The sequence below is a fragment of the Actinoplanes sp. NPDC051388 genome (assembly GCF_055586225.1).
The window spans coordinates 7,445-63,995 of the sequence record NZ_JBVJIP010000022.1; the positions used below are offsets into that span (position 1 = coordinate 7,445).

Consider the following 56,551-nt stretch of genomic DNA (forward strand, 5'->3'; position numbering starts at 1 on the left):
TTGGCGCGTGGCTGTACCGCGGCAGCCCGCGCAAACAGCTGGTGCTTGGCCCGCCGTATTACGGGCGGGGCTGGACCGGGGTGGCCGGCGGCCCGTTCGGCGCACCACCGGAGCCGTTCGGCGCATCGAGATCGGTTAACGGCGTCCCAAATCGTTAACCTCACGGAGATCTGACCCTCCGAGCGGGGAGGTAACGGCTGATGGCCGAACCCGAGACTTCGCCACCGCCGCGGTCCGACCGCAGCCCGTGGAACTGGTTGCTCGTCATCCCGATCGTGGTGCCCGTGCTGACCCCGATCTTCAACTTCGACTCGCCACGGCTGTGGGGATTCCCGGCCTTCTACTGGCTGCAGTTCGCGTTCATCCTGCTCGGCGTGGTCACCACGTCGATCGTCTATCAGATGACGAAGAAGCGGTGACGGCCCGATGAGCGATCACATCACCGAGATCATCGTCTTCAGCCTGCTGTTCCTGCTGGTCAGCGCGATGGGCTTCGTGGCGGCCAAGTGGCGCGCGCCGAAGGACATGGCGCATCTGGACGAGTGGGGGCTGGGCGGGCGCAGCTTCGGCGGCTGGATCACCTGGTTCCTCGTCGGCGGCGACCTCTACACCGCGTACACGTTCGTGGCGGTGCCCGCGCTGATGTTCGGCGCCGGTGCGGCCGGGTTCTTCGCCGTCCCGTACACGATCGTCATCTATCCGCTGTTCTTCCTGATCCTGATCCGGCTCTGGTCGGTCTCGCACCGGCACGGGTTCGTGACCCCGGCCGACTTCGTGCGCACCCGGTTCGACTCGCCCACGCTGGCGTTGCTGGTGGCGATCACCGGGATCGTCGCGACCATGCCGTACATCGCGCTGCAGCTGGTCGGCATCGAGGCGGTGCTCAAGACGATGGGCATGACCGGGGACAGCCTGCTGGCCCGGCACGCGCCGATCATCGTGGCGTTCGCGATCCTGGCCGCGTACACCTATCAGTCCGGCTTGCGGGCGCCGGCGCTGATCGCCTTCGTCAAGGACACGCTGATCTACATCGTGATCCTGGTCGCGGTGATCTATCTGCCCTACAAGCTGGGCGGCTGGGGCAGCATCTTCGACGCCGCCAACGACAAGTTCACGGCGTCACCCGCGCCCGGCGACGGCATCACGCTGAACGCCAACAACCAGCTGCAATACATCACGCTCGCGTTGGGCTCGGCGCTCGCGCTGTTCCTCTACCCGCACTCGATCACCGGCGTGCTGGCCAGCAAGAACCGCAACGTGATCAAGCGGAACATGTCGGCGCTGCCCGCGTACAGCTTCCTGCTCGGGCTGCTCGCGCTGCTCGGCTTCGCGGCCATCGCGGCCGGGGTCAAACCGCTGCCGGGCGCCAAGGAAGGCACGGTGGACAGCAACACCGTCGTGCCGCTGCTGTTCGACACGCAGTTCCCGAGCTGGTTCGCGGGCGTCGCCTTCGCCGCGATCGGCATCGGCGCGCTGGTGCCGGCCGCGATCATGTCGATCGCCGCGGCCAACCTCTTCACCCGCAACATCTACAAGGAGTACATCCGCAAGGACGCCACCCACGCCCAGGAAGCCGGCGTGGCGAAGATCGTGTCGCTGGTGGTGAAGGTCGGCGCGGTCGCCTGCATCATCTTCCTGGACCCGCAGTTCTCCATCGACCTGCAGCTGATCGGCGGCATCATCATCCTGCAGACCGCCCCGGCGGTGGCGCTCGGCCTGTTCACCCGGTGGCTGCACCGGGGTGCGCTGATCGCCGGCTGGGCGGTCGGCATGGCGGCGGGCTTCTGGATGCTGTGGAACATCCCGAACGCGGCGACCAAGCGTCAGCACTTCGGCGGCTCCGCCTTCGCGCTGGAGAAGCTCGGGTTCGACACACCCAGGACGATCTACGTGGGCTTCATCGCGGTGGCGCTGAACCTGCTGGTGGCGGTCGTCGTGACGTTCATCCTGCGGGCGATGAAGACGCCGGACGGCGTGGACGGGACCTCGCCGGACGACTACTTCGCCGACGAGGGCGACCCGCGACTGGAAAAGGCCCGCACCTCGACGGAGGACGTGCCGTCCTCGACCTGACCCTGCTCCCTACGGGCGCCGCGTCCCCTCGCCTCGGGGACGCGGCGTCCACTATTTCGAGTCCCGCATGTATGCCTCGAACGCCCCGGTCAGCCGCTCGAGGGTGTCCGCGAGCCCGGCCCGCTGCGCCTCGTCCCAGTCCCGCAGCACCCGGTCGTAGATCGCCCGCCGCGCCTTGCGCACATCGTTGACCTGCCGGAGACCGAGGTCGGTGGGCGCGATCACGGTGCCGCGCCCGTCGGTCGGGTCCTTGCGCCGCTCCACCAACCGGTCACCCTCCAGCGCGGTGACCTGACGGGTCACCGTCGAGCCGTCCAGGTTGAGCCGGTCGGCGAGCGCGGAGACGTTCAGGGGCCCGGCCGCCTGCAGGTGCCGCAGGATCACGTACGCCGAACGGTCCAGGGCACGATGAGGCTTGAGTTCGGTCGATCGCCGGGTCGCCTCGCCCAGCCGCATCAACATCGCGACCTGCGTTTCGATGATCCCCAGTACGTCGTCGTTCGTCACGGAAGCTTCCTACTACAGGCAGACGCTTTTGTCCCGCGCTGTTAGCCTTCTGCAGTGCATCGCAGTCGCCTGTCCACACTGTTGATCGACGTCCCGCTCGACGAGGCGGCCGCCGCGAGCACCTTCTGGGCCGCCGCGCTGGGCGTGCCGGCCACCCCGGTGCCGGGCGAGCCGCAGTTCACCGGTCTGCCCGGCGCGCTGCCCGACGTGGTGGTGGCGGTGCAGTCCGTGGACGACGAACCGCGCTACCACCTGGACATCGAGACCGACGACACGGCGGCCGAGACCGCGCGGCTGATCGCGCTCGGCGCGGTGAAACTCCGCGAGTGGGAGGGCTGCCACATCCTGCGGGTGCCCGGCGGCCAGATCATCTGCGTCATCCCGGTGCACAGCGAGGAATTCCACCGGCTCGCACACACCTGGGAGTGAGCGCATGGCCGACGCGATCGTGATCCCCGGCGGCAACTTCGGGCCCGGCGCCGGGATGCTGATGTATGCCGGAGACGTTCTCGAGCGCCGCGGCGCGACCGTGCATCGGCACCACTGGTCGCGGCCGGCGTCGTTCGCGTTCTCGCCCGCGATCGAGGCCTGGGTGTGCGCCGAGATCACGCCCCTGCTCGACGCCGTCGGCGGCCGGCCCCTGCTGATCGGCAAGTCGATGGGCACGAACGCGGCGGCGATCGCGGCCGAGCGTGAGCTGCCCGCGGTCTGGCTGACCCCGCTGCTGACGATGCCGTGGGTGGTCGCCGGCCTGGAGCGCGCGACCGCGCCGTTCCTGCTGATCGGCGGCACCGCGGACGAGGTCTGGGACGGCGCCGCGGCCCGCCGGCTCACCCCGCACGTGTTCGAGGTCGAGGAGGCCAGCCACGGCATGGCCGTCCCCGGGCCGGTGACCGGCACCGTCGAGGTGCTGGGCCGCATGGTCACCGCCATCGACGACTTCCTCTCCGAGATCAAGTGGTGACGTTCGACGCGACCCCGGTCGACGCCGGGCGCGGGCGGGTCTTCCTGCCGGTGCCCTTCGACCCCGACCAGGAGTGGGGCGCCAAATCGCGCCACCTCGTCCACGGCACCGTCGACGGCTGCCGGGTGCGCGGCGCGATCGAGACGGTCGCCGACGGCTTCGGGATGACCATCGGCGCCGGGTGGCTGCGCGACTTCCCGGTGCCGGTCGGCGACGAGGTGACCATCACGCTCGAGCCCGAGGGCCCGCAACGCGACGACCTCGCGCCGGACATCGTCGCGGCGCTCGACGCCCACCCGCGGGCGGGCGCGTTCTTCGACTCGCTCGCCCAGTTCTATCGGCGCGCCTATCTCAAGTGGATCGACGGCACCAAGCGCCGGCCGGAGCTGCGCGCCCAGCGCATCGCGGAGATGATCGAGCACCTGGAAGCGGGCCGGAAGACCCGATGAACTACCGCGGGATCCTCTTCGACGCCGGGGGCGTGCTGACCCGGCCGGCCGGTGGGCGGTGGAACCCCCGCTACGACTTCGAGGAGATCGTGCTGCGGCACCACCCCGGCATCCGGCCGGCGTTGTTCCCGGCGGCGTTCGAGGAGGGCCAGCGGGTGCTCGACGCCGGCCCGGCCACGGTGCCGCGCGCCGACTACCACCGGGCGATGTTGCGCGTGCTCGGCGTACCCTCGCCCGCGTCCTCGTTGTTGCGGGCCCTCGAAGCACCCGCCGCCGGCCCGGTGCTCGAGGCCTACCCCGACGTGCGGCCGGTCCTGGACCGCCTGCGGGACGCCGGAATCCGGATGTGTGTGGTCTCCGACGCGTGGGCCGAGCTGCCGGATCTCTTCCGCGAGCTCGACCTGGACGGATACTTCGAGGGTTTCGTGATCTCCGAGGTGCTGGGCTGCACCAAGCCGGATCCGCGGATGTACTTCGCCGGCAGCGAGATGCTCGGCCTGCAGCCGGGGGAGTGCCTGTTCGTCGACGACGACCCCGACCTGGTTGCGGCGGCGGTCCGGCTCGGCTTTCAGGGCCTGCCTCTGGTACGCCCGTCCGCCACCCTCGATCAGTTGTTCTGACCGCGCATCGCGTGGGTGTCGTAGTCGAGGCCGTAGACGCGCTTGAGATCGGTGATCGCGGTCAGCGCGGCCTTGCTGTGCGGGCTGGCGCAGGACTCGCCCTCGTCGCCCGGGACCGGTTCGAACGAGTGCAGGACGATCTTCTCGAGCAGCTCGCCGAGGGTCTCGTCGTTGAACTCGGCCAGCCCCTTCAGCACCTTGACCAGTCGCGTCTCCAGGCGGACGCCGAGTTGGACTCGATCGACCATGCTTGCCACCTCCTCTTGGTTACCTAGGGACCAAGGTAACTCGTTACAGGAAGGCGCGGTACAGCAATATCAGGCCGATCACGGTGCCGAACGTGACGATCAGTGCCTTCAGCACCTGGGACGGCAGGCGGCGGGCGAGGCGGGCGCCCGCGTACCCTCCGACGATCGTGGCGGGGGCGAGCGTGGCCGCCGCACCCCAGCTGACCTGCGCGAAGATCGCGAAGACCACGAGCGTGACGCCACCCACGGCGGCGGAGAGGACGTTCTTGAGGGCGTTGATCCGGTTGAGCGACTCGTCGAGGACGAGGGCCAGGGCGGCGACATACATGACGCCTAGGGCGGCGCCGAAGTAGCCGCCATAGACGGCGCCGATGAAGACGACCACCTGCAGGGTGATGGCGCCGCGGCGCGGGCTGAGCGCGCGCGGATGCCCGACCAGGCCGCGGAGCCGGTCCTGGAAGAACAGCGCGGCGGCCGCCCCGAGCACCAGGAACGGGACGATGACCTCGAACGCGCGCGCCGGGGTGAGCAGCAGCAGAGCGCAGCCGCCGGCCGCGCCGAGAACGCTCGCCGGGAGAATCGCCAGCACACGGCGGCGTTGACCATGCAGGTCGGCCCGGCTGCCCAGGACACTGGAGACATAGCCGGGGAAGACCGAGACGGAGTTGGTGACGTTCGCCTCGACGGTCGGCAGGCCGGTCACGATCAGGCTCGGGAAGGTGATGAGCGAGCCGCCGCCGGCCAGCGCGTTGATCCCGCCGGCGAGGATGCCGGCGGCGATGAGCAGGAGAATGTGTCCGAGATCCATAGCTGGCTTGAATCTACGGCCCCGCTCTGCCCGCCCGCTCCGCAAGGGGGCCGCGTAGGATTGACGGGCGACGGACGAGTCGGCTGGGTGGTCGCGTCGGCACCCGCACGGGGTGTCGCCGAGGAACGTCCGGACTCCACAGAGCAGGGTGGTTGTTAACGGCAACCCGGGGTGACCCGCGGGACAGTGCCACAGAGAAGAGACCGCCGGCGCCAGGTGCGCCGGTAAGGGTGAAACGGTGAGGTAAGAGCTCACCAGCATCCCGGGCGACCGGGATGGCTAGGTAAACCCCACCCGGAGCAAGGCCAAGCAAGGCCGCCGCCGCGCAAGTGGTGGTGGCCGGCGCAGGCGTTCGAGGGCTGCTCGCCCGAGCCTGCGGGTAGGCCGCAAGAGCCTGTCGGCAACGGCAGGCCGAGATGGATGATCGCCGATGGCGTCCTCCGGGACGCCGGGACAGAATCCGGCGTACAGGCCGACTCGTCCGTCGCCCTGGGTCGATGCGTGGTGTGCTGGGGGCATGAGCAATGCCTGGGATGCCGCCGGTCTGCTGCCTCTGTCGCCGCCGGTGGACATGGATGACGGCGATGTCCTGGTGACCGAGCGGGGCACGTACTGGGAATGTGGCTTTTCTGATTGGCATCTGATGCTCGGCTGGTTCGCCGGGACCGGGACTCTCCTGCGCTACCCGGACGAGCGCGTGCACTGGTGGCAGGTCCGGGAGACCGAACCGGACGGCGATCGGCGGATCTCCGGGCGCCGGGTCACGGATGAGGAGCGGCGCGCGGCCGACGACGAGATCAATGAGCTCCTGGCGATGCGTGGCATCCCGGAACGGCCGAGCGGGTTCCGCTGGTTTCAGCTGGTGCCGCCGGGTGGGACCGGGCGGGACGTGATCGCCGCCTTCTTCCGGGTGCAGGGCGAACTGCCCATGAGCCACGACGTGGTCCGGGAGACCGCATATGCGCGAGCCGCCGTCGAGGAGTTGTACGGGCTGCCGGTCACGCCGCCGCCGCCGATTCCGCCGGAGGCCTGGGCGCCCGAACCCGAGGATCCCGAGCTCACCGAGCTGCAACGTACCGAGGACGCGCGCGCGGCCGAGGTCATGACCGGCCCGATCGGCGCGGTGCCCCTGCTGGGGTGCCGGGATCTGCGGCGAACGATCCGGTTCTACGCGGCGCTCGGCTTCGAGGCCCAAGAGCTGCCCGGGTACGTCGTCCTGCGCGACGGCGACACCGAATTGCACATCTCCCGCCACAGTGGCGTCACCCCCGGCGCCTGCCTGATCCGGGTCCCGGACGCGGCGGCGCTGTGGCACCGGCTGCGGGATCGCGGCCAGGACCGGCTCGGAGCGCTTGACGAAAGCAACCCCGATATGGTCGATTTCCTCCTGCGCGACCCGGACAGCAACCATCTGAGGTTCGTCAGCGGACGCTGAGCCGGTCACAATGACGACGTGACTGCCCGGTGATCGTCTCCGCCAACGTGCCGCCGCAGGTCTACGACCCGGACCGGCTGGCCGCGGTGCGACGCACCCATCTGCTCGACACCGGCCCGGAAGAGGACTTCGACCGGCTGACCCGGCTCGCCGCGACCCTGCTGGACACTCCGTTCGCGTTCGTCACCGTCGTGGACGACACCCGCTCGTTCTGGAAGAGCGGCATCGGGGTGCGCGGCGGCGACCGGCAGAACACCGTCCAGCAGTCGTTCTGCCAATACGTCATCGGCTCCGGCGCGGCCCTGATCGTGACCGACGCCAGGGCCGATCCACGCACCCGGGACAACCCGTCGATCGAGCTGATGGGCATCGCCGCCTGGGCCGGCTTCCCGGTCCGCTCTCCGGACGGTCAGGTGCTCGGCACGTTCTGCGCCGTCGACACCATCGTCCGGCAGTAGACCCCGTACGACCTCGAAGTCCTGGAGACCCTGTCCCAGGCCGCGGCCGGCGAGATCGCCCTGCGGGATGCCGTCGACGACGCCCGGGCCGCGACCGCCCGCGCCGAAACCGCGATCGTGGTGGCGGAACACGCGACCGCCCGCGCCGAGCAGCTCGCCGAGACACTGCAGCAGAGCCTGCTGCCGCCGCACCTGCCCGAGATCCCCGGCGCCGAGGTGGCCGTGCGATACCACCGGGCGGCGATCGGCGAGGCCGACGTCTACGGCGACTTCTACGACGTGCTTCCCTCCGTGCGCGACACCTGGGCCGTCGTCGTCGGCGACGTCTCCGGCAAGGGACCGCAGGCAGCGAAAGCGACCGCGCTGGCCCGGTACACCCTGCGGGCCGCGGCGGTCCGGTGCGCCACCCCAGCACCAACCTGGCCACCCTGAACGCCGCACTGCTCGCCTGGCACACCGAGGACCGGCGGTTCCTCACCGCCGTCTACGCCACCCTGCGTCCGCACCCGCAGGGCATCAGTGTGCGGGTCAGCCTGGGCGGCCACGATCCCGCGCTGATCCGCCGCGCCGACGGCCGGGTCCGCAAGCTCGGCCGGCACGGCCTGCTGCTCGGCTGGCGACCCGACCTCAACCTCCGGGATCAGCGCGCGATCCTGCAGCCGGGCGACAGCCTCGTCATGTTCACCGACGGCGTTACCGAGGGCCGCCGGGCCGGCGACCGCGACCTGTTCGGGCCCGAACGGCTCGAACAGGTCATCGCCGACGCCCGGGCCGACTCAGCCGACCGGCTCGCCGCCGCCATCGACGACGCCGTCATGGCCTTCACCGGCGGCCGGGTCGACGACGACACCGCCGTGGTCACCGTCCACGTCCCGGTCACCCGTTCGCCGGCCTGATCGGCGTCGTCAGTGGTCGTCGCCGAACAGCGCCGCGTAACGGTCCAGGTAGAGCGGCCAGCCCTCGTCGTGGGCGACTCCGTCGCGCAGCGATTCCCAGCCGGGGCCGTGCCGGTCGATGTGCCGGTGCTCGAGCTCGACCCGGGTGCGGTCCGGGGATTCGGCGGTGAAGGTCACCTCGACCTCGCTGGTCAGCTCGGGATCGGTCTCGACCTGCCAGGTGGGCCCGATGTCCCAGCTGAACACCACCCGGCGCGGCGGGTCGTACGCCAGGATCCGCGCCCAGCGGCACTCGCTGCCGTCGGTCCCGCGGTCGTAGATGTTGCCGCCGACCTTGGGCTCGAACACAGTTTCCGCGATCGGTACGCCGAGGAGGTTGTGCTCGGCCGGCTTGATGTCGCCGAAGCGATCGGTGAACACGGTGAACGCCCGCTCGATCGGCGCCTGCACCACCAGCTGCCGACGCACCACGGTCTCGGTCATGAATTCTCCTCGGTCTGTTCCACGATGTCCTGATAGGCGTCCAGCGCCCGGTTCCAGAAGGTCTCCAGCTGGTCCCGGAGCGCGGCGATCCCGGCCGGGTTGAGCCGGTAGACCCGGCGGGTGCCGATCGCCTGGTCGGTGACGAGACCGGCGTCCTTGAGCACCTTGAGGTGCTGCGACACCGCCGGCCGGCTGATCGGCAACTCGTTCGCCAGCTCGCCGACGGCCCGGGGTCGGTCCGCCAGGCACTGCACGATGGCGAGCCGGCTGGGATCGCCCAGAGCCTCCCAGCCCTCCGCCGCTTGGTAAGTCGCCACGAACGGAAAGCTACGACTTACCGACGGAATGCGCAAGACTGTTCGGATGACTGTGCTGGTGCGGCTGCTCGCCGACGTACCGGAACTCATCGAGCCGATCGGCCGGATGCGGTTCGCCGAGTGGGGCCGCGGCGACGACGTCGACGAGTGGATCTCCACCACCGCGCGCGAGGCCGGTCGCGACGGCCTGCCGGTGACCTGGGTGGCGCTCGACGAACTCGGTGCGGCCCTCGGGGCGGTGGCGCTCGGGTCGAGCGATGTGCCCGGCCGCCCCGAGCTGGTGCCCTGCGTCTGGGGCATGGTGGTGCGCGCCGACCTGCGCCGGCAGGGCGTCGGACGGCTCCTGCTCCAAAGGCTCGAAAGTCACGCCGCGGAGCACGGATATCCGGCGGTCTGGGTCTTCACCGGACCGCCGGCGGTCGGCTACTACGAACAGTGCGGCTGGCGGCGAGCGGAAGAACTTCCCACGGGCACCCTGCTCCGCAGGCCGACGGCCTAGTGCGTCCATGGGAGATCAGAACCCACGGTCACGGGCGTCAACCACTTGGCCCTCACCGTCACCGATCTCGAGGTCCTCGGTCTGCTGGCGGTGCTCGACTTCGGCTACGGCCGGGTGTGCATGGACGGCATCCCGAGGGCAGCGGCGTGCCGTTCAGCGAACTTAACACCGGGTTGGATCACATCGGTCTGACGGCCGCCGACCGCGACGAACTGGTGGCGTGGGAGCAGCGGCTCCGGGAAATGGGCCTCACCCACACGCCCATTCACTGCATCTCATTCTTCGTGCGCGCCTACCTCACCCCGCTGTAGGCGCGGGCCCCGCGCGCGCTCGCCGCCATGGTCCCGGCTAAGGCGCCGCCACCTCCCCCACCCAGGCACTGGGTGGGCGGTGAAAGTAGCCCGGCGATATGACATTTTCTTCCGGCTGTCCACAGACTCGCGGTCCGGCCCGCTACCCGCGAACGCGGTTCAGCGCCGCCGCCGCTCGTCGGCCGTCGCGCTCGCCAGCAGGTATTCCCAGCCTTGGGGCCGCCACTCGAACTCGGCCGCCGTGGCCAGCTCCTCGATGCTCACGCCGTTGACCACGTGCTCGAGTGCTCGCTGCGTGGCGCCGTGCCCGATCAGCATCACTCGCTTGCCGTCCCACTGGGTCGGCAGCTCGCGGATCATCTCGGCGGTGCGGGCGATCGCCTGGCGGCGGCTTTCGCCCATCGGGTACGGATGGTCCACGAACGCCGCGCGGTCCGGCGGGAACTCCGCCGCCGGACGGCCGTTGTGCTCGCCGAAGTTGGTTTCGCGCAGCCGCCAGTCGTACCGGATCGGGATGCCGCTCTCGCCGAACGCGATCTCCGCGGTCTCCACCGAGCGCCGCAGATCCGAGCTGAACACCACGGCGATCCCGTCGTCGCGCCGCCGGCGGCCCATCTCGGCGGCGTTGATCCGGCCCTGCGCGCTGAGCCGGCCGGGCAGCCAGCCGGTGGTGAAACCCCGCTCGTTGTCCTCGGTCAGCGCATGCGTCTCGAACACGATCGCGACAGCCATCGCCCGAGCGTAAAGTGTGCCGCAGAGACCTGCTTCGGGCAGTGATCGTCTTCTTCGACGCACCCGGAGCCAGGGCGCCGATCGGCCATGCGTGGCCGACGGCGTGCTGGTTCCCGGTGCGTTCCTCGTTTCCGGGACGGTCACCGAGCGAGGGGAGTCACCCATGTCGGACTTCGACCGGACCGGGCTCGTGCGGTTGCCCGGCGCCGTCGCACCCGCGGACGCCGCCGCGATCGTCGACCGGATCTGGGGGCATCTGGCGGTCAGCGCCGGGGTGGTCCGGGACCGGCCGGAGACCTGGATCGCCGGGCAGCCGACCGGGCTGCGGGCGATCACCGCGACGCCGGAGTTCCGGGCGCTGGGCAGTCCGGCGATCCGGGCCGCCGCCGATGAGCTGCTCGGCGCCGGGCGGTGGCGGGAGCCCCGCCGGTGGGGGCGGCCGCTGGTGACGTTCCCTTCGGGAAACCCCGGCTGGGCGGTGCCGCGAGGCAGTGCCTGGCACAACGACTTCGTGCCCACTCAGGCTCTTCCCGGCGTACGCGGGATCCAGCTGTTTGTGATCTTGAAAGATCTCGAGCCGCGCGGCGGTGGCACCCTCGTGCTCACCGGCTCCCACCACCTGGTCGGGCGCTATCTCGCCGGATCCGGTGGCGATCCGCATCCGCGCCGGCTGCGCACGTTGCTCGCGGCCGATCCGTGGCTGCGCGACCTGCTGGGCACCGACGTTCCGATCGCCGGCCACGCTACCGTCGGTGGCGTGGAACTGCGGATCGTCGAGCTGACCGGGCGGGCCGGCGACGCGTTCGTGATGCATTGCGACACGTTCCACGCGATCGCGCCGAACTGTCGCGACGAGCCGCGGATGATGGCGACCAACCTGCTGGTCCGCGGCTGATGTCGCTCTCGCCGCGCCTGGCCGCGATCGTGGCGGCGCTGCCGTTGCGTCCGGATCTGCGGGTGCTGGAGATCGGTTGCGGGCCGGGGGCGGCCGCGCGGGCCGTGGCGGCGCGCCTCACCACCGGGCACATCCTGGGGATCGACCGGTCGGCCGCGGCCATCGCGCAGGCGGAAGCGGCCTCCGCGGCGGAGATCGCGGCCGGGCGGCTGAGCTTCCGCCGGGTCGCGGCCGAGGAGTTCACCACCGAGGTCCCGTTCGACCTGGTGTTCGCCGTGCGCGTCGGTGCCCTCGACGGCCGGCACCCGGCCGTCGGTGAGCTGATGCTGCGGCGCATCGCGGCGGCTACCACGGCCCGGGCCCGGCTCTTCGTCGACGGAATTGACCGGCCCATCCCGCGCTGAACCCCTATCGTGGCCCGGTGTTCACCCCTCCCGGCGACCTGGCCGCATCGGATCTGATCGCGGCGCTGGCGGCGGGCTGGTCGCTGCGCGCGGTGACGCTGGACTATCGGCCGGTCGGGTTCGGCAGCCACCACTGGCAGGTGACCGACTCCGCCGGTGCGGGCTGGTTCGTGACCGTCGACGATCTGCGTACCCGACGGGTCACCGGCGATGAGCCGCTCACCGCGGGCTTCCGGCGCCGGCGCGCGGCCCTCGCCGCGGCGCTGGCCCTGCGCGCCGCCGGTCGGGACTTCGTGCTGGCGCCACGGCCGGCCGGCGACGGCGAGCCGCTGACCATGCTCGCTGAGGCCTTCACCGTGGAGGTCTATCCGCTGGTGGCCGGCCTTGACTTCGACGCGGAGAGCCCGGAGTTCCGCGACGCGATCCTCGGCCTGCTGATCGCCGTGCACACCGCGCCGCCGGGCGTCGCCCTTGCCGACGACTACGCCATCCCGGCGCGCGCCGCCATCTGGGAACCGCTCGGCGCGGGCCCTTACGCGCACCGGGCGGCGGACCTGCGCGACGCCGCCGCCGATGGCCTTCGCCGGGCGCTGAAACGCTATGCCGAGCTGGTCGCTGCGGCCCGATCGGACCCGCGCGGCCCGGTGTTGACCCACGGCGAGCCGCACGCCGGCAACGTGCTGCGCACCGCGGACGGCTGGCTGCTGATCGACTGGGACACCGCGCGGGTGGCGCCGCCGGAACGCGACCTGTGGGACCTGGCGGCCGCGCACGACGCCTACACCGCGGCGACCGGCACCGTGCTGCGCCGCGACATCCTCGACCTCTATCGGCTGCGCTGGGACCTCAGCGAGATCGCGCAGGGCCTGGCGCACTTCCGCGAGCCGCACGGCACGAGCGCGGACGACGAGGAGACCTGGGCCAACCTCGCGGAGTCGGTCAGGAACGTGCGTACCGCAGGATGATCGCGCCCGTCGCGGAGACCTCGCTGCCCAGCAGGGTGAGTCCGGCCGGCGCGACGCCGTCGGGGAACATCCGCTTGCCGCTGCCGAGCACCACCGGGAAGACCAGCAGCGTGTAGCGGTCGATCAGATCCGCCTCGATCAGCGTGCGCAGCAGCCCGCCGCTGCCGAACACCACGATGTCGCCGCCCGGCTGCGCCTTGAGCCGGGTGATCTCGGCGACCGGGTCGTCGCCGAGAATCCGGCTGTTCTCCCAGTCGGCACTGGTCAGCGTGGTCGAGGCGACGTATTTGGGCATCCGGTTGAGGGCGGCGACGGCCGGCTCGCTCTGGTCGGCCACCGACCAGGTGGCGGCGAACACCTGATAGGTCTTGCGCCCGAGGAGCAGGGCGCCGGCGCCGTTGGTGGCCTCGCTCATCACCCGCCCGATCACGTCGTCCATGGCCGACGTGACCCAGCCGCCCTGCGCGAAGCCGCCCTCGCGGTCCTCGTCAGCCGACAGCGGCGACTGGATGACCCCGTCCACCGACACGAAGTTGACCACCACGACGTCCGCCATCCGCCCATGGTGGCATGGGGTCGGTGCCCCCGCGCGCCCGCTCGGACCTGGCGTTGCGGCCCGCAGCCTGCCAGGTTGGTGTGATGAAGATCTTCAACCGGTCCGACGATCTGCGGGGTGCGCGGTTCACCGACGCGGATCTCGGTGGCGCCAGGTTCGTCCGGTCCGATCTGTCCGGCGCGGTGCTGCGCGAGGCCCAGGTCGACGGCGCGGACATCGACGCGCCGTGGCTGTCCGGCCCCCTGCTCGTCAACGGCGTGGACGTGGCGCCGCTGGTCGAGACCGAGCTCAATCGCCGCTTTCCCGGCCGCGCGGAGCGGTGGGCCGGGGATCCGGAGGGTCTGCGCGCGGCCTGGGCCGCGGTGGAGCGCACCTGGGCGGCCACGTTGGAACGCGTGCCGGCCGGCGCGGTGGACGTGTCGGTGGACGGCGAGTGGTCGTTCGCGCAGACGCTGCGGCACCTGGTGCTCGCCACGGACACCTGGCTCGGCCGGGCGATCCTGGAGCGGGAGCAGCCGTACCATCCGCTCGGCCTGGCGAACGCCGGCGCCGCGGACGACGGCCTGGACATGTCGATCTTCGTGACGGAGGCGCCGTCGTTTGCGGACGTGCTCGAGGTGCGGGCCGGCCGGATCGCCATGGTGCGCGACTTCCTGGCCACGGTGACCGCCGAGGAGCTTGCCGCGCAACGCCGGAACCCGTGGGCTCCGGCCTATCCGGAGACCACGCTGAGCTGCCTGCACGTCATCCTCGAAGAGGAGTGGGAACACCACCGCTACGCGGTCCGCGACCTCGCGATCATCGAGCGGCGCGCCGACCCGGACGCGCAGGGGTAGCCGGCCGTCTCACTCGAAGCGGAGGGCGGTGGCGCCGGTCGCGGTGGCCGTCAGCGGCGCCGCGAGCAGGGGGACGGCCAGGGCGGCCAGGAGGCCCGCGGTCAGGCTGAACAGGAAGGCCGCCTCCGGCAGCACCCAGTCGGCGCGCGGCACCGTCAGCGCCGCGACCGTCATGGCCACCGCGAAGCTGCCCACCGCCGTCGCCACCAGGGGGACACCCGTCTCGACCAGCGTCACGGCGCGCAGCGTCGACAGGCGCATCCCGGACGCGCGCAGCACCGCGAACGAGCGCCGCCGGTCCAGCACCCCACCGGCCACCGAGACCGTCAGGCTGCACGCCGCCACCAGCAGCACGAAGACCATCGCCAGGCGCAGGCCCGCCGCCCAGCCGGACGAGGCGCTCCCCGGCGCCAGGTCACGGCCGGTGCGGGCGACCGCGTCCGGATCCGCCAGCGCCACCCGGGTGCGGATCCGTTCCTCGGTGGAGCGTGTCCCGTCGGTGGGCACGCGGAGGGTCTGCGCCGGGCAGCCCGTGACGACCAGCGCCGCGCAGACCGTGGGCGTGGCCGGGGTGATCTCGACGACCGACGCGATCGGCGCCGGTGGTGGGCGATCGCCGGCGGCGATGATGTTCACGATGGTCGCGGCGAAGACCGCCAGCGCCACGCCGCTCACCGCACGGAAGGCCGCATAGGGGTCGGCGGCGATGTGCCGGGCCGCGATCAGCGTGGTCGCGCGCCGGCTGATCCGGGCAAGCCCGCGCGCCGCCGCCAGGCACACCCACGGCCCGGCCAGCACCAGGCCGCTCAGCAGCAGGACCAGCGCGACGATGACGAGCGGGCCGGACGCGCGGCCGTCGGCCACCAGCACGGCGGCCACGCCCATGCCCAGCGGGGCCAGCCGCCAGGTCGCCGGCGGGCGGGACGGGGCGCGGCCGCGTACCCCGAGGGGGGTGATCTGGATCCTGAGCAGCGCCACGATCGTGGTGGCCGTGGCGATCAGCGGGAGTCCGATGAGGACGACGGGCGTCCAGGGGGTGAGCAAAGGGACGTCGGCCGATGGGAACGGGAGGCCTTCGTAGGTGAAATGGCGGGCGGCCGACGGGCGCAGCGCGGTAAAGGCGGCGAAGCCCAGCAATGCGCCCGCGACCGCGCCGAGCAACGTCTCCACGCCGGCCAGCGCGGCGGTCTGGCGGCGGCTCGCACCGGCCAGCCGCATGGTCGCGAATCGCTGGTCGTGCCGCGCCGCGCCGATCCGGGCGACCATCGCGACGAACACCAGCACCGGCCCGGCCAGCAGGATCGCCAGCAGCGCGACCGTCACGCCGAGCAGGTTGCCGAGGTCCTTCGGCTCGCCCGGCCGCTCGAAACCGCTGATCCGCACGACGCCGCGGGTGGCTCGCATCTCGGCCGGAGTGCGGCCCGCGATGCCGACCAGCTCCTCGGGAGAGACCAGGCCCTCGGGGCCGATCGTGCCGATCACCCGGCCGGGGAAGCGCTCGCGGAGCTGATCGGCGGGGACCGTGCGGAAGAGCTTGGCGAGGGCGGGGGAGACGAGCAGTTCGCCGGGCGCGGGCAGGCGTTCGACCCCCGGCGGGGTGGGTGGTCGCGGTCCCAGAGGCGCGATGTGTACGCGGATCAGATTGCGCCCCGCCCACCGATCGGTGACGGCCGTCCACAATGCCGCGTCGGGCGCCGTGGCCGGCGTCGAAGCATCGGTGCGATGCCACGAGTAACGGTCGATGCGCCCCTGCAACGCGGGCATCACGGTCAGCGCGAACAACGACAGCACCACGCTCGCCGCCACCCCGCCCGCGATCAGCGTGAGCCGCACGCGGACCGCGCGCCCGCCGGCCATCGCCAGCCGCAGCCCCAACCGGACCGTCATGACCGCAACTCCGCGGCCAGCGACTCCAGCCGGGCGGCGGCGTGATCGATCCAGCGCAGGTCGGCCTCCAGGTGGAAGAGTCGATGGTCGGCGAGCAGCAGGTCGGGCAGCGCGGTGTCCCGCTTGGCCGCGGTGAGCGCGCGCATCGCAGTCAGGTGGCGCTCGCGCTGCGCGTCCAGGAACGCCCGCGCCGGCCGGCCGGAGAGCAGCGCCAGCACCACCTTCGTATAGAGCACCGGCGGCAGCCCGGCTTCGGGCTCCTCGGTAGTGGACAGCCAGGTCTCCAGGTCGTCGACGCCGTCGGCGGTGATCGCATAACGCTTGCGCTCGGGGCCGGCGCCGGGCTCGACGCCGGCGACCTGCACCCGGCCGTCCCGCTCCAACTGGGCGAGCACCCGGTAGACCTGGCCGAACCGCACCGGGCGGTCGGCGCCGAATCGCCGGTCATAGGACTGCTTCAGGTCGTAACCGTGCCGGTCGGTGCCCTCGAGCAAGCCGAGCAGCGCGTAGGAGACTGCCATGCGCCGGACTATACCCACCGGGTATACCCAAAGGGAATAGTGCTTGCCGGAGATTGACACACTCGACTCCGACGACGCGCGAGGGAGCAGGCTTGGTGGGCAGGTCCGAAGGGTTCCTCGATGGGCTCGCCATGTTCGCCTGGTTCGTCGGGGTGATCGCCGTCATCGGGCTCATCTCCGAGGTGGTCGGCATCGTGCAGCAGGTGCCGGTGCAGCGCGGCATCGACGCCCACACCGTCCGCCTCTGGGGGACCTTCGATGAGCTGGACGAAGGCTCGAGGTTCCACGACGACAAGCACTTCGTGTCCTACAGCTTTCAGGACAAGGCCTATGACACGCCGCTGCGCGGGCTGCCCGGGAACCCCGACCTCGGTGCGCGGGTCTGTGTCGAGATCGATGCCACCAAGCCGCAGAACATGCGCCCCTGCGACACCCGGGGTGGGCTGGGCGACAGTCTGTCCGGGCTGATCTGGGGCGGCAGCATTCTCGCGATCTGCCTGCTGCTGATCTGGTCCCGGTTCGAGTGGGCGTTCCCAGGGTTCTCGTTCTCGTTCCGGAGAGAGGACAGGCTCCCGCCGAACCGGCCGGTGCGGCGCAAGCCGACCCGCCGGGACCGGAAGCGGGCCCGCAAGGCGCGGTCCGAGGCGGAGGACGAGCTCTTCCACTGGTGATCGGTCCGGTGCACCCGGATCGCACCTGGCGCGCCCTCCCCGGAGCAACCCGGCGGCCCGAACTTGAGCTGCATGTGGATGTCACCCCGCCGCCTGATCCCGGCCGCCCTGATGACGGCGACCGCCCTGACCGTGTCCGGCGCCGCCGTACTCGGCCACGCCGGTCACGACGGCCATGAGGCCGAGCGGGTGGCGGCGGTCACCGGACCGGTGGTCCGGATCCTGCCGATCGGCGACTCCATCACGTACGGCCTCGGCTCGCAGCGGCTCGCGTCCTACCGGACCGAGCTCGACCAGCGGCTGACCGCGGCCGGCGTCGCCGTCGACATGGTCGGCTCGGTGCGCACCGGCCCGGCCGGCACCGACCGCGACAACGAGGGCCACTCCGGCTGGCGGATCAGCCAGATCGCCGAGAAGGCGGACGAGTGGATGGCCGTGCAGCGGCCGGACGTGGTGCTGCTGCAGATCGGCACCAACGACATGCGCAGCGCCGAGCGCGCCCGGGGCGCGGCCACCCGGCTGTCCGCGCTGCTCGACCAGCTGCTGGCAGCGAGCCCGACCGTGGACATCTTCGTCGCCCGGATCACCGGCGCGCGGAACAGGTTCGAGAAGGGCGCCTTCCAGGCCCGGATCAGCGCCTACAACCGGGCGATCACCGCGCTGGTGGCCGCCAAGGACCGCCGGGTTCACCTCGTCGACCAGGCCACTGTCGACGAGACCGACCTGCTGGACGCGCTGCACCCGAACGACTTCGGCTATCGGAAGATGGCCTGGAACTGGTACCGCGCTCTGGAGCCGCTGCTGAACACGAGCGGGCGGGCCTGGCCGGCGACGAACAACCCGTTCCGGTTCACCACCAAATACCTGCGGGAGCACACCTCGTCGGGCGATGTCGGCCGCTGGTGGCACCTGCGGGCGGTCAAGGTCGCCCGCAACGGCAAGGCCATCACGGTCAAGAAGTGGCAGACCAAGCGCACCTACACCGAGAAGTACCGGGTGCGGGTCGACGGACGTTGGGAGACCCGGAAGCGTACGGTGCAGCGCTGGTCGTCCACCTGAGAGGTGGCAACCGAATCGCACCCGGCGTGCGCCCCGTCCGGAAACCGTGCCGCACGATTCGACGGGCATGAGGCTCTTGGCAACGTTGGTGGCGGCCGCGCTGGTGGTGGGTGGCTGTGACGCCGGCGCACCGCACCCGCATGCCGCGCAGGCGGCGACGCCCGCGCCGTCGTCGACCTCCGTGCCGCCGGCACCGAGCCGGATCGTCGTGACGACGACGAGTCCCCGGCGCCCACCGGCCGCGACGACCTCGCCTTCCCGGAAGACGCCGACACCCGAGGCGACGCGGACCACTGCGGCGGCGCCGGTCGGAGAGAGGCTGCGGATCATGCCGCTGGGTGACTCGATCACCTGGGGGCTGGGCGACGACGAGCTCGGGTCCTACCGGGTCGTGCTGGGCGAGAAGCTGGCCGCGGCGGGCGTCGACGCCGACTTCGTGGGGTCGTTGCGCTCCGGGCCGGCCGGCGCCGACCGCGACCACGAGGGGCACATCGGCTGGCGGATCGCGCAGATCGCGGCGCACGCCGACGAGTGGATGGCGACCTACCGGCCGGACGTGGTGCTGCTGCACCTGGGCACCAACGACATGCGCAGCGACGAGAAGGCGGCCGGCGCCCCGGATCGGCTGGGCGCGTTGATCGATCAGCTGCTCGCCGCCGATCCGCGGGTGCGGGTCTTCGTGGCCGGGATCGTGGGTTCGCGCGACGCGAAGTTCGACGGGGAGTTCCAGAAGCGGATCAACGCCTTCAACGCCCAGTTGCCCGGCGTGGTGGCGCTCCGGAGCGACCGCGTTCGGCTGGTCGACCAGCACCGGGTGGACGGCGACCAGCTGGCCGACACGTTCCACCCGAACGCGGCCGGCTATCGGAGGATGGCGGCGAACTGGTTCCGAGAGCTCGATCCCTCCTGAGGGGGAGGCGGATCGCGCTCGCGCGGGAGTTCCGGCGGACCGGAGATCCCTAGCGTCGATCTCATGAGCACCGACGTCATGGCGCCACTGCGGACCGAGGCCGTGATTCGGCTGAGCCGGCCCTGGTTCTGGCCGCTCGGGTGGGGTGGCGCCTACCTCGGGGTGGTGCTCGCCGGGCAGCGCATCGTGCCGCCGGCCGGGCCCGGACTGCTGCTGCTCCTGCTGCTCGGGCCGCTGGTCTGGACCGCCGTGCTGGCCCAGAACGACCTGCACGATCTGCCCAGCGACCGGGTCAACCCACGCAAGGCGACGGCGCCGCTGGTCACGGGTGTGCTGACGCCCGGCGACCTGCGGTTGCTGCATCGGGGGAGCACCGCCGCCACGCTGGTCGTGGCGGCGGTGCTGGGGCCGGTCTTCCTGGCCGGAGCGGCGCTGGTGCTGGGGCTCGGCTGGGCGTACAGCGCGCCGCCGCTGCGGCTCAAGGCCCGGCCGGGCGCGGATGTCGCGGTGAACGCGCTGGTCGTGGGGGTGTTGGCGCCGGCCGCGGGGTGGGCGCTGGTGCGGCCGATCGGCGACTTCCCGCCGGCCATGGTGGTGCTCGGGCTGCTGCTCGCGGCCGCGCTCTATCTGCCGACGACGGTGCTCGACCTCGAGGCCGACCGCGCCGCCGGCGATGGCACGGCGGCCGTGCGCTGGCGCCCGGATCGGTGCTATCGGGCCGGGCTGGCGATGTGGATCGCGGCGACCGCGCTGTGGCTGGCGGTCTGCGAGAGGGGCGTGCTGGTCGAGCGGGACGCCTGGCCGATCCAGTGGGCCGCGGCGCCGCTGGTGATCGGCGCCTACGCCGTGCTGGCGAAGACGCCGACCATCCCCCGGCTGGCCGCGGTGGTGGCGGTCTTCGCTGTGCCGGCCGCGGACTTCCTCCAGGCGTGTATCAGCTGACCGCGAAGATCCGGGCCTGGCCGCCGGAGCCGCCCTCATAGGGGATCAGGCCGACCACGACGGTCGCGCCGCGCGGCGGGAGCTTGCCGACGTTGGCCAGGTTCTCCAGGCCGTAGCGGTCCGCGCCGGTCAGGATCAGGTGGGTCTCGAAGGACTCCGAGTCGCCCGGGTCGATGCTCAGCGTGTCGACGCCCAGCGACCGGATCCGGCGCCGCCGCAACAGCCACTCGGTGGCCTCCGGGTGGAAGCCGGGGAAGTGCAGCACGCCGTCGGCGTCCACCCCGCGGTACGCGTCGGCGTCCCCGGACTTCTTCCCCCATCCGGAGTTCATGATCACCGCCGCCCCCTCGGGGATCTTGCCGTGCCGGCGCTCGTACCCGCGAAGGTCGTCGACGGTGACCGTCGTGTCGGGATCACGCGCCGCACGGGCCGTGATGTCCACCACGACCGCGGGGGTGATCAGCTCGGACAGCCGCAGGTCGGTGGAGAGGCGCCCGCCCGGGGTGAAGTGCCCGGGCGCGTCCACGTGGGTGCCGGTGTGCTCGATGATCCGCCACTCCTGCATGTAGTAACCGTCGTCCTCGATGGTCACGTAGGTGCGGCGGGTGGGCGCCTCCTCCGGTTCGAAGGCCGGGAAGGTCGTGGTGAACGGATAGGTGAGATCGGTGAGCTTGCCGCCGCGCCAGCCGGGCACGGTCGCGCTCGCCTGCGCGGGGGTCTCCAACATCGCCGTGGTGGCGAGCCCGGCCGCGCCGAACAACGCCGCACGTCGGGTGAGCTGCGAACACTTCTCGGTGCACATGGTCCAGAGCATGTCAGAGGCAGCCGTTACGGTGAAGCGATGACGCAGATCGCCCGGTTCGCCGGCGTGCGGCCGGCCGCGGTGCGCGACATCGCGGGGGCGGCCGATGTGGTCGCGGCGCTCGCGCTCGCCCGGGAGCGGGGGCTGCCGATCGCGGTGCGCGGTGGCGGTCACTCGTTTGCCGGCTGGTCGGTGACCACCGGGGTGCTGCTCGACACCGCGCCGCTGACCGGCGTCGACCTGCGCGGCGACCGTGCGGTGATCGGCGGCGGCGCCCGGCTCGGCCCGGTCTACGACGCGCTCGCGGCGGCCGGCCGGACCATCCCGGCCGGTTGCGGGCCCACGGTCGGGATCGCCGGCCTCACCCTCGGCGGCGGGCTGGGCATTCTCGGGCGACGGTACGGCCTGACCTGCGACGCGCTGCGCGCCGCGACCGTGGTCCTCGCCGATGGACGGCAGCTGACCTGCGACGACGAGCACGAGCCGGACCTGTTCTGGGCGTTGCGTGGCGGCGGCGCGCCCGGCGTGGTGACCGAGCTCGAGTTCGCCACCGTGCCGGAGAAGCCCGCCACCGGCTTCCTCTTCCGCTACCCGCCGGGCAGCGCCGCCGACGTGCTGGCCGCCTGGCAGCGATTCGCGCCGGCCGCTCCGGACACGCTCGCGGCCAGCCTGGTGCTGTCCACGGCGGCGGATCCCGCGCGGCCGCTCGCGGTGACGGTGTTCGGCGCGACCGGCGACGCCGCGGTCCTCGCCGGCCTGCTCGGCGCGCTCGGGGTGCCGCCGATCGAGGACGTCCGGCACGCCGCCGGGTCGCGAGAGGTCAAGCGGTGGCTGGCCGGCGTCGACCCGCACGACGGGCCGGAACCGGCGGGCGGGCACACGTACCTGAGGTCGGAGTTCTTCCGGGCGGCCGTGCCGGCCGGCGAGCTGGTGGCGCACCTGGTCGCGGACCGGCGGCCGGGGGAGTCGCGGGAGCTGGACTTCTCGCCGTGGGGTGGCGCCTATTGCCGCACCCCGGCGGCGGCCACCGCGTTTCCACATCGGGACGCCGATTTCCTGCTCAAGCAGGCGACCACGGCCGACCCGGCGGCCGATCACGAGCCGGCGCGGGACTGGCTGGCCTCGTCCTTCGCGATCACCCACCCGCACGGCACCGGCGGCGTCTACCCCAACTTTCCCGAACCGGACCTTCCGGACATCGCCTATTACGGGGTGAACACCGGGCGGTTACGGGAGATCCGGGCGCGCTACGACCCGGAGGGCCGATTCGGTCGCGTCTGACCGCGGATCTCTCAAGCGGGCCGCCGCCGCGCCGATGCATTGGAACGTGAACACCAGGACGGATCGACTCGCTACCTTCGCCGTGGGCGGCGCCGTTCTGCTGTTCGCCGGGTGGCTGGCCTTCTTCGCCGAGCTGTGGGGCGGCGAACGGCTGCGGGTCCTGGTCAGCGACGGGGTGTACGTGCCCCTCGCGGTGATCTTCACGGCCCTGGGCTGGCGCGTGGCCCGGCACCGGGCACAGGATGCGCGCACCCGGCTGGCCTGGGCCTTCATCACCGTGGCGTACGCCTGCCAGCTGATCGCGCACAGCTCGTGGTTCGTCGAGGACGCGATCCTGCACCGGGACGTGTACCCGGCGTTCGCGGACTACTGGTTCCTGATCTTCGTGCCCTTCATGCTCACCGGGCTGTTGCTGCTGCCGGGCACCCGCCGCAGCAGCCGCGACCGGGTCAAGCTCACCCTGGACGCGCTGATCGTCGGCGTCAGCTCCTTCATGGTGTTCTGGTACCTGGTGCTCGGCCCGATCTTCGCCAGCGCCGGGGCCACCTTCGACGAGCTGTTCTATTCGGCCGCGCTGCCGGTCGGCGACCTGCTGCTGATGCTGGCGCTGGCCACCGCGCTGCTGCGGCGCACCGGCCAGGGCTCCGGAACGCCGGTGCGGTTGCTGGCCGGCGCGGTCGCGCTGTTCGTCGTGGCGGACATCTCCTATGCCTGGATCCAGCTGCACGACGGCTTCACCGGGGGCGACTGGCCGGACCTGCTCTGGGCCGTCGGCTCGGTGCTGTTCGTGTTCGCCGCGCATCGGCAGCACCGCGAGGTGGCGGCGCCCGCGTCCACCGCCCGGGCGGTGCGGACCGCGATCAGCTGGCTGCCCTACGGCGCGGTCGGTCTCGCGTACGCGTTGCTCGCCGTGCTGGCCGGCCACCAGTCCGCCTACCCCCTGGGCGGCATGATCGTCGGCGCCGTCGCACTCACCTTCCTGGTCGTCGCCCGCCAGGTCTACGCCCAGCGCGAGAACCGCGACCTGGCGGTCACCGACGCGCTCACCGGCCTGGCCAACCGCACCCTGATCACCGAGCGGCTGGCCCAGCTCGTCGCCCAGCCGCTGCGCGACGCCCGGCACACCGCGATGCTGGTGATCGACCTGGACCGCTTCAAGCCGATCAACGACACGTACGGCCACGAGGCCGGCGACGCGGTGCTGCTGGCGGTGGCGACGGCGCTGCGAGCGGTGATCCGCGCCGGGGACACCGCGGGCCGGCTGGGCGGCGACGAGTTCGCCGTGATCATGCACAATCTGTCGACCCGGGAGGCGGCGCACGGCATCGCCGAGCGGCTGGCGGACGCCCTGCGCACGCCGGTGATCTTCGGCGATCAGCTGCTCTCGGTCGAGGCGAGCATCGGGGTGGCCGTCCGCGACGAGGACGCCACCTGCGGCGACGTGCTGTTGCAGCACGCCGAGATCGCCACCGCGGCGGCCAAGCGGTCCGGCCGGTTCGCGGTCTACTCGGCCGAACTGGACACCCGGGCCCGCGACGCCGACCTGCGCCGCGGCATCGAGGCCGGCGAGCTGGTGGTCAACTTCCAGCCCGCGGTCGAGCTGAGCACCGGCCGCACGGTCGCGGTCGAGGCGCTGGTCCGCTGGCAGCACCCGACCCGCGGGCTGCTGATGCCGGGCGAGTTCATCGAGCTCGCCGAGGAGACCGGTTCGATCGTGCCGCTCGGCGAGGCCGTGCTGCGGGCCGCGTGCCACGAGGTCGTCCGCTGGCGCGCCGAACTGCCGTCCGCGAAGGACATCCTGCTCAGCGTCAACCTGTCGCCGCGGCAGGTGGTGCAGGCCCGGCTGGTCGACGTGATCCGGGGGATTCTGGCGGAGACCGGTTTCCCGCCGCGGAACCTGATCCTCGAGCTCACCGAGAGCGTGGTGCTGGAGCCGGACGCGCTCACCGTGGCACGCCTGCAGAGCCTGCGCGACCTGGGCATCCGGATCGCGGTGGACGACTTCGGCACCGGCTATGCGGCGCTCACCTATCTGCGCCGGCTGCCGGTGAGCATCCTGAAGATCGACCGCTCGTTCGTCACCGGCATCGCCGCCGACCCGTCGGCTCGCACGGTGGCCGAGGCGGTGGTCCGGCTCGGCCAGGCGTTCGGGCTGGCGGTGGTCGCCGAGGGCATCGAGACCGTGGACGAGGCGGAGGCTCTGCACGAGATGGGCTGCGACTTCGGGCAGGGTTTCCACTACTACCGGCCGATGCCCGGGCCGGACGCGTTGCGCTCGCTCGCATCGAAGAATCCACAACGGTGATTGCGTGTCGGCGATGATCCCGTCAGAGTCTCTGACGTGGACCTGTCTCGCAGCCTGACCGGAATCTGTGCCGCGCTGCTCGCCGCCGGCCTGCTCGCCAATCCCGCCGCCGCCGCCGAACCCCTCGCCGCCGAACCCCTGGCCGCCGAACCCCTTGCCGCCGCACCCGATCGCACACCGTCCACCCGCGACTTCGGCAACGGCCCGGAGCGCAACGAGGTGGCCGCCACCACCCCCGAGATCTCCGTCGAGGCGGCCGCCGCCGACCTGCGCTGGGCGCCGCCGGCCCGCCGGGGCTATCCGCGGCAGAACGTGCTGCGGGTCTGGCCGGAGAACCCCGCCGACAAGTCGATCAAGCTGGGGCTGGTGCCCTATCACGGGATCGCGCCGCGGCTGAACGCGGTGCAGGCCGCCTCCGATCGGGTGTCCGCCGAGGTGGTCGGGCATTCGGCGCTGGGCAAGGACCTCTATCTGGTGACGGTCACCGCGCCCGAGACGCCGGCCGAGGCCGCGAAGCAGGACCGGTGGCGGGCGCTGATCGAGGACGACCCGAAGGCCGCCAAGCGGGATGCGGCGCTGAAGAAGGACTACAAGACGCCGGTCTGGATCAACGCGAACATCCACGGTGACGAGTGGGAGGGCACGGACGGTTCGTTGCGGGTCATCGAGCGGCTGGCGAATGCCACCGACGCCGCCACGAAGCGGCTGCTCTCGCGTACCCGGATCTATCTGACCGTGACCAACAACCCGGATGGGCGGATCGCCGGGGTGCGCCAGAATGGCGCGGGTTTCGACATCAACCGCGACCACGCGACCAGTTCGCAGCCGGAGTCGCGGGCAGTGCGCGACGTGGTGATCGCGACGCAGCCGTTCGTGATGCTGGACGAGCACGGTTACACCGGCACCACGCTGATCGAGCCGGCCACGCCGCCGCACGGCCAGAACTACGAGTACGACCTCTACATCAAGCACGCGCTGCCGAACGCGCTGGGCATGGAGGCGGCGATCGGTGAGCTGCCCTATCCGGAGACCGCCCGCGCGGACATCCCGTTCCGGGACTACGCGCCCGGCGACTGGGACGACTGGCCGCCGATCTTCACCCCGATGTACGCGATCTACCAGGGCGCCGTCGGGCACACCGTGGAGATCCCGTGGCAGGTGAACCGGAACGCCTACGAGACGCTGCCGGTCGAGGAGCTGCGCCGCCGGTCCGCGGTCAACACCGACGTCGCCGCGACCACCATCGGCGCTGCCATCACCTATGCGGACACCAACCGGGCTTCTCTGCTGGCCGATCAGATCGAGCAGTTCCGCCGCGGCTGGGCCGGCGCGCCGTCGCCGACCATTCCGGACGGTTTCGTCGAGGGCTTCGGGCCGGAGGACCGGTATTCGACGGAGTTCCCGCGCGCCTACGTGATCCCGGCCGGTCCCGCGCAACGCTCGCCGGCCGCCGCCGCCCGGCTGGTCGATCACCTGGTCGCGCACGACGTGCGGGTGACGAGGGCGACGCACGACTTCACGCTGGCCGGGGTCTCCTACCGCGCCGGCTCCTACGTCGTCGACATGCACCAGCCCAAGCGCGGGCTGGCCAACGTGCTGCTCGAGGCGGGCCGGGACATCTCGGATCTGGTGCCGCAGATGTATGACATCTCCGGCTGGAGTCACCGCCTGCTCTGGGGCGCCTCGGTCGATATCAGCCGCACCGCCGCGCCCAGGGTGACCACCCGCCCGGTCTCGATCGCCTCGCCCACCGGCGCGCTGCCCGCGGGCTCCCGCGATCTGCTGTTGTCGCTGGTGGACGGCGCCGACGTGCGGGCGGTCAACGCGCTGCTCGACCTCGGCGTCCCGCTGCTGCGGGTGGACGCGGCCACGGTGCTGGTCCCGGCCGCGTCGCGCGCCGCGGCCTCGATCGTGGCCGACCAGTTCGGGGTACGGTTCACCGCCGCCGCCCGGGGCACGACCGGCACGTCCTTCTCCGCGCCCACGATCGCGGCCGCCGTCTCGGCCGACGAGCTGTTCGCGTTGCGCGAGATGGGCTTCCAGCCACGGGTGGTGTCCACCGCGCTGCTCAACGCCGGCGCCGACCTGTCCGGCGTGGACACCCTGATGGTCTCGTCCGGCCTGTCCTATGCCGGGCTGAACGCGACCGGCCGCGCTTCTCTCGACGCCCTGCTGGCCAGGGGCGGCGGGGTGGTCACCCGGGGAGCGACGGGAGCGAACTTCAACGCGGCGGCGGGCCTGCTCCCGGCCACCGCGGTGGCGGCACGCGGCGACGCGAACGGCGTGGTCGCGGTGCGGAACACCGGCCCGGTGGTCGGCGCCGGCTCGCTGCCGAACTCGTTCGTCTACTCGCCGCTGTGGTTCACCGGCAGCGGGTTCACCGTCGAGCAGCGCTATGCCGCGGCGGATCCGCTGGTGGCCGGGCACTGGCTGCCGACCGCGCCGGGGGTGGCCGGCCCCGAGCAGGCGGCCGGGCAGGCGTCGGTGATCTCCGGCGCCACCGCCCGGGGCGGCCGGGCGGTGCTGTTCGGCACCGAGCCGCTGTTCCGCGATCACCCCAAGGGCCTGTTCGGGCAGGTGGCCCGGGCGCTCTACTGGACCGGCGACACCGCGTAGACATGCGTGCCGCGCGGGGCGGGACGGTCCACCCGGATCGTCCCGCCGACCGCGGCCACGCCGGGTGCCGGATCCGAATCCAGGTAGATGGGATCTACGTAGATCGCATCTACCTCAATCGCAGGTGAGTTTGGCCTCGGCCCAGTCGGCGTGGTCGAAGTTCTTGCCGTCGCCGGCGTCGGTGACCCGCAGGGTGAGGACTCGGACGCCGGACACGTCGGCGGTGAGCGGGCGTGGCGCGTCGGCGCTGCGCAGCACGCCGGTCGCGGCCAGCTCGCGGCCGTCGCCCAGCACCTCGAAGGTCACCGAGCCCGGCGACGTGGTCTCGTCGTCCAGGCCGGCGATCGCGCTGAAGGCGCCGCACGCCCCGCCCAGCCAGACCGTCACCTCGGCCGGCGCGTGGGTGCCCAGACCCTTCGGATAGACCGTGCCGTGCATGGTCAGCGGCCGGCCGTCGGCGTCGCCCTGCTCGCCGTTCGAGCGGTCGCGTTCGACCGGGCCGTAGCCGTTGCTCTCGGTCAGGAACGGCAGGTCGCTCACGAACGCGTCGCCGCTCGGGTTCGGCGGCGGGATCAGCGCGTGCACCGCCTGCTCGACGTGCACGGCCGTGCCCCGCCAAACGTAGTGAGCCACGATCGGCAGGTCCACGTTGCCGGTGCCGGTCGAGGTGGGCGCGGTCAGCGTCCACCGGCCGCTGATCGACTCGCCGCCGCGCAGGCGGTCCGCGGACACCGGCTCGCCGGTCACGGTCCAGCCGGCGGGCGGCTCGGGACCCAGCGTGACGTCCCGGATCGGACCGCCGGCCGGCAGCGTGAACGTCGCCTCGACCTCGATCGAACCGCCGGGACGGACGTCGGCGGAGGCCGGATCGATGTCGAGCGTGGTGGCCGGCACCGGCACGATGGGCCGGTCACAGGTCGCCGACCCGGTGTACGGGCACAGCGCCGTCACGAACCCGCCGTTCGCCGCCACCGGCACGGACAGGGTGTCGCCGCGGCGCACGATCCGGCTCTCCCGCACCAGCCCGTCGCGCAGCGTCTCGGCCAGCCACCGGCCGTCGCCGAGGAAGTCCAGGCCGGTCTCGAACCGGTGCGCGGGCGTGGCGAAGATGCCGCCGACCCACCATCGCTGCCCGTCCCGCCGGGCCAGCACCGAGGACTGGCCGGGCGCGCCGGACAGCAGCCGCGTCTCGTCCCACACGGTCGGGAGCTGGTTGAGCGTGCGCAGCGCCTCGGGGTGCGACTCATAGGTCTCGAACCGGTCGGCCAGGTGCTGCCAGCCGGACTCGTAGACCACGGCCAGCGCCACCTCGTGCGCGTCGGTCGTGTCCCGGTCGGTCACCGCCCAGGTCACCGGCGTGTAGTCCATGCCGCCGGTGACGTTGCGGGTGAACGGGAAGATCGTGTTCGTGGCGGCGCGGGTGCGGAACTGCTCGGCGCCGCGGACCGCCTCCAGCGTCATCACGTGCGGCCAGGTGCGCTGGATGCCGCGCGGGATGGTGGCGCCGTGGAAGTTCACCATCAGCCGCTGCGCCGCGGTGGCCGGCAGGATCTGGTCGTACCACTGGAATCGGGCCTGGCTGTCCGAGTCCATGAAGTCGATCTTCAGGCCGGCGACGCCCCACGATTTCACCAGCGGCAGGATCGTGTCGCGCTCCTGCTGGGTGTCGAAGGCCGACCAGTGGTACCAGAGGATCACGTCGACGCCGCGGGCCCGGGCGTAGCGCACGATCTCCGGCACCCAGGTCGCGCTCCAGCCCTCGTCGATCAGCACGTAGGGCCAGCGGTTGCGGGCGGCGAAGTCGATGTACTGCCGCTGCCGCACCGGATCCGCGGGGCTGGCGTGCTCGGACAGCCAGGACCAGGCGACCACGCCGGGGCGTACCCAGGACGTGTCGTTGATCTGGGAGGCGGGTGCGAGGTCGTCGGTGAGGGTCGAGGCGGTGACGGTGGCGAGGTCGCCGATGACGGCGACCCGCCACGGCGTGGACAGCGGCCCGGTCGCGGTGATCTGCGGGTCGGCCAGCCTGATCCGGTACGCGCCACCGCCCGCGTGAGTCAGCCGTCCTCCGGAGTACCGCCCGTCCACATCGGACTCGGACAGCATCGCGTAGACGTCGCCGACCCGGAACAGCGACGGAAACCCGTAGTCCGCGGCGGGTGCGGCGCCCGCCGTGGTCTGGATCCGGGTCTCCTCGTAGTTGGGGGAGTAGGGCAGCAGCCAGGCCGGCGCGCCCGCGGGCAGCGCATAGGACGACGCCTCGCCGGTCACCGTCCCGCCCTGCGGCAGCACGTACCGATAGGCCGCGCCCTCGGCGGAGACCCGGACCACCACGTCGAGCCGCAGGCCGTTCTTGTCGAACGTGAACGTCGCCTCGCGCAACGTCGCGTCCCGCTTCAGCCGCTTGCCGGTGGTCATCGTGTACCGCTCGCGGACCGTGCGGCCGGTGCGGGACACGAACCTCAGCCCGCTGCTCAGGTCGGCCGCCGCGGTGGTCAGCCCGATCGGCGCCGGCGCCAGCACGGCCCGCCCGGCGGCGTCCACGCCGAAGCTGAGCCGGCCGCCGTCCAGGGTCAGCCGGGCGGTGATCGGCGACCCGGCCGGGCCGGGCACGCTCCACACGTCGACCGGTTCGGCGGCGGGCGCCGCGTGTCCGAGGGCGATGATCAGGGCAGCGGACAACAGGACGCGCACCAGGCCTCCAGCGAAGATCGTCGATGGACACCCGCGACGCTATGTCAGTCCGATGGCCGTGGCAATGCCCCGGAAACGCGGCGCCCTCCGGTCACCTAGAACTCACCGGCCGAGTTGCACTTGGCCCGCTGCACCACGCAGTTGCGGACCCGCTGGGCGAGGGCCAGGTTCTGCCATGCCATGAACGAGTCGCCGTGCATCGACGACGCCATGCCGGAGGACAGCTGGAAACCGTCCACACTGCCCGCCGTGGGATAGGCGATCAGGAACGAGACCGACGGGATCGCCACCGGGAAGTCACCGGAGCAGGCGCCGTTGGTCATGTACGCCACGTGCGCCTTGTGCGTCGGGCTGTCCAGGTGCTGGCCGTCCCAGCAGTCCTGGAAGAGCAGCTGGAACATCAGCGTGGCGCCCGGCGCGCAGCGGGGCCAGTTGCCGTCCGCGCTGCGCCCGATCTCGCCGCCCGGCCCGGCGCAGTAGAACGCGTTCACCGATCCGGCCGGCGTCGGCACCTGCAGCCGCGCGTCGCCGGCGATCATCCGGAAGCCCTGCGGGAACGGCACGGTCGGCGTCGCGTCGTTCAGCCGCGAGCCGTAGTAGACCACCACGTCCTTGGGCTCGACCACCTGGCCGTGCTCATAGAGCGAGGGGATCCAATACGCGGACAGGTCCTCGCCGGGACGACAGGTGGTGCCCGCGTTCCGGAGCAGCGTGTCCGTGGTGGTGAACGCGTCGGTGACGCCGTTGCCGAGGAAGCTGTGCAGGTGTGAGGCGCCCGGCATGTTGGGGAACACGATCGGGTCGTCGGGCCGGGAGTGGCTGTAGCCGCAGGTGGCGTTGAACTCGGGGACGCGTACCGAGTTGGGTAGCACCGGACGTGGGGTCAGGGCGCGGAACTCGGCCAGCTGCCGGGCCCACGCCGCCTGGTCGATCGGGATCCAGCCGCTGCCGGTGTCCGGTTGCCCGTCACCGAACGAGAACCAGTTGATGTTGACGAAGTCGCCGCCGGTGGCGTTGCGCATCACCGCGTAGACGGTCTGCGCGCCGGTCGGATGGGTGGCCAGGGTGGTGGTCTGGGTGGCCCAGGCCTGCCAGCCGCCGGTGGCCGCGATCGGGAACTGGGTGAGCAACGTGCCGGTCGGCGAGCCGATGCGCAGCTCGACCGCGCCGGCGCCGCCGATCGCCGAGGCGACCCGCGCCTTGACGGTCAGGTTGCCGGCCGCGCCGAGGTTGACGCCGTCGTAGCGCATCCAGTCGCCGTTGGCCAGGTAGGCCACGTTCTGGCCGCCGCCGGTGTCGGCGGTGGCCTCGAGGACGGCGCCGGACTGTGCGGCGAAGGCCTCGGCCTGGACGGTGGTGGTCGCTGCCTCGGCGGTGCCGGTGGCGACGACCAGCGAGGCGCCGACGACCAGGAGGGCGGCCGGCAGGGACTTGAGGATCGGGGATGTTCGCATGCATACCTCCGCGGGGAAACGGGTGCCCAGGAATATCCGCTCGATGAAGCGCTTTCTCACTATCCATGCACGTCGATGTGCTGCATTTGCACGAAGACGGGTGTGGATGGTGAAGCGGTTACTCGGACGAAAGCACTCAGAGGTGGCAGCAGGGCCGACCTGGGGAATTGGTCAGGATTCGAGCAGCGCGGACGGCCGGGCCACGGCTAGCGTGATCTCCCATGAAGCACAAAGCCGACAGCCACGATCTGATCCGCGTGCAGGGTGCGCGGGTGAACAACCTGAAGGACGTCAGCGTCGAGATCCCGAAGCGCCGCCTGACGGTGTTCACCGGGGTGTCCGGCTCGGGCAAGAGCTCGCTGGTGTTCGGCACCATCGCGGCCGACTCGCAGCGGCAGATCAACGAGACCTACAGCGCGTTCGTGCAGGGGTTCATGCCGACGCTGGCCCGGCCGGACGTCGACGTGCTCGACGGGCTGACCACCGCGATCATCGTGGACCAGCAGCGGATGGGCGCCGACCCGCGGTCCACGGTCGGCACCGCCACCGACGCGAACGCGATGCTGCGCATCCTGTTCAGCCGGCTCGGCAAGCCGCACATCGGCTCGCCGCAGGCATATTCCTTCAACGTCGCCTCGATCAGCGGCGCGGGCGCGGTCACCGTCAACAAGGGCGGCCAGAGTGTGAAGGAGCGGCGCAGCTTCAGCATCACCGGCGGCATGTGCCCGCGCTGCGAGGGCCGTGGCTCGGTGAACGACATCGACCTGGCCGAGCTCTACGACGAGAACAAGTCGCTGAACGAGGGCGCGATCACCATCCCGGGCTACAGCATGGAGGGCTGGTTCGGGCGCATCTTCCGGGGCTGCGGCTTCTTCGACCCGGACAAGCCGATCAAGCGGTTCACCAAGCGGGAGCTGAACGACCTCCTGCACAAGGAACCCACCAAGATCAAGATCGATGGGATCAACCTCACCTACGCCGGCCTGATCCCGTCGATCCAGCGGTCCATGCTGTCCAAGGACGTCGACTCGCTGCAGCCGCACATCCGCGCGTTCGTCGAGCGGGTGGTCACCTTCACCGTCTGCCCCGAGTGCGACGGCAGCCGGCTCAGCGAGGCGGCCCGCTCGTCGAAGATCGGCAAGGTCAGCATCGCCGATGCCTGCGCGATGCAGATCAGCGACCTGGCCGAGTGGGTGCGCGGCATCCGGGAGCCGTCCGTCGCGCCGCTGCTCGAGGCGCTGGGGCACACGCTCGACTCGTTCGTCGGCATCGGGCTCGGCTATCTCAGCCTGGAGCGCCCGTCCGGCACGCTGTCCGGTGGCGAGGCCCAGCGGGTGAAGATGATCCGGCACCTCGGGTCGTCGCTGACCGACGTGACGTACGTCTTCGACGAGCCCACCATCGGCCTGCACCCGCACGACATCCAGCGGATGAACGACCTGCTGCTGCAGTTGCGCGACAAGGGCAACACGGTGCTGGTGGTGGAGCACAAGCCGGAGACCATCGCGATCGGCGACCACGTGGTCGACATCGGCCCGGGCGCCGGCCGGGAGGGCGGCACGATCTGCTTCGAGGGGACCGTCGCCGGGCTGCGCAGGAGCAAGACGGTCACCGGGCGGCACCTCGACGACCGCACCACGCTCAAGGAGAAGGTGCGCACCTCCACCGGCGCGCTGGAGATCCGCGGGGCGAGCACGCACAACCTGCGGAACGTCGACGTGGACGTCCCGCTCGGCGTGCTGGTCGTGGTCACCGGCGTGGCGGGATCGGGCAAGAGCTCGCTGATCCACGGCTCGCTCGGCAAACGGGACGACGTGGTGCTGGTCGATCAGACCCCGATCCGTGGGTCCCGGCGGAGCAATCCCGCCACGTACACCGGGCTGCTGGAACCGATCCGCAAAGCCTTCGCCAAGGAAAACGGCGTCAAGCCGGCGCTGTTCAGTGCGAACTCCGAGGGGGCCTGCCCGAACTGCAAAGGCGCCGGCGTGATCTACACCGACCTCGGGATGATGGCCGGGGTCGCCACGGTGTGCGAGGTGTGCGAGGGGAAGCGGTTCGCCGCCGAGGTGCTGGACTACAAGTTCGGTGGCAAGGACATCAGCGAGGTGCTGGCGATGCCGGTCACCGAGGCCGAGCGGTTCTTCGCCGACGGCGACGCCCAGACGCCGGCCGCCCACAAGATCCTCACGCACCTGGCCGACGTCGGGCTCGGCTATCTGAGCCTCGGCCAGCCGCTGACCACGCTGTCCGGCGGCGAGCGCCAGCGGCTCAAGCTGGCCACCCACATGGGCGACAAGGGCGGCGTCTATGTGCTCGACGAGCCGACCACCGGCCTGCACCTGGCCGACGTCGAGCAGCTGCTCGGCCTGCTCGACCGGCTGGTCGAGGGCGGCAAGTCGGTGATCGTGATCGAGCACCACCAGGCCGTGATGGCGCACGGCGACTGGATCATCGACCTCGGCCCGGGCGCCGGCCACGACGGCGGGCTGGTGGTCTTCGAGGGCACCCCGGCCGACCTGGTCGCCGACCGGTCCACCCTGACCGGCCAGCACCTGGCGCAATACATCGGCGCCTGACTTCCACACCGGAAACGGCGGGGACGCGAACGCGTCCTCGCCGATCACCTAGTGGCTTTGGCACCCAAGGACAGGAAGAACGCGTTCCAGGTCTCGGCCACCGCGGGCATCGAGTAGCGCTCGGCGCTCTTCAGCGCGGCGGCGCCCATCGCGCGCAGCCGCTCCGGGTCCTCGATCAGCTCGCACAGCGCCGCGGTCAGCGCGTCGACGTCCTCCGGCGGCACCAGCAGGCCGTTCACGCCGTCCTCGATGATCTCGGCGGGACCGGTCGGGCAGTCGTACGAGACCACCGGCAACCCGTTCGTGATCGCCTCCAGCAGCACCATCGGCAGGCCCTCGAACCGCGAGCTCAGCACGTAGATCGAGCTGGCCGCGAGCTCCTTGTCGAGCTGGCGGGTCAGCCCCGGCATCCTGGTCGACCCGCTCAGCCCCAGCTCGGCGGCGCGTTCGGTGATCTTGGTGCGCAGCGGGCCGGCGCCATAGATCACCAGCTGCCACTCCGGGTGCCGGGCGTGCACCCCGGCCCACGCCTCCACCAGCAGGTCGAAGCCCTTCTGTCGGGCGAACCGGCCGGCCGCGATCACCCGCTTGGCGTCGGGGGAGGAGGCCGCGTCCGGGCGCGGCGGGATGCCGTTCGGGATGCACTCCAGCCGGACGCCGTCGCCCAGCGCCTTGCGGTAGTCCGCGAGGTCGTGCGCGGTGAGCACGGAGACCCCGTCCAGCCGCGGGTAGGCCCGCACGATCGCCGCCTGCAACCCCGGCTTGTAGGTGCCGAAGTTCATGTGGTCCTGCCCGATCCGCACCAGCCGGCGTGGCGCGAACCAGGCGGACATCAGGTTGAGCCCCGGACGGGTGGTGATCAGCACGCCGTCCTTCGCGGCCCGGAAGTAGCGGACGATCGCCAGGTCGACCAGCGGGTCCCAGCGCTTGTAACGGAAGTCGTTGCGGTGTGGCAGCCGGTTGCGGAACCGCCGGGTCTTGCGCCAGAACCGCGAGTTGGTGCCCTCCTTGTCGGTCCAGCGGGAGCCGTCGTCGCGCAGATCGGTGAGGCTGATCAGCGTGACCCGGTCGTCGATCGCGAAGACCGGTTTCTCCCGGTTGCGATAGACGCTGGCGATCTCGACGTCGTGCTCAACGCACAGCGCGTTCGCCTGATTGATGACCGTGCGGATGGTTCCGCCGGCGCCGTAGGCGTTGTTGAGCACGTACCGGATTTTCACCCGGCACACGATAGTCGCGGCGCGCACCTGCCGTTGTCCGGCCGCCCGGCGCGATATGGTCAGGCGTCGATGAAGACGGTGACTCACCGGGGGATGAGATGTCGCGGTTGAAAGCCCTGTTCGCCACGCTGATCGTGGTTGCCGCCGCCCTGGTGGCGCCGTCCGCGGCCCAGGCCGCCCCGCCGGACATCCTCGAACAGCTGCGCCGGGTCCCCGGGCTCACCGTGGTGGGCGAGCGGGTGGCGCCGGCGCCCTACCGGTTCTTCGACCTGACGTTCACCCAGCCGGCGGACCACCGAGACCCGTCGCAGGGCACGTTCCAGCAGCGGATGACGCTGCTGCACCGGGGTGTGGACCGGCCGACCGTGCTGCACACCACGGGTTACGGCGTGCCCGGCAGCATCTTCCGCAGCGAGCCGGCCCGGCTGGTCGACGGCAACCAGCTCTCGGTCGAGCAGCGGTTCTTCCCGCCCTCCCGGCCGGCGCCGGCCGACTGGGCCGACCTGAACATCTGGCAGGCGGCCACCGACCACCACCGCATCGTGCTGGCGATGAAGGCGGTCTACTCGCTCAACTGGATCTCCACCGGCGCCAGCAAGGGCGGCATGACCTCGATCTACCACCGGCGGTTCTACCCGGCGGACGTGGACGGCACGGTGGCCTATGTGGCGCCGCAGGACGTGAACGAGAACGAGGATTCCGCGTACGACCGCTTCTTCGAGGGGGTCGGCACCGACCCGGCCTGCCGCGCCGCGCTCGACGCCGTGCAGGCCGAGGCCCTGCGCCGGCGCGCCGCGCTGGTCGCGAAATACGAGGAGTGGGCGGCCGCCAACAGCCGCACGTTCACCATCGTGCACAGCGCCGACCGCGCGTTCGAGTTCATGATCAACGGCACCACCTGGGCGTTCTGGCAGTACGGCGTGCAGAGCATGTGCGCGGACGTGCCGCCGGTGACCGCCCCGGACGACGAGATCCTCGACTGGGCGGACCAGGTCTACGGCCTCGACTCGAACACCGACCAGGGCATCACCGGGTTCGTGCCCTACTACTTCCAGGCCGCCACCGAGCTGGGCTACCCGACGCCGAAGCTGCGGCACCTGGCCCGCCTGCAGCACTACCGGGGGCAGGACGAGGCGAAGTCCTATGTGCCGGCCGACCTGCCGGTGCGCTTCAAGCCGAACGCGATGGACGACATCGACCGCTGGGTGCGGCAGTCCGGCCGCCAGCTGCTCTTCGTGTACGGGCAGAACGACCCGTGGGGCGCCGAGCCGTTCCAGCTCGGCCGTGGCACCCAGGACTCACTCTGGTACGTCGCACCCGGCGCCAACCACGGCGCGAACATCGGCGCACTGGTCCCGTCCGAGGCCGCCACCGCGACCGCCGCCGTGCAGCGCTGGGCCGGCATCACGGCGCCGGCCGCCGCACGCACGGCGAAAGCCTCGGTGGACTCGTACAATCCGGCTCTTGATCGTCGGTTCTCCTGAGATGTCGCCACTCGCCGCGTTGCTCGCCACGGTCCTGACGCTGGTCCCCCCGCCGCTCTATCCGGTGGTGGGGGAGAGCACCACGATCCTCGACCACCGAGCGCTGCTGGGCGCGGCCGCGGAGCCGGAGTGGTACGAGGCGAACATCCCGTTCGTCGACGTGCCGGACGAGGAGATCCAGGAGACCTACTACTACCGGTGGCGAACCTTCAAGGAGGCGCTGAAATACACCGGGCCGGACGACGGCTGGATCGTCTCGGAGTTCCTCGGCCCGGTGGGCTACTCGGCGCCGAACGGCGGCATCAACGCGGCGGCCGGCCACCACCTCTATGAAGGCCGGTGGCTGCGCGACACCCGCTACCTCGACGACTACCTGGACTACTGGCTGCGCGGTTCGGGCTCGGCGGCCAAGCCGGCCACCGAGGGGCTGGGCCGCAACAGCTACGACTGGGCGCACCAGTACTCGTTCTGGGCGGTCGACGCGGCGCTGGCCCGGGCCGAGGTGAGCGGCGACTTCGGTTACCTGGTGGACCGGCTGCCCGAGCTGGAGAAGCAATATCAGACCTGGCAGGACACCAACTTCGACGCCGCCAAGGGGCTCTACTGGCAGACGCCGGTGTGGGACGCGATGGAGTTCACCGCGAGCTCCTATCAGAGCCCGGACCCCTATCACGGCGGCGACGGCTACCGGCCGACGCTGAACGCGTACCAGTACGGCGACGCCCGGGCGCTGGCGAAGATCCTGCGCCGGGCCGGGCAACCGGCCAAGGCCGCCCGCTACGAGAACGACGCGAAGCGGCTGCGGGAGGCGCAGGAGCGCGAGCTCTGGGACGGCGACTTCTACAAGCACGTCATGAAGGACACCGGCCGGACCATCGCCGACCGTGAGCAGATGGGCTTCGTGCCGTGGTACTTCCACATGGCGCCGGCCGGGAACGCCGCCGCCTGGCAGCAGCTCACCGATCCGCAGGGCTTCGCGGCGCGCTTCGGGCCGACCACCACCGAGCGGCGCAGCCCGTGGTTCATGCACGAGGCGCTCAACGGGTGCTGCCGCTGGGACGGGCCGTCCTGGCCCTATGCCACCAGCCAGACGCTGACCGCGATGGCGAACCAGCTGATCGACTACCCGGCACAGCCCTATGTGGACAACGAGGACTACTACCAGGTTCTCCGGGGATACGCGCTGACCCAGCGCAAGAACGGCCGGCCCTATGTGGCCGAGGCGCACCACCCCGACGAGGACCGCTGGATCTACGACGGCTTCAACCACAGCGAGGACTACAACCACTCGACCTTCACCGACCTGGTGCTCTCCGGGCTGCTCGGGATCCGGCCGCAGACCACGGACTCGGTCGAGATCGCGCCGCTGGCGCCGGCGTCGTGGGATCACTGGGCGGTGGAGAACGTCGCCTATCACGGGCGCAATCTGAGCGTGGTGTGGGACGCGTCGGACTTCTACGGTCGCGGGCGGGGCCTGAGCGTGTGGCTGGACGGCGTGCTCGTGCACCGGCAGCCGACCCTGGCCAAGGTGTCCGTGCCGGTGCCGGCCGCGCACCCGGAACGGCTTCCGTCGCTTGTGGACGATGCGGCGAACGTGGCGGAGATCGGTTATCCGCTGGCTCGCGCGTCGTACACCTGGGCCGGCGACCGGGCGGCCAACGCGATCGACGGGCAGGACTTCCACCTGGACGTGCCGTCCACCCGGTGGACCACCTGGCAGTCGCCGAACCGGGGCGACTGGCTCGAGGTGGACCTGGGCGCGGCGACCGTGGTCTCGGACGTGCGGATCGACTTCTACGACGACGGTGGCGGGGTGCGCACGCCGTCGACCTATGCGCTGCAATACCAGCTCGCCGACGGCGCCTGGCAGGACGTGCCCGGCCAGACCCGATCACCGGCCGCGCCGGTCGGCCGCGCGATCAACCGGGTCATGATCAGTCCGCCGCTGACCACCGACCGGCTGCGCGTGCTGCCGACGCGGGCCGACGGCGGCGCGGTGGGCGTCACGGCCGTCCAGGTGTGGCGGCAGCCCGACCCCTCGCTCGCGGTCTCCTTCACCGGCCTGCGCGAGGGGGCGGTCGCCGCGGACGCCGGGCGCACCGTCACGGTCCGCACCCGGGTCTCGGCCGTCCGCCACGCCCGCGACGTGCGGGTCGCGCTCGAGGTGCCGCGGGGGTGGTCGGCCCGCGCGGTGACCGCCACGGAGGCGGGCCGTCTGACCAGGGACGAGACTTTGGGTACGACCTGGCGCGTGACGATTCCGGCCGGCGCCGCCCTGGGTGACGGCCCGCCGATCCGCGCGCTGGCCACCTCGCGGGGTGGCGGTGGGGTGAGCGGCGCGGTGGCCCCGGTCAAGTGGTTCTTCGACCCCGCCGACTTCCCGGTGGTGGCCTGGCAGGACGACTTCAGCACGGACCGGCTGGCGTCCTATCGCGTCGACCAGCTGATCGGCAACGAGCCGCCGCCCGCGCTGTCGGTCGCCGACGGCGCCCTCACGGCCCGCTCGTCCGGCCGGTCGTTCGGCGTGCTGGCGGCGCCGGTGACCGGCTCGCCGGCGGGCACCGCGGTGATCGTCACACCACGGTCGTTCTCCGGCGCGTCCCCCGAGGACAGCCTCTTCGCCGGCGCCTCCCGATCACCCGGGGACAACGCGCTGATCTGGTACAACAACAACTTCGGCTCGTCCGGCGTGGACGTCAAGGTGGGCGGCGTGTCCCGCCCGGAGGCGACCGGCGGTTGCTGCGCCGACGTCCGCTGGCAGCCGGGCGACCAGCTGGCGGCGGTGACCAGGGACGGCCACCTGAGCACGTGGCTGCACCGGGCCGGCGTCTGGAGCCAGATCCACGACGCCCCACTCGCGGCCGCTGTGGACAACGCCACGGTCGCCACCTGGAACCCGGCCTTCGGCCTGCGCCTCGACCCGGGCGCCATCACCCTCGACGAGGTGACTGTCCGCACCCGCTGACCTGGCGGACCATCACGCAGTTGCCCAGGCCCTTGGGGCGGTCGTAGGTGAAGCCCTCGCGTTCGTACATCGTGCGGGTGCCGTTGTAGAGGAACGATGAGTTCTTCTTCCGGACGCCGCCGGTGTCGTGCGGGTAGCCCTCGACCCGGCCGCCGCCGGCCCGCGCGATCAGCTCGACAGCTCCGCGCAGGGCGATCGTCGCCAGACCCTGACCGCGAAGGGGGCGTTCGACCATGATGCAGGTGATCCGGTAGTCGGGCAGTCGCTCGGCCGTGGCGAGGTACTCCTTGCGGTGCTGGATGCCGGGCAGTTCCCCGGGTGTTCCGTATTCGGCCCAGGCGACGGCCAGGTCGCCGTCGTAGACCAGCGCCGCGTGCGCGATCCCGTCGGCCACCAGACGCTGCTTGAAGACCCGGTTCCCTTCATCGGCCAAGCCCAACTCCGCGCGGCCGGGATGGAACTTGGTGCACCAGCAACCGGCGAACATTCCCTTGTTCCGCTCGACGAGAGCGGCGAAGTCCTCGAACGTGTCCGGCGAAAGCGCCTTGATCGTGAAGTCGGACATCCCAGCAACGTACCTCCGATCATGGACGTCGGCGTCCGGTAGCTCGCCGGCCAGAAGGGCCGACCCGGTGCCGGTCGCAGCAGTTTGTCGAGGATCTTTGCCGCGTCGGCTCGACGCTTCGGGTCGGAATGCGCGGAGGCGATCAATGCGATGATCGCGATTAGCAGCGCGAATCCGGCGGCGGAAATGGTGAGGATCAATTCGCTCATGTTTGGAGTCCCCGGCAACCTGCAATGTTTCTGAGCTGGTCCGACACTCCAAACGTAGCTGTAGATCGCCATTATCGCGGCGAGCTGGGCCAACGCGAACGTTGCCTGCGCTTTGGCATTGCCCAGCCGATAGCTGGCGAGCAGCGTGCGCAACGGCCGGAACCCCACCGAGCCGAGCCGCCGAACCGTGATCAGATCCATGCTCACCGCGATTACCGAGAGGCTGATGAAGGTGAGGGCGCACTGCAGCAGCGCCAACGGGTTCACCTGTTCGCCGAGCAACGTATTGAGAGCGGCCTCCAGCCCGAGGGCCGTGGCGACCACCGCGGTCAGAGCCAGCGCCTTGCCCGGGCCCCGGCGGCCCGGCAGTCGACGCCACAACACTCCGACCACGAAGCCATGCGCGGTCCACCCGAGCAATGTCAGACACACCCTCCTAACAGCCCTAGGACGAGCATGTATTGGTCGGCGGGCCGAAGCCATGCTGACGTCGTCCAATCGGACCACAGCAGCCAGGCGGAGGCTGGAACGCCGATGAACGTGCCGATCCTGGCACCGGCAACTCCGTTGCGGAATGCCGATCGGTGCGGCCCCATTGCGAACATTAGGGCGAAGGTGAAACAGACCACGCCCGCACACCCTGCGGCAAGGACGGTTCCTCCGAGTCCAACAGCTCCCGGAGTAGAGGCACCACGGCGATGGCCGCGCAGGCATACGCGAGGGAGTAATTGCTGAGAGCGCTCGGGTAGGAACTCAACTCGTCGCCGAACACTCGCAACAGAGGATCCATGGGGTATTGCACCCACCGGGTCCGCGCCAGTCCGCGTAGGTGTCGATCCATCGCTGTAGCAGGATCGCAGCAGTAACGGTCAGGCTCAATGCGAGGCACCACGCGCCGGAGCGCGAGCGCAGGAAGGCTCGGAGCGATAGTCGCTGCGGGGCCCTGCCCCGCCGCGTTGGCGAGATAGACATGCATCGGCCAAGACAGTGGGTACCACTCCTCGTCGACCATGTCGAACGACGTCAGTTCCACGATCGACAGCATGGGTAGGAACAGCACCAGGACGATGACGCGGCGCGTCCATCGTGTCTCGGCAGGGCGTCTCAAGCGAGCCAAGGCAGCGAGAAGCAACGCCGAGAAAACCGCGTCGAAGATCCAGAAGAGCGGATACGTCACCCATCTCCAGGCCTCGTGACTGGTCATGCGGGTGCTTGAAGTCCGGCCATCCGGCTGGAGCAGGACGCCGGGCGCTCCTATGCCGGCCGCCGGCTCGCGCCAGACGGCCTGCCGTGCGTCGGCCCGCACCGGAGGCCACGAAAACACTCCGACCGTCCACGCCCGAGGGGCCTCGATGCGGATCTCCTCGAGGGTCGCACCGGCCAGCGCGGCGGAGTTGCGGAACTCCGCCCGCCACGGAGTTTCGGGGGAGGACCCGCGCTGACTGGAAACCCCCGATCGGTGGACCTGTAGGTCGGCGCCCGGGAACCGAAAGGCTCCCGGGCGCCGTTGGTGGAACGGTCAGTGGATCAGGAGATGCGGATCTTGGTTGAGGTGCCGTTCTCCTCGACCACTCGGATCTTCACGCCGACCGCGGGAAGCTTGACCCCGTGGTTCGGCAGCTCGTCGTAGAAGTACTTCTTGGTGTCGTCGAACAGCGGCTGCCCGGCCTGGCCCCGGATGTACGAGGGGTTGCCGTTGATGTGCAGCGTGAACGAGTCGGCCTTGCGAAGCCCGAACGGCGCGTCGTAGACCTGGATGCGCGAGCTCCACGGCAGGCCGTCCAGCCGGTACATCGGGCGCGGGTGCGCGTCGATGTAGAGGTTCCGGCCCTGGCCCGGGTGCCAGCCGGTGTCGTTGTCCACCTGCGACCGGTCCCAGTAGGAGATCAGCACACCCTGTTGATAGGAGTAGTGCTCGACGAAGTTCGGCTTCGTGTTGGCGAACCCGAAGTTGTACGGGCCGGTCTTGAGATAGCGGTCGTAGGACACGTAGGTCCGGTGGCCCGCGATGTAGAAGTTGTCGTAGTCGTTGGTCGCGCTCGTGCCCACCGTGGTGAATCCGCGCAGCGTCCACGGCGAGGCGCTCTCGGCGTCGTCGCTGAACAGCACCGTGCTGCCGTCGACGACCTGGATGTTGTCGGCGAAGAAGCCGCCGGCCGAGAAACCACCGTCGGTGCGGTAATAGAGCTGCAGGTAGACGTTCTGCCCGGCGTAGGCGTCCAGGGACACCGACACGTCCGCCCACTGGTTGTCGGTGCTGCCGCTGATCGCCGGCCGCGGCGGGTTGGCCCCGTCCCGGATGAACGGCTCACCGTTGACCGTGCCGTCCAGGGCGGTCCACTTCTGCCCGTCCAGGGACGCGCGCACGTACAGGTAGTCGAAGTCCTCTTCGATGTTGTAGCGCGCCTTGAACGTCAGCGTCGGATCGGCCGCGCCGGTCAGATCGAACTGGCGGGTCATCGAGTTGCGCAGGTCGTCGGCGTTGCCCGAATAGTATTGCCGGCTGCCGGAGAACGGCGCCCCGAACTCGGTGGTGACCCGTTTCTTCGGCAGCACCACGACGGCCGCCTGGGCCTTGGCGGTGTTGTACTCCTGTGGACCGAGGTTGATCGTGCGCTTCTGCTTGGCCACCACGGTCTCGTAGTCGAGCCAGCCGAGCTGCAGCTTGTTCCACGCGCCGAGGTCGCCCGGCCGGGTGCCGAGCGGCTCGCCGGCCGCGTTCAGGCGGCTCTGCGACATCAGCGTCCAGTACTCGTTGTTGCCACCCACGCCGGTCAGCACCGCGTAGTCGTCCGGCAGGCCCAGGTCGTGGCCGTACTCGTGGGCGAAGACGCTGAGCCCGCCGTTCTCCGGCTGGATCGTGTAGTCGCCGATCCACAGGCCGGTGTCGGCGATCTCGGTGCCGCCGAGCAGGTTGCCGCCCGGGCCGCGGTCACCCTCGTCGTCCTGGTAGGCGAAGGCGCGGTGGCTCCAGATGGCGTCCTCGCCCTGCCACGGGTCGCCGTCCGCCTCGTCGCCGCCGGAGTGCACGATCTGGAAGTGGTCGAGGTAGCCGTCCGGCTCGTTGAAGTCGCCGTCGGCGTCGAAGTCGTATCGGTCCCACTGGTCGAAGGTCTGCAGCTCGGCGACGATCTCGGCCCGGGTGCGGCCGCGCGCCTCCTGGTCGGCGACCCACTGGTTGGCGGCGTCGCGCACCAGGTCGTAGGTGGTGTTGCAGACGTTGCTGGAGCAGACGTTCGGGTCGTCGCCGTTGGCGTCGTTCGGGATGTCGCCGGAGCGGCCGTAGCGGGCCTCGTTGTATCGCACCTTGACCCAGTCGGTGACCGTGCCGTCCACGCTGTAACGGCCCGAGGACTGCGTCTCGTAGTAGGTCTTGACCGACTCGACGCCGCTGCCCTCGCCGAAATAGAGCTCCTGGTAGTGGTCGCGGTTGTAGTCCGCCTGCCAGTTGGTCTTGTTGTCGACCGACCGGTCCGGCGCCGGGATCTGGTTGTGCACCGGCCCGTCGAACCGCTGAGGTCCGAGCTTGGCCGGGTTGGTGTCGCGATCCGGGAACCGCGGATCGCGCTCGTTGCCGAACTCGGCCAGGATCACGAAGATCCGGTCGGTCTTCTCCCGGGCGAGCTCCACATATTGATCGCGATCGGCGGTGGCGCCGCGGCGGTCGCCGGCCTTGCCGAACGCTCCGCCACCGGCGGTCTGGCCGACCTTGACGACCGTGCTGCCATTGCGCTGCTGCGGCTTCACGCGGCCGGACAGGACGTCGCTGACCGCCTTCTCCCGCAGCGCCCGGCGCTTCTGCTCGAGCGGGCTGATCAACTCATCGTTGGCCTGGCCGGGCTCACCCGTGACAGCGGGCGCGGAGGGCGGCGGGGCCGCCACGGCCGCCGGACTGAGCGAGATGCCCACTCCGGACGCCAGGCTCAAACTCAATAATCCAACTACGACTTTTCGCATTCGACGAACCCCCCGGTTCCTCAGGCCGGACCCCAGTGGCCGGACCTGGACGCGCCCATATAGGAACGTAGACATCGAGGAACGCCAACGGAAGAGGCAGCTGCTCACGGCCGGTTGGACAAATTGCTTCGGGTCGGGAATGTCTGTTCAGGCCCGCAGGAGATAGCCGACGCCGCGGACCGTGTGCAGCAGCGCGGGCGGGCCCAGCTTGCGGCGCAGCTGGGCGATCAGCACGTCGAGCACGTTGGAGCTCGGCGGGACCAGCTCGTCCCACGCCGCGGCGATCAACTCCTCGCGCAGCACCGGGCGGCCGCCGGCCAGCACGAGGCGTTCCAGGACCGCGAACTCCTTGGCCGACAGAGCCAGCGGGCGGCCGCCGCGGGTCACCTCGTACCGCTCGCGGTCGATCGCCAGGCCCGCGTGCCGCACCGCCGGCGGCGGGCCGACCGGCGCCGACCGCCGGCAGAGACTGCGCACCCGGACCACCAGCTCTTCCGTCGCGAACGGCTTGCCCAAATAGTCATCGCCCCAGGCCAGGCCGGCCACCCGCTCGGCGGTCTCGCCGCGGCCGGTGAGGAACAGCACCGGCACCGACCAGCCGGCCCGGCGCCGACCGGCCACATAGTCCAGTGCGTCGCCGGTCGGCAGCATGCGGTCGAACACCGCGCAGTCGTAGGTGTTCACACTCAGCGCCTCGTCGACCTCGGGCAGGTCACTGGCCGTGTCCACGGCGAACCCGGCCCCGCGCAGCGAGGCGTCCACAGCGACCCGGAGATTCTCGTCGTCCTCGGTGACCAGCACCCGCACGAATCACACGATAGCGTCAGGCGGTCCGTGCCAGCAGTCCTCGGTCCGCCGCCTTGAGGCCGGCCTGGAACCGGCTGCGGGCTCCCAGCCTGGTCATGATGGCGGCCATCATGCGCCGCACGGTGCGAACTGATATGCCCAGCCGGGCCGCCGCCGACTCGTCGGTGCAGCCCGCCGAGAGCAGCGCGAGCAGTTCCCGCTCGCGCACGGTGAGCCCGGCGCAGTTGGTCGCCTCCGACTGGGTCAGCGGCGCGGCGGTGGCCCAGAGCTGCTCGAACAGCGCGACCACGGCGCTCACCACGCTGGGCAGCCGCACCATCGCCAGGTCGGCCGGCCGGCGCTCGCCGGGCAACATGGCCAGCGCGGCGTCCACCACGGTCGCGTCGGTCGGCACGCACGGCACGGTGCGCACCTCGGCGCCGGTCAGCGAGAGCCGGCCCAGCCGCAGCGCGAGCACCGCGTTCGAGCGCACCTCCTCGGGCAGCAGGATCCGGTAGCGCACGCCGCGCCGCAGGTTGTCGTGGTCGGCCCGGCGCAGCGGCGCGCTCAGCTCGCCGGTGCGCGCCACCAGCACCTCGCGGCTCGCGGTGGCCAGCGCGGCGTCGATGCCGGCGTGGGTCGACACCAGGGCGGGCCGGACCACGGGAAGGGAATGGACGGTCATCAGAGCGCTCCTCCGATCGGCAGCGACGCGAGGACGGCCGGTCCGTGCCGGCCGTCCAGCCGGTGCAGGCGCACGCCCAGGTGGGCGGCGAGGGTGGTGAGCCGGGACACGGCGCGGTCCGCCGCTCCCGGTGAGGTGGCCGCGACCCGCAGCACGCCGTCGCCGGCCGGGCGGATCGCGATGGTCAGGGCGACGTCGCGGCGTTCCGCGAGCAGCCGGTCGACGGCCTCCCGCGGCGCGCCCTCGAAACTGAGCGTGACCTGGCTGATCGGACCGGATCGCCAGCCCCGCCAGCGTTCCCGCGACGGCCCGGCGTGCGCGATGCCGTGCAGCGTCGCACCCAGGTCCACAGCGGACAGTGGGGTGAACTCGCGCCCGCTCTTGCGCAGCCGCCGCACCACGTTCCCGAGCGTCACCCGCAACGTCTCGTCGGCCGCCACGTCGGCGTCCCGCCGCACGGTGACCGCCAGCCAGGCGCCGGGCCGCTCCTGCTGCGGCCCGCGATGCAGGACCAGCTGCAGGTCGATCTCCGGCCCATCGGCGTCGGCCTCGATCTCGGGGAACGCTCTCTCTTTGTTACGCGCGACGACAGTCAGGCCTTCCGCCCGGACGAGCACGCCGTCCGAGGCGATCGACGCCCGCGGTGGCAGCGGCAGGTGCTCGCCGGCGAAGCTCTTGCGCCGCACCACGAACCCCATCCAGGTCCCGGCCAGCGAGGACAACCACACCCCGCGCACCCGCATCGCGCTGACCAGCAGCAGCCCGGCCGCCGCCACCCCGGCCACCGTCGCCGCCACCGGGCCGCGCCCGGTCGCCACGAAAGCGAGCACGACCGCCACCTGCCACGCCGCGATCCGCAACGCGGACACCGGCGAGCTCCGGCGGGCGAGCTCATCCGGCCGACCGGCGTGCGCAGCCGCGTGCCGTGGCGCCGCCGGGGTCTTCGTCGCCGGGGTCCTCGCCGCCTCGGCCCGTCGCGCCTTCCGGGTGGCCCTCTCCGCCCGGGTGGACTTCTCCGCCCGAGTGGACTTCTTCGGCCGGACGGACTTCGCCGGCCGGGCGGCCTTCTCCGGCCCGGCGGGCGGCGGAACGAACACCGGAGCGCCGGCCGGGCGGTGCCTGGGCTCGGCCCCCGGCCCGGCCAACCCACCGCGGGCGCTGTAGACCTGATTCACGGATGAATCGCTCGGCTTGGTGCGGCCGGGCGGGTCGGTGCGCGCCGCCGCGACCACGAAGCGTGCCGTCGTCATGCCGCCACCCTCTTCCGCATCCAGACGGTCGCCGCCGCCTGCAGGAGTGCCGCCGGATTGCCCTCGCAGCGCCGCACCACCGGCGCGTCGGTGCGTCCCGCCGCGGTCGCGAACAGCGCGGTCGCGGCGGCCGGCCCGAGCGGTCCGAGCGGCACCCGGGCCGCCCCGTCGATGTGCACCGGCGTCCGGGCCGTGACCAGCGTCAGCGTGCCCGCGCCGACCGGCAGCAGCGGCCACACCTGGTCCCGCGCGCCGGCCCCGTCGAGCACCAGCAGCACCCGTCGCCGGGCCACCTCGGACCGCCACAGCGCGGCCTTCTCGTCCAGGTCCGCGGGCAGGTCGGTGACGCCGATCCCGCGCAGCAGCCGGTCCAGCACGGCGTCCGGGCCCAGCCGCATCGCGACGAAGAACTGCCCGTCCGGATAGGACGCGGCCAGGTGATGCGCGGCGTGCACGGCGAGCGCGGTCTTGCCGACGCCGGCCGGGCCCTCGATCAGCACCACCGGCGCGGCGCCGCTCGCCGCCCGGCGGACCGTGGCCAGCTCCGCGGTGCGGCCGACCAGGCGTACGTCGCGGGGGAGCTCCCGGCGCACCGGGGTGGCCCGGGACGAGCCGAGCACCTGGCGCTCGGCGGCGGCCAGCGCGGGGCCGGGAGTGACGCCCAGCTCGGCGTCGAGCACGTCGGCGGCGCGGCGGCAGGCGACCAGCGCCTCGGTGCGCCGGCCGGTGGCGTGCAACGTGCGCACCAGCTGGGCCCAGGCGGCCTCCCGCAGGGGCGCGTCGGCGGTGATCCGGCGGAGCGTACCCAAGGCCTGGTCGTTGTGACCCAGCTCGAGTTGCACCTCGGCGAGGTGCTCACGCAGCTGGAGTTGCAGCTCGTCGAGCCCGGCCGCGGCCGGCGTCTCGATGCCGGAGAACGGCCGGCCCCGCCACAGGCCGAGTGCCTCCTCGATCAGAGCCAGCGCCTCGGCCGTCTCGATGCCGGACCGGCGGGCCGCGACCGCGAGCTCCCGGGCCCGGTCCGCGTCGATCTCACCCGGCGCCACCCGCAACCGGTACGCGTCCGCCCGCCGCTCGATCCGCGAGGCGCCGTCCAGATCAGGCAGCATCCGCCGGAGCTGCCACATGTAGGTCTTCAGATTGGCCTCGGCGGAAATCGGCATGGCCGGTCCCGGCCAGGTGGCCGCGATCAACTGGTCGACGGCGATCCACGCGTTAGGCTGCTGCAGCAGACTGGCCAGCACGGTCGCCGGCTTGCCCGCGCCGAGCTGGTGCACCTCGCCGGTGTGCACTTCGAGCGGTCCGAGAATTCGATACAGCACCTGCCTGCCCTCCCCTGCCGGTCCGGTGCCGATGACGATCCACCGGGGCGCATGAGATTCCGATGACACGGCCCAAGCGGCCCCGGGAGGTTTCGGTGCGGGTGATGGTGGTCGAGGACGACGAGAACCTGCGGCTCGCGGTGACCACCGAGCTGGCCGGCGCCGGGCTCGACGTGGACCAGGCCGGTGACCTCGCCGGCGCGGACCGGATCCTGGCCGCCGGCGGCGTCGACTGTGTGGTGTTCGACCGGATGCTGCCGGACGGCGACGCGATCGACTACGTGCACCGGCGCCGGCAGGCGGGCTGGGTGGTGCCGGTGCTCTTCCTCACCGCCCGGGACACCATCGCCGACCTGGTCGCCGGCTTCGAGCACGGCGGCGACGACTACCTGGTGAAGCCGTTCGCGGTGGCCGAGATGACCGCGCGGGTGGTGTCGCTGGGCCGGCGCGCCGGATCGGGCCGCCCGTCGGTGCTGCGGCACGCCGACCTCGAGCTCGACTCGGCCCGCCGCCAGGTGCGCCGGGCCGGTGTGCTGCTCTGTCTGACCGCCAAGGAGTTCGCGGTGCTCGAGCACCTGATGGGCCGGCCGGGCAGCGCGGTGAGCCGCACCGACCTGATCGAGCACTGCTGGGACAGCAGCACCGACCCGATGTCCAACGTGGTGGACGTGACGGTGCGGCGGCTGCGCGGCAAGCTCGGCGAGCCGGAGCTGCTGCACACCGTGCGCGGCCGTGGTTACCGCATCGGCGGCGACGCGTGAGCGGATCCGCGCTGGAGCGGCTGCGCGGACTGCCCAGCCAGCTCGCGCTCTGGGTGACGCTGTTCAGCGCGGTCGGTTACATCGTCTGCGGCGCGCTGGTGATCCGGGCCGACACGCGGCAGCGTGAGCTGCGGATGGAAGGGCAGCTGCTGCGCGTCACCTCGAGCGTGCAGCGGCTCCTCCAGGAGGAGGACGCCACGCTGGTCACCGAGGCGGTGAACAAGGACCAGTTCACCACGTCGTCCTGCCCGCGGTTCACCATCCAGCCCGGACCGGCCGCGCGGTTCGAGCCGTTCGTCAGCCAGGGCGACTGCGCCGATCTGGCCCCGCCGATGCTGATGGGGCTGGTCCATCAGTCGGTCAGCCGGGGACAGATCCGCAACGGCTACCTGCCGGACGGGCAGGGCCGGCAGGTGCGCGTGCTCGCCGAGCCGTTCCGCTGGCAGAGCGGGCAGTACGCGGGCGCGGTGGTGGCGATGATGGACCCATCCGCCGAGCACGCCGGGCACCGCTGGGTGGTGCTGCTGGTGATCGGGGGCGGCCTGGTGCTGCTGGCGGCCGTCGGCGCGGGGTCATATCAGCTGGCCAACCGGGCGATCAAACCGGCGGCCGGCGCGCTGGAGCAGCAGGAGACGCTCCTCGCGGACACGGCGCACGATCTGCGTACGCCGGTGGCCGGGCTCCGGGCACTCGCCGAGGCCGCGCTGGCCAACCCGGCCCAGCGCGCCGAGCTGCTGCCGCGCACCGTGGAGCTGTCCCGGCGGATGGGCACGATCATCGACGGGGTGCTGATGCGGGCCCGGCTCGCGGTCGGCGTGGAACCGCTGGCGGTCGAGCCGGTGTGGCTGGACCAGCTGGTCACCACGGTGGTCGAGGAGACGCCGGTGAACGGCGCGCGGGTCACCGTGACGACCGCCCCGACCAAGGTGAACGCCGACCCGGCGCTGATGCAGCGGGCGATCGGCAATCTGCTGGACAACGCGCTGCGGCACGGCCGGGTCGAGGACGAGCCGGCGGTCGTGCAGGTCACCGTCGCGGGCGGCCGGGTGATCGTCGCCGACCACGGCCCGGGCATCGATCCGTCGGTGGCGTCGGAGAACTTCGACCGGTTCGCCAGCCCCGGCGGATCCAGCGGGCTGGGCCTGTCGATCGTGCGGTGGGTGGCCCAGGCGCACGGCGGCACGCTGCGGGTCTACAACGCCGAGGGCGGCGGCGCCATCTTCGAGATGGCCCTGCCCAGCGAGGACGTCTGAACCGGTTTCCCCCTGTATCCGCAATGGACCGATCATGTACCAGGTCTTCTATGCTCGCGGGGTGACCATGACAGCGGGGGCCCGGGTGGGTCGGTTGCTGCGGTCGTTCCAGCCGCGCCGCGGCGGGCGGCTGCCGCTCGCGCTGCTGGTGGTGGCCTGCGCGGTCGCCGTCACGGCGGCGGTGGCGGATGCCGACGCGGCCCCGCCCGGCCTGCGCTTCGCCCAGCTCGGCCACTGGATCGCCAACCCGGCGGACGACACCGTCTCGCATGTGAACGCCTCGGCCGGCAAGGTCGACGCCCAGGTGCAGATCGAGGGCATCGACGACGGCAGCGAGGTGATCCAAAGCGAGACCAGCGGTTATGTGATCAGCCGGGAAAAGCTGCTGGCGTTCGGCAAGTCGACCCTGCGGGTCGAGACGTCGATGATCCCGCCGACCGGTGAGGCGCCGTTCCCGATCGAGGCCCGCGGGGTGGCATATGTGGTCTATCGCGAGGCGGGCACGGTGGTGCGCCTCGGCGGCGACGACCCGGTGCTGATCGCGGCCGGCAGCGGCCTGGGCGACCCGGTGGCCACTCCCGACGGCACGCTCTGGCTGCACCGCAAGGGCAACAACCGGCTGTGTCAGCTGGCTCCGGCGACCGATCTGGTGTCCTGCCCGGCGTCCGCGCCGGCCGGGCACACCGGCGCGCTCACCGTGGTCGGCAAGCAGGCGGCCTTCGTCGACACCGAGAACGACACGATCACCCCGCTGACCGGCGACGGCCTGGGCCGGCCCAGCCGCATCGGCGACCTGCCGGCCGACGCGAAGATCGCGCCCGCCGACGTGGACGGCCGGGTCGCGGTGGTCGATCAGCGCTCGCGCACGCTCTTCCTGGTGGACGGCTCCGGACTCGGCACCGGCCGCGCCGAGCCGCCGGTCCAGGTCGCGCTGCCCGAGGGGGATTATGCGGCGCCCGCCGCGAGCCGCTCCTCGGTGGTGCTGCTCGACCTGCGGGGCAACAAGGTGCGCACCTACGACCGGCAGGGCCGCGCGCAGCAGGAGACCGCGTTGCCCCGCGAGACCGGCGAGGCGCGCCTGCGCCGGGGCGAGGACCGGCGGGTCTATGTGGACGGCGGCCAGGGGCGAAACGTGCTGGTGGTCGGCGACGACGGCCGCACGGTCACGGTGCCGGTGACCGGTGCTCCCGGGCCGGACGCGTCGGGGCAGCCGGGTGCGCCGCCGTCGGCGGAGCAGCCGATGACCCCGGCGACCGAGCAGCCGAAGCAGCCGACGCCGGGCCGCGAGCAGGGCAACGACAACGACACGCCGCAGCAGGATCCGACGCAGCGCACGCAGCCGCGGCAGCCCACGACGCCCCGGACGAATCCGCCCAGAACCACTCCACCGCGCACCGATCCACCCCGGACCAACCCGCCGGCGCCACCGGCGCGGCCGGGCATGCCACCGCGGCTCAGGGCCTCCGCCTCGGGCACGAGCATCGCGGTGAGCTGGGGCGCCGCGGCCGCGAACGGCGCCCGGGTGACCGAATACCACGTGACCTGGACCCCGTCGGGCGGCGGCAAGGCCGGTTCGGCCAACCGGACCGGCGGCAGCCGGTCGATGACGATCGGCAGCCTGGAGCGGGGCAAGACCTACCGCATCACGGTCGCCGCGCGAAACTCGGCCGGCCGTGGCTCGGCCGCGTCCACGAGCGCCACCGTGCCGCGCCCGGCCCGGTCGATCACCGTGTCCCGGGGCAACAACACCACGCACGAGCCGGACTGCGGGCCGCCGAACTGCGCCTGGGTCAAGGTTGTGATGCGCGGCTTCCCGCCCAACACCAGATACAAGATCAACATCTATTCCGACGACTGGGGCAACTTCAACGGGGCCGCGCTGACCACCGACTCGTCCGGCTCGCTGGTGGTCAGCGACCGGTTCGCGGCCGCCCCGGTCGGGCAGCGGGTCTGGGCCACCGCCGGCGGCGTCGAATCCAACCACTACGCGTGGCCGAGCCGATGAATCTTCCGGAGGGGGTGCGCGGATGACGGCGTTGGAGCGGCCCGCGCGGATGACGGCGCTGGAGCAGGCGGCGGTGCTCGGCGCGGCCGAGGCCGCGGCGGCGATCTCGGCGAACGTGCGGCGGGTGATCCGCGGCAAGGACGACCTGGTCCGGCTCGCGGTCGCCGGCCTGCTCGCCGAGGGCCACCTGCTGATCGAGGACGTGCCCGGCCTCGGCAAGACCACGCTCGCCCGGGCCGTGGCGCGCAGCATCGGCGGGCGTTCGAGCCGCATCCAGTTCACCCCCGACCTGCTGCCCGGCGACATCACCGGGGTCACGGTCTATCGGCAGAAAGAGGAGAGTTTCGCGTTCCACCCGGGCGCGGTGTTCGCCAACGTGGTGGTGGCCGACGAGATCAACCGCGGCACCCCCAAGACGCAGTCCGCCCTGCTCGAGGTGATGTCCGAGCGGCGGGTCACGGTGGACGGTGAGTCGCACCCGGTGCCGCGCCCGTTCCTGGTGGTGGCCACCCAGAACCCGATCGAGCTGGAAGGCACCTACCGGCTGCCCGAGGCCCAGCTCGACCGGTTCCTGATGCGCCTCTCGGTGGGCTATCCGGACCGCGAGTCCGAGGTCGGCGTGGTGCTCGGCAGCGCCACCGGCGAGGGCCCCGACGACCTGTCCGCGGTGGTCGACCCGCACACCCTGCAGGGCGCCATCGATCAGGTGCGCGCCCAGCACGTCGATCCCGCGATCGCGGATTACGCGGTGCGTCTCGCGCAGGCCACCCGCGAGCACGCCGCGGTGCGTTACGGCGCCAGCGTCCGGGGCAGCATCGCGCTGGTCCAGGCCGGCCGGGCGATCGCCGCGATCGACGGCCGGGGTTACGTGACCCCCGACGACATCAAGGACGTCGCCGTACCGGTGCTCGCCCACCGCCTGGTGCGCACCGCGGAGGCCGAGCTCAACCTGCGCGGCGCCGCCGGCATCGTGGCGGAGGTGCTGGCCGCCGTCGCCGTGCCGACGGCGAGCGCCTGACCGTGCGCATCACCGGCCGCGGCCTCGCGGTGTCCGTGGCCGCCGCGTTGCTGCTCGCCGCCGGCCTGGTCCTGCGCTTCCCGATGCTGACCGTGCTGGGCGCGATCCTGGCCGCCGCGGTGTTCGCCGCGGTCGCGCTGACCGCCCCGCCGCTGCGGGTCGAGGTCCGCCGCGCGGTGCACCCCGACCGGGTGGAACGCGGCCGGCCGGCGCTGGCCCGGCTGCACGTGCGAAATGTGGGCCGGCGCCGCCAGACCGGCTTCGTGGCGGTGGACTCCGCCGGCGGTGGCGCCCGCACGGTTCCGCTGCCCGGGCTGCTCGGCGGCGCCGAGGCGACCCGGCACTACGAGCTGCCCACCGGCGGCCGCGGCAAGCTCACCGTCGGCCCGCTCACCCTGCACCGCGCCGACCCCTTCGACCTGGCCCGGCGGCGGCTGTCCACCGGGGACACCACCACGCTCTGGGTGCACCCGCGGCAGTTCCCAGCCCGGCCGCTGACCGCCGGCGTGCCCCGGCACCACCACGACGGCCTGCCGGACAGCGCGCTGCGGGGCTCGGTCGAGCTGCTCGACGTGCGCGAATATGTGCCCGGCGACGAGGTCCGCCACCTGCACTGGAAGGCCACCGCCCGGACCGGCCGGCTGATGGTCCGCGACCTGGCCGACCCGCACCGCGGCCGCACCACGGTGCTGCTCGACAACCGGCCCTCGGTGCTCACCGCCAAGCTCTTCGAGGACGCCACCGACGTGGCGGCGTCGCTGCTCGTGGCGTCCGCCCGCGCCGCCCAGGACACCCGGCTGATCACCTGGTCGGGGCGCGAGGTGGCGGTGCAGGGGGGTCCGCTGTCGGTGCGCCGCGTGCTCGACGAGCTCAGCGAGGTGCGGCAGGACGCCGAGGACGGCCATCCCTCGTTCCCGCCGGGCGGCGGCCTGGTCGTGGTCACCGGCGGCGGCGCGGCGCTCGGGCCGGTGCTCGCGCGGCGGTCGCAGTTCGCCACGATCGTGCTGGTGGCGCTGGGCGGCACGGTGGAGGCGCCGGGTGGGGTCCGGGTGCTCGGGGCGGCGGGAGCGTTGCAGGCGGTGCGGGCATGGAACGACACCATCGGCTGACCTTGCGGACCGTCGCGGTGGTGCTCGCGGCGGCCGTCGCGGGGCTGCTCTTCGCACCGGTCTTCGGCCTGCGCGCGGTGCTGCTCCCGGTGCTCGTGCCGGCCGCCGCGGTGCTCGCCGTGACGCTGCTCTGCGCGCGCAAACCGGTGCTGGTCGACTGGCGCCCGCTGCTGGCCACGCTGGCCGGCGTCCTCGCGGTGGCCGAGACGCTGCTCTTCCCGACCACGAAGTTCGGGTTGCCCACCGGCGGCACGCTGCGCGCCCTGGCCGGCGGCGTGATCGACTCGTGGCAGCTGGTGCTGCAGTCCACCTGGCCGGCCCGGCCCGACCCGGACCTGCTGATCTTCGTGCCGCTGCTGGTCGTGGTCGCCGCCGTGCTCGGCGCCGAGGTGCTGCTGCGGCTGCGCGCGCCGCTGCCGGCCCTGCTGCCCAGCCTGGCCGTGGTGGTGCTGAGCCAGGTCTACTCCGCCCTGCCGCCCGGGCCCGCCGCGGTGTCCGCGCTGGCCTATGCGGCGGTGGCCGGGACGGCGCTGGCCACCGGCGCCACGGTGCTCCGGGTCGCGGCCGCGGCCGTGGTCGGCCTGCTCGCGGCCGGCCTGACCACGGCCCTGCTGCCGGTCGCGCCGGCGAGCTACTCGCTGCAGCAGGGCCAGGCCGCCCCACTGGTCGACACGCTGCCGGTCAACCCGCTGGACGACATCGCCGCCCGGCTCGCGCACCCGGACACCGAGGTCTTCCGGGTCACCGGCGGCGCCGGTGTGGACCGCTGGCCGCTGGTCGTGCTGGACGGCTTCGACGGCGTCAACTGGACACCCACTGCGCCCTACCGGCGACTCGGCACCGAACTGCTGCCCGGCCCGGCGGTCACCGTCGACGTGCGGATCGAACGGGCGCAACTGACCGTGACCGGCACCGGCGGGCCGTGGCTGCCGAGCCAGACCTGGCCGGCCTCGGTCGACGGCATCGCGCCCTATGTGGCCGAGCGGGACGGCAGCCTGCTGCTGCCCGGCAGCGACGGCGCCGCGCGGTACGAACTGAGTTGGTGGCAGCCCGAGGTGGCGGCGGCCGCGCTGGGCGACGCCCCGATCGACCCGCTCGCACCGGGCGGACTCGACGTGGGCGACGTGCCCGAGGACGTCGAGGACATCCCGCTGCTGGCCCTGCGCGAGTTGCGGCCGTCGTTCCGGTCCGCGCTGGTGCTCGAGGAATACCTGCGCACCAATTACCGGCCGGCCGGCGGGCAGAACCTGCCGGCCGGGCACGGCTGGCCGCAGCTGCGCGAGTTCCTGCTGTTCAGCAAGCGCGGCACCAGCGAGCAGTTCGCCGCCGCCTATGTGGCGCTGGCCCGGATGGCCGGCATCCCGGCCCGGCTCGTGGTCGGCTTCCGGATGCCGGCCACCCGGACCGCGGACGGCGTGACGGTCGTGCACAACCGCGACGTGCTGGCCTGGCCCGAGGTCGCGGTGCAGGACGTCGGCTGGGTGCCGCTCGACCCGATCGGCACGGCGACCGGTGTGAACGCCGGATCGGGACTGGCCGCGCAGGCGCAACAGGCGCGCGAGCAGTTGCCGCCGCCGGAGGAGCTGCTGGACGCGCCGATCACCCCGGTCACCCCGCCGGGCCCGGCCGGCGATGCCGATGCGGCGCCGGTGCCGTGGCTGGCGCTGCTCGCGGTGCCGCTGTTGCCGCTCGTCGGCTGGCCGGTCGGGGTGCCCGCGGCGTGGACGCTGCGGTCCTGGCGGCGGCGCCGGCGACCGGGGACGGCGGCGGTGCTCGGCGCCTGGGCGG

50 protein-coding genes, 1 other RNA gene and 2 pseudogenes (1 of these 53 only partly in view) are annotated in these 56,551 nt (G+C 71.9%); 32 read left to right on the forward strand and 21 right to left on the reverse strand.

Going from position 1 to position 56,551, the window contains the following annotated elements; translation table 11 throughout:
* Nucleotides 1–200 precede the first annotated feature (200 nt).
* A complete protein-coding gene (locus ACZ6TI_RS39840) occupies nt 201–419 on the forward strand; it encodes a DUF3311 domain-containing protein (RefSeq protein ID WP_465350451.1) in 219 nt (72 codons plus the stop codon).
* A gap of 7 nt (nt 420–426) precedes the next feature.
* Nucleotides 427–2,073 (forward strand): monocarboxylate uptake permease MctP, encoded by a 1,647-nt coding sequence (gene mctP, locus ACZ6TI_RS39845; RefSeq protein WP_465350452.1) that lies wholly within the window; start codon nt 427–429, stop codon nt 2,071–2,073.
* Nucleotides 2,074–2,124: 51 nt separating this feature from the next.
* Here the strand turns inward: mctP and ACZ6TI_RS39850 are convergent, their stop codons facing one another.
* Nucleotides 2,125–2,580 (reverse strand): MarR family winged helix-turn-helix transcriptional regulator, encoded by a 456-nt coding sequence (locus tag ACZ6TI_RS39850; RefSeq protein ID WP_465350453.1) that lies wholly within the window; start codon nt 2,578–2,580, stop codon nt 2,125–2,127.
* A gap of 54 nt (nt 2,581–2,634) precedes the next feature.
* On the opposite strand from ACZ6TI_RS39850, the gene ACZ6TI_RS39855 reads away from it, so the two are divergent.
* From ACZ6TI_RS39855 to ACZ6TI_RS39870, 4 genes are read left to right on the forward strand one after another with little or no spacing between them, the layout of a single operon-like run.
* The gene (locus ACZ6TI_RS39855) at nt 2,635–3,009 is read left to right on the forward strand and encodes a VOC family protein (protein WP_465350454.1); all 375 of its coding nucleotides are present in this window, start codon (nt 2,635–2,637) and stop codon (nt 3,007–3,009) included.
* Nucleotides 3,010–3,013: 4 nt separating this feature from the next.
* A complete protein-coding gene (locus tag ACZ6TI_RS39860; protein ID WP_465350455.1) occupies nt 3,014–3,544 on the forward strand; it encodes an alpha/beta fold hydrolase in 531 nt (176 codons plus the stop codon).
* Nucleotides 3,541–3,993, forward strand: coding sequence for a YdeI/OmpD-associated family protein (locus ACZ6TI_RS39865; RefSeq protein ID WP_465350456.1), 453 nt, complete (start codon nt 3,541–3,543; stop codon nt 3,991–3,993). Before ACZ6TI_RS39860 ends, ACZ6TI_RS39865 begins: the two co-directional genes overlap by 4 nt.
* Nucleotides 3,990–4,613, forward strand: coding sequence for an HAD family hydrolase (locus tag ACZ6TI_RS39870; RefSeq protein ID WP_465350457.1), 624 nt, complete (start codon nt 3,990–3,992; stop codon nt 4,611–4,613). Before ACZ6TI_RS39865 ends, ACZ6TI_RS39870 begins: the two co-directional genes overlap by 4 nt.
* Here the strand turns inward: ACZ6TI_RS39870 and ACZ6TI_RS39875 are convergent.
* Together ACZ6TI_RS39875 and ACZ6TI_RS39880 are read right to left on the reverse strand one after the other, a co-directional pair.
* Nucleotides 4,601–4,861 (reverse strand): hypothetical protein, encoded by a 261-nt coding sequence (locus tag ACZ6TI_RS39875; protein ID WP_465350458.1) that lies wholly within the window; start codon nt 4,859–4,861, stop codon nt 4,601–4,603. The two genes, ACZ6TI_RS39870 and ACZ6TI_RS39875, sit on opposite strands and share 13 nt — an antisense overlap.
* Before the next feature lie 43 nt (nt 4,862–4,904).
* Nucleotides 4,905–5,669 (reverse strand): sulfite exporter TauE/SafE family protein, encoded by a 765-nt coding sequence (locus ACZ6TI_RS39880; RefSeq protein ID WP_465350459.1) that lies wholly within the window; start codon nt 5,667–5,669, stop codon nt 4,905–4,907.
* A 75-nt stretch (nt 5,670–5,744) separates the two neighbouring features.
* Here ACZ6TI_RS39880 and rnpB point away from each other — a divergent pair.
* The 4 genes and pseudogenes from rnpB to ACZ6TI_RS39900 all read left to right on the forward strand — a co-directional run bounded on the left by rnpB (nt 5,745) and on the right by ACZ6TI_RS39900 (nt 8,458).
* Nucleotides 5,745–6,153: RNase P RNA component class A (rnpB, locus tag ACZ6TI_RS39885), an RNA gene on the forward strand.
* A 33-nt stretch (nt 6,154–6,186) separates the two neighbouring features.
* A complete protein-coding gene (locus ACZ6TI_RS39890; RefSeq protein WP_465350460.1) occupies nt 6,187–7,104 on the forward strand; it encodes a DUF5956 family protein in 918 nt (305 codons plus the stop codon).
* A gap of 29 nt (nt 7,105–7,133) precedes the next feature.
* Entirely contained in the window at nt 7,134–7,562 is a 429-nt protein-coding gene (locus ACZ6TI_RS39895) for a GAF domain-containing protein (protein WP_465350461.1), read from the forward strand.
* A 291-nt stretch (nt 7,563–7,853) separates the two neighbouring features.
* Nucleotides 7,854–8,458 (forward strand): annotated as a pseudogene (locus tag ACZ6TI_RS39900) (PP2C family protein-serine/threonine phosphatase).
* A 9-nt stretch (nt 8,459–8,467) separates the two neighbouring features.
* On the opposite strand, the gene ACZ6TI_RS39905 reads toward ACZ6TI_RS39900, so the two are convergent.
* Nucleotides 8,468–8,941: an SRPBCC family protein gene (locus ACZ6TI_RS39905; RefSeq protein WP_465350462.1), complete on the reverse strand. Its 474-nt coding sequence runs from the start codon at nt 8,939–8,941 to the stop codon at nt 8,468–8,470.
* Complete coding sequence (locus ACZ6TI_RS39910; RefSeq protein ID WP_465350463.1) at nt 8,938–9,258, reverse strand: ArsR/SmtB family transcription factor; 321 nt, start codon at nt 9,256–9,258, stop codon at nt 8,938–8,940. Before ACZ6TI_RS39910 ends, ACZ6TI_RS39905 begins: the two co-directional genes overlap by 4 nt.
* A gap of 46 nt (nt 9,259–9,304) precedes the next feature.
* Here ACZ6TI_RS39910 and ACZ6TI_RS39915 point away from each other — a divergent pair, with 46 nt between their 5' ends.
* Nucleotides 9,305–9,757, forward strand: coding sequence for a GNAT family N-acetyltransferase (locus tag ACZ6TI_RS39915; RefSeq protein ID WP_465350464.1), 453 nt, complete (start codon nt 9,305–9,307; stop codon nt 9,755–9,757).
* Between the two features lie 146 nt (nt 9,758–9,903).
* Nucleotides 9,904–10,068 carry a hypothetical protein gene (locus tag ACZ6TI_RS39920; protein ID WP_465350465.1) on the forward strand — a complete coding sequence of 55 codons (165 nt, stop codon included), beginning with the start codon at nt 9,904–9,906 and terminating at the stop codon, nt 10,066–10,068.
* Between the two features lie 159 nt (nt 10,069–10,227).
* On the opposite strand, the gene ACZ6TI_RS39925 is transcribed toward ACZ6TI_RS39920, so the two are convergent.
* Nucleotides 10,228–10,800: a histidine phosphatase family protein gene (locus ACZ6TI_RS39925; RefSeq protein ID WP_465350466.1), complete on the reverse strand. Its 573-nt coding sequence runs from the start codon at nt 10,798–10,800 to the stop codon at nt 10,228–10,230.
* A 163-nt stretch (nt 10,801–10,963) separates the two neighbouring features.
* Between ACZ6TI_RS39925 and ACZ6TI_RS39930 the strand changes: the two genes are divergently transcribed.
* From ACZ6TI_RS39930 to ACZ6TI_RS39940, 3 genes are read left to right on the forward strand one after another with little or no spacing between them, the layout of a single operon-like run.
* A complete protein-coding gene (locus tag ACZ6TI_RS39930; RefSeq protein ID WP_465350467.1) occupies nt 10,964–11,695 on the forward strand; it encodes a phytanoyl-CoA dioxygenase family protein in 732 nt (243 codons plus the stop codon).
* Nucleotides 11,614–12,099 (forward strand): methyltransferase domain-containing protein, encoded by a 486-nt coding sequence (locus tag ACZ6TI_RS39935; protein ID WP_465350468.1) that lies wholly within the window; start codon nt 11,614–11,616, stop codon nt 12,097–12,099. Before ACZ6TI_RS39930 ends, ACZ6TI_RS39935 begins: the two co-directional genes overlap by 82 nt.
* Before the next feature lie 17 nt (nt 12,100–12,116).
* Nucleotides 12,117–13,064: a phosphotransferase gene (locus ACZ6TI_RS39940; RefSeq protein WP_465350469.1), complete on the forward strand. Its 948-nt coding sequence runs from the start codon at nt 12,117–12,119 to the stop codon at nt 13,062–13,064.
* On the opposite strand, the gene ACZ6TI_RS39945 is transcribed toward ACZ6TI_RS39940, so the two are convergent.
* Nucleotides 13,039–13,620 (reverse strand): dihydrofolate reductase family protein, encoded by a 582-nt coding sequence (locus ACZ6TI_RS39945; protein WP_465350470.1) that lies wholly within the window; start codon nt 13,618–13,620, stop codon nt 13,039–13,041. The two genes, ACZ6TI_RS39940 and ACZ6TI_RS39945, sit on opposite strands and share 26 nt — an antisense overlap.
* A gap of 83 nt (nt 13,621–13,703) precedes the next feature.
* Here ACZ6TI_RS39945 and ACZ6TI_RS39950 point away from each other — a divergent pair, with 83 nt between their 5' ends.
* The gene (locus tag ACZ6TI_RS39950) at nt 13,704–14,456 is read left to right on the forward strand and encodes a DinB family protein (protein WP_465350471.1); all 753 of its coding nucleotides are present in this window, start codon (nt 13,704–13,706) and stop codon (nt 14,454–14,456) included.
* Nucleotides 14,457–14,465: 9 nt separating this feature from the next.
* Here the strand turns inward: ACZ6TI_RS39950 and ACZ6TI_RS39955 are convergent, their stop codons facing one another.
* Nucleotides 14,466–16,343 carry an FtsX-like permease family protein gene (locus ACZ6TI_RS39955; protein ID WP_465350472.1) on the reverse strand — a complete coding sequence of 626 codons (1,878 nt, stop codon included), beginning with the start codon at nt 16,341–16,343 and terminating at the stop codon, nt 14,466–14,468.
* Entirely contained in the window at nt 16,340–16,864 is a 525-nt protein-coding gene (locus tag ACZ6TI_RS39960; protein WP_465350473.1) for a PadR family transcriptional regulator, read from the reverse strand. Before ACZ6TI_RS39960 ends, ACZ6TI_RS39955 begins: the two co-directional genes overlap by 4 nt.
* Before the next feature lie 95 nt (nt 16,865–16,959).
* Here ACZ6TI_RS39960 and ACZ6TI_RS39965 point away from each other — a divergent pair, with 95 nt between their 5' ends.
* The 4 genes from ACZ6TI_RS39965 (at nt 16,960) to ACZ6TI_RS39980 (ending at nt 20,446) form a co-directional block, all read left to right on the forward strand.
* Nucleotides 16,960–17,535, forward strand: a complete 576-nt coding sequence (locus tag ACZ6TI_RS39965) for a hypothetical protein (RefSeq protein WP_465350474.1) — start codon at nt 16,960–16,962, stop codon at nt 17,533–17,535.
* Nucleotides 17,536–17,607: 72 nt separating this feature from the next.
* Nucleotides 17,608–18,594, forward strand: coding sequence for an SGNH/GDSL hydrolase family protein (locus ACZ6TI_RS39970; RefSeq protein WP_465350475.1), 987 nt, complete (start codon nt 17,608–17,610; stop codon nt 18,592–18,594).
* Nucleotides 18,595–18,661: 67 nt separating this feature from the next.
* Nucleotides 18,662–19,504 carry an SGNH/GDSL hydrolase family protein gene (locus ACZ6TI_RS39975; RefSeq protein ID WP_465350476.1) on the forward strand — a complete coding sequence of 281 codons (843 nt, stop codon included), beginning with the start codon at nt 18,662–18,664 and terminating at the stop codon, nt 19,502–19,504.
* 63 nt (nt 19,505–19,567) lie between these two features.
* The gene (locus tag ACZ6TI_RS39980) at nt 19,568–20,446 is read left to right on the forward strand and encodes a UbiA family prenyltransferase (protein WP_465350477.1); all 879 of its coding nucleotides are present in this window, start codon (nt 19,568–19,570) and stop codon (nt 20,444–20,446) included.
* Here ACZ6TI_RS39980 and ACZ6TI_RS39985 read toward each other — a convergent pair.
* On the reverse strand, nt 20,439–21,248 hold the full coding sequence (locus tag ACZ6TI_RS39985) for a cyclase family protein (protein WP_465350478.1): 810 nt from the start codon (nt 21,246–21,248) through the stop codon (nt 20,439–20,441). The two genes, ACZ6TI_RS39980 and ACZ6TI_RS39985, sit on opposite strands and share 8 nt — an antisense overlap.
* Nucleotides 21,249–21,287: 39 nt before the next feature.
* Here ACZ6TI_RS39985 and ACZ6TI_RS39990 point away from each other — a divergent pair, with 39 nt between their 5' ends.
* Genes ACZ6TI_RS39990 through ACZ6TI_RS40000 form a run of 3 tightly spaced genes read left to right on the forward strand, consistent with a single transcriptional unit; the run spans nt 21,288 to nt 27,450 of the window.
* Entirely contained in the window at nt 21,288–22,529 is a 1,242-nt protein-coding gene (locus ACZ6TI_RS39990) for an FAD-binding oxidoreductase (protein WP_465350479.1), read from the forward strand.
* Nucleotides 22,530–22,575: 46 nt separating this feature from the next.
* Nucleotides 22,576–24,834 carry a putative bifunctional diguanylate cyclase/phosphodiesterase gene (locus ACZ6TI_RS39995; protein WP_465350480.1) on the forward strand — a complete coding sequence of 753 codons (2,259 nt, stop codon included), beginning with the start codon at nt 22,576–22,578 and terminating at the stop codon, nt 24,832–24,834.
* Between the two features lie 36 nt (nt 24,835–24,870).
* Nucleotides 24,871–27,450 (forward strand): M14 family zinc carboxypeptidase, encoded by a 2,580-nt coding sequence (locus tag ACZ6TI_RS40000; protein ID WP_465350481.1) that lies wholly within the window; start codon nt 24,871–24,873, stop codon nt 27,448–27,450.
* A gap of 114 nt (nt 27,451–27,564) precedes the next feature.
* Here the strand turns inward: ACZ6TI_RS40000 and ACZ6TI_RS40005 are convergent, their stop codons facing one another.
* Both ACZ6TI_RS40005 and ACZ6TI_RS40010 read right to left on the reverse strand, forming a co-directional pair.
* Nucleotides 27,565–30,144, reverse strand: a complete 2,580-nt coding sequence (locus tag ACZ6TI_RS40005; RefSeq protein WP_465350482.1) for an NPCBM/NEW2 domain-containing protein — start codon at nt 30,142–30,144, stop codon at nt 27,565–27,567.
* Nucleotides 30,145–30,239: 95 nt separating this feature from the next.
* Nucleotides 30,240–31,598 (reverse strand): DUF1996 domain-containing protein, encoded by a 1,359-nt coding sequence (locus tag ACZ6TI_RS40010; protein ID WP_465350483.1) that lies wholly within the window; start codon nt 31,596–31,598, stop codon nt 30,240–30,242.
* Nucleotides 31,599–31,819: 221 nt separating this feature from the next.
* Here ACZ6TI_RS40010 and ACZ6TI_RS40015 point away from each other — a divergent pair, with 221 nt between their 5' ends.
* Nucleotides 31,820–34,174: an ATP-binding cassette domain-containing protein gene (locus ACZ6TI_RS40015; protein WP_465350484.1), complete on the forward strand. Its 2,355-nt coding sequence runs from the start codon at nt 31,820–31,822 to the stop codon at nt 34,172–34,174.
* A gap of 44 nt (nt 34,175–34,218) precedes the next feature.
* Here ACZ6TI_RS40015 and ACZ6TI_RS40020 read toward each other — a convergent pair whose 3' ends face one another.
* Nucleotides 34,219–35,394, reverse strand: a complete 1,176-nt coding sequence (locus ACZ6TI_RS40020) for a glycosyltransferase family 4 protein (protein ID WP_465350485.1) — start codon at nt 35,392–35,394, stop codon at nt 34,219–34,221.
* Nucleotides 35,395–35,492: 98 nt separating this feature from the next.
* Between ACZ6TI_RS40020 and ACZ6TI_RS40025 the strand changes: the two genes are divergently transcribed.
* Nucleotides 35,493–36,878: a S28 family serine protease gene (locus ACZ6TI_RS40025; RefSeq protein ID WP_465350486.1), complete on the forward strand. Its 1,386-nt coding sequence runs from the start codon at nt 35,493–35,495 to the stop codon at nt 36,876–36,878.
* Nucleotides 36,859–39,843, forward strand: a complete 2,985-nt coding sequence (locus ACZ6TI_RS40030) for an MGH1-like glycoside hydrolase domain-containing protein (RefSeq protein WP_465350487.1) — start codon at nt 36,859–36,861, stop codon at nt 39,841–39,843. Before ACZ6TI_RS40025 ends, ACZ6TI_RS40030 begins: the two co-directional genes overlap by 20 nt.
* Here the strand turns inward: ACZ6TI_RS40030 and ACZ6TI_RS40035 are convergent.
* From ACZ6TI_RS40035 to ACZ6TI_RS40070, 8 genes and pseudogenes are all read right to left on the reverse strand, one after another.
* Nucleotides 39,809–40,408: a GNAT family N-acetyltransferase gene (locus ACZ6TI_RS40035; RefSeq protein ID WP_465350602.1), complete on the reverse strand. Its 600-nt coding sequence runs from the start codon at nt 40,406–40,408 to the stop codon at nt 39,809–39,811. The genes ACZ6TI_RS40030 and ACZ6TI_RS40035 overlap by 35 nt on opposite strands.
* 278 nt (nt 40,409–40,686) lie before the next feature.
* A pseudogene (locus ACZ6TI_RS40040) lies at nt 40,687–41,331 on the reverse strand (DUF6185 family protein); the annotation flags it as partial.
* Entirely contained in the window at nt 41,222–41,794 is a 573-nt protein-coding gene (locus ACZ6TI_RS40045) for a hypothetical protein (RefSeq protein WP_465350603.1), read from the reverse strand. The gene ACZ6TI_RS40045 and the pseudogene ACZ6TI_RS40040, both read right to left, overlap by 110 nt.
* Before the next feature lie 350 nt (nt 41,795–42,144).
* Nucleotides 42,145–44,574, reverse strand: coding sequence for an immune inhibitor A domain-containing protein (locus ACZ6TI_RS40050; RefSeq protein WP_465350488.1), 2,430 nt, complete (start codon nt 44,572–44,574; stop codon nt 42,145–42,147).
* 147 nt (nt 44,575–44,721) lie between these two features.
* Complete coding sequence (locus tag ACZ6TI_RS40055) at nt 44,722–45,381, reverse strand: response regulator transcription factor (protein ID WP_465350489.1); 660 nt, start codon at nt 45,379–45,381, stop codon at nt 44,722–44,724.
* 16 nt (nt 45,382–45,397) lie between these two features.
* A complete protein-coding gene (locus ACZ6TI_RS40060; RefSeq protein WP_465350490.1) occupies nt 45,398–46,045 on the reverse strand; it encodes a helix-turn-helix transcriptional regulator in 648 nt (215 codons plus the stop codon).
* Nucleotides 46,045–47,295, reverse strand: coding sequence for a hypothetical protein (locus tag ACZ6TI_RS40065; RefSeq protein ID WP_465350491.1), 1,251 nt, complete (start codon nt 47,293–47,295; stop codon nt 46,045–46,047). The genes ACZ6TI_RS40060 and ACZ6TI_RS40065 overlap by 1 nt, the downstream gene beginning before the upstream one ends.
* Entirely contained in the window at nt 47,292–48,617 is a 1,326-nt protein-coding gene (locus tag ACZ6TI_RS40070; protein WP_465350492.1) for an AfsR/SARP family transcriptional regulator, read from the reverse strand. Before ACZ6TI_RS40070 ends, ACZ6TI_RS40065 begins: the two co-directional genes overlap by 4 nt.
* Before the next feature lie 62 nt (nt 48,618–48,679).
* Between ACZ6TI_RS40070 and ACZ6TI_RS40075 the strand changes: the two genes are divergently transcribed.
* The 6 genes from ACZ6TI_RS40075 to ACZ6TI_RS40100 form a co-directional block, all read left to right on the forward strand.
* Complete coding sequence (locus ACZ6TI_RS40075; protein WP_465350493.1) at nt 48,680–49,378, forward strand: response regulator transcription factor; 699 nt, start codon at nt 48,680–48,682, stop codon at nt 49,376–49,378.
* Nucleotides 49,375–50,631, forward strand: a complete 1,257-nt coding sequence (locus ACZ6TI_RS40080; RefSeq protein WP_465350494.1) for a sensor histidine kinase — start codon at nt 49,375–49,377, stop codon at nt 50,629–50,631. The genes ACZ6TI_RS40075 and ACZ6TI_RS40080 overlap by 4 nt, the downstream gene beginning before the upstream one ends.
* Nucleotides 50,632–50,698: 67 nt before the next feature.
* Nucleotides 50,699–52,636 (forward strand): fibronectin type III domain-containing protein, encoded by a 1,938-nt coding sequence (locus ACZ6TI_RS40085; protein WP_465350599.1) that lies wholly within the window; start codon nt 50,699–50,701, stop codon nt 52,634–52,636.
* A gap of 22 nt (nt 52,637–52,658) precedes the next feature.
* A complete protein-coding gene (locus ACZ6TI_RS40090) occupies nt 52,659–53,654 on the forward strand; it encodes an AAA family ATPase (protein ID WP_465350495.1) in 996 nt (331 codons plus the stop codon).
* 2 nt (nt 53,655–53,656) lie between these two features.
* Nucleotides 53,657–54,763: a DUF58 domain-containing protein gene (locus ACZ6TI_RS40095; protein ID WP_465350496.1), complete on the forward strand. Its 1,107-nt coding sequence runs from the start codon at nt 53,657–53,659 to the stop codon at nt 54,761–54,763.
* Nucleotides 54,742–56,551: the 5' portion of a transglutaminase TgpA family protein gene (locus ACZ6TI_RS40100; protein ID WP_465350497.1), read on the forward strand. Its footprint extends 311 nt past the window's final position; 1,810 of the gene's 2,121 nt are visible here — the first part of the coding sequence; it begins with the start codon at nt 54,742–54,744; its stop codon lies beyond the right edge, outside the window. Before ACZ6TI_RS40095 ends, ACZ6TI_RS40100 begins: the two co-directional genes overlap by 22 nt.

What these genes read in the sequence shown, in the direction of transcription:
- ACZ6TI_RS39840 (WP_465350451.1), top strand. Translation starts at nt 201, where the DNA reads ATGGCCGAACCCGAGACTTCGCCACCGCCGCGGTCCGACCGCAGCCCG.
- mctP (WP_465350452.1), top strand. Translation starts at nt 427, where the DNA reads ATGAGCGATCACATCACCGAGATCATCGTCTTCAGCCTGCTGTTCCTG.
- ACZ6TI_RS39860 (WP_465350455.1), top strand. Translation starts at nt 3,014, where the DNA reads ATGGCCGACGCGATCGTGATCCCCGGCGGCAACTTCGGGCCCGGCGCC.
- ACZ6TI_RS39870 (WP_465350457.1), top strand. Translation starts at nt 3,990, where the DNA reads ATGAACTACCGCGGGATCCTCTTCGACGCCGGGGGCGTGCTGACCCGG.
- ACZ6TI_RS39875 (WP_465350458.1), bottom strand. Translation starts at nt 4,861, where the DNA reads ATGGTCGATCGAGTCCAACTCGGCGTCCGCCTGGAGACGCGACTGGTC.
- ACZ6TI_RS39880 (WP_465350459.1), bottom strand. Translation starts at nt 5,669, where the DNA reads ATGGATCTCGGACACATTCTCCTGCTCATCGCCGCCGGCATCCTCGCC.
- ACZ6TI_RS39890 (WP_465350460.1), top strand. Translation starts at nt 6,187, where the DNA reads ATGAGCAATGCCTGGGATGCCGCCGGTCTGCTGCCTCTGTCGCCGCCG.
- ACZ6TI_RS39905 (WP_465350462.1), bottom strand. Translation starts at nt 8,941, where the DNA reads ATGACCGAGACCGTGGTGCGTCGGCAGCTGGTGGTGCAGGCGCCGATC.
- ACZ6TI_RS39915 (WP_465350464.1), top strand. Translation starts at nt 9,305, where the DNA reads ATGACTGTGCTGGTGCGGCTGCTCGCCGACGTACCGGAACTCATCGAG.
- ACZ6TI_RS39925 (WP_465350466.1), bottom strand. Translation starts at nt 10,800, where the DNA reads ATGGCTGTCGCGATCGTGTTCGAGACGCATGCGCTGACCGAGGACAAC.
- ACZ6TI_RS39930 (WP_465350467.1), top strand. Translation starts at nt 10,964, where the DNA reads ATGTCGGACTTCGACCGGACCGGGCTCGTGCGGTTGCCCGGCGCCGTC.
- ACZ6TI_RS39945 (WP_465350470.1), bottom strand. Translation starts at nt 13,620, where the DNA reads ATGGCGGACGTCGTGGTGGTCAACTTCGTGTCGGTGGACGGGGTCATC.
- ACZ6TI_RS39950 (WP_465350471.1), top strand. Translation starts at nt 13,704, where the DNA reads ATGAAGATCTTCAACCGGTCCGACGATCTGCGGGGTGCGCGGTTCACC.
- ACZ6TI_RS39955 (WP_465350472.1), bottom strand. Translation starts at nt 16,343, where the DNA reads ATGACGGTCCGGTTGGGGCTGCGGCTGGCGATGGCCGGCGGGCGCGCG.
- ACZ6TI_RS39960 (WP_465350473.1), bottom strand. Translation starts at nt 16,864, where the DNA reads ATGGCAGTCTCCTACGCGCTGCTCGGCTTGCTCGAGGGCACCGACCGG.
- ACZ6TI_RS39970 (WP_465350475.1), top strand. Translation starts at nt 17,608, where the DNA reads ATGTGGATGTCACCCCGCCGCCTGATCCCGGCCGCCCTGATGACGGCG.
- ACZ6TI_RS39975 (WP_465350476.1), top strand. Translation starts at nt 18,662, where the DNA reads ATGAGGCTCTTGGCAACGTTGGTGGCGGCCGCGCTGGTGGTGGGTGGC.
- ACZ6TI_RS39980 (WP_465350477.1), top strand. Translation starts at nt 19,568, where the DNA reads ATGAGCACCGACGTCATGGCGCCACTGCGGACCGAGGCCGTGATTCGG.
- ACZ6TI_RS39985 (WP_465350478.1), bottom strand. Translation starts at nt 21,248, where the DNA reads ATGTGCACCGAGAAGTGTTCGCAGCTCACCCGACGTGCGGCGTTGTTC.
- ACZ6TI_RS39990 (WP_465350479.1), top strand. Translation starts at nt 21,288, where the DNA reads ATGACGCAGATCGCCCGGTTCGCCGGCGTGCGGCCGGCCGCGGTGCGC.
- ACZ6TI_RS40010 (WP_465350483.1), bottom strand. Translation starts at nt 31,598, where the DNA reads ATGCGAACATCCCCGATCCTCAAGTCCCTGCCGGCCGCCCTCCTGGTC.
- ACZ6TI_RS40015 (WP_465350484.1), top strand. Translation starts at nt 31,820, where the DNA reads ATGAAGCACAAAGCCGACAGCCACGATCTGATCCGCGTGCAGGGTGCG.
- ACZ6TI_RS40025 (WP_465350486.1), top strand. Translation starts at nt 35,493, where the DNA reads ATGTCGCGGTTGAAAGCCCTGTTCGCCACGCTGATCGTGGTTGCCGCC.
- ACZ6TI_RS40035 (WP_465350602.1), bottom strand. Translation starts at nt 40,408, where the DNA reads ATGTCCGACTTCACGATCAAGGCGCTTTCGCCGGACACGTTCGAGGAC.
- ACZ6TI_RS40050 (WP_465350488.1), bottom strand. Translation starts at nt 44,574, where the DNA reads ATGCGAAAAGTCGTAGTTGGATTATTGAGTTTGAGCCTGGCGTCCGGA.
- ACZ6TI_RS40060 (WP_465350490.1), bottom strand. Translation starts at nt 46,045, where the DNA reads ATGACCGTCCATTCCCTTCCCGTGGTCCGGCCCGCCCTGGTGTCGACC.
- ACZ6TI_RS40065 (WP_465350491.1), bottom strand. Translation starts at nt 47,295, where the DNA reads ATGACGACGGCACGCTTCGTGGTCGCGGCGGCGCGCACCGACCCGCCC.
- ACZ6TI_RS40075 (WP_465350493.1), top strand. Translation starts at nt 48,680, where the DNA reads ATGACACGGCCCAAGCGGCCCCGGGAGGTTTCGGTGCGGGTGATGGTG.
- ACZ6TI_RS40085 (WP_465350599.1), top strand. Translation starts at nt 50,699, where the DNA reads ATGACAGCGGGGGCCCGGGTGGGTCGGTTGCTGCGGTCGTTCCAGCCG.
- ACZ6TI_RS40090 (WP_465350495.1), top strand. Translation starts at nt 52,659, where the DNA reads ATGACGGCGTTGGAGCGGCCCGCGCGGATGACGGCGCTGGAGCAGGCG.